Source organism: Capnocytophaga sp. CM59, from assembly GCF_000293175.1.
Lineage (GTDB): Bacteria > Bacteroidota > Bacteroidia > Flavobacteriales > Flavobacteriaceae > Capnocytophaga > Capnocytophaga granulosa.
This window is the reverse complement of record NZ_ALNN01000018.1, coordinates 1-57,671: the sequence shown is the minus strand read 5'-3', so window position 1 is coordinate 57,671 and position 57,671 is coordinate 1. Positions and strand designations below refer to the sequence as shown.

Annotated in this window: 50 protein-coding genes and 1 pseudogene (1 of these 51 running past the window's edge); 29 read left to right on the top strand and 22 right to left on the bottom strand. The window is 41.4% G+C overall.

Annotation, left to right across the window (positions count from 1 at the left end):
• The 3 genes and pseudogenes from imm9 to HMPREF1154_RS05955 all read left to right on the top strand — a co-directional run.
• Positions 1-93, top strand: a pseudogene (imm9, locus tag HMPREF1154_RS13865) (Imm9 family immunity protein); its annotated part reaches 48 nt to the left of the window's first position; the annotation flags it as partial.
• Between the two features lie 65 nt (positions 94-158).
• Positions 159-794, top strand: coding sequence for an Imm43 family immunity protein (locus HMPREF1154_RS05960; protein WP_009641641.1), 636 nt, complete (start codon positions 159-161; stop codon positions 792-794).
• Between the two features lie 127 nt (positions 795-921).
• Entirely contained in the window at positions 922-1,476 is a 555-nt protein-coding gene (locus HMPREF1154_RS05955; RefSeq protein WP_034567001.1) for an imm11 family protein, read from the top strand.
• Positions 1,477-1,670: 194 nt separating this feature from the next.
• Here the strand turns inward: HMPREF1154_RS05955 and lysS are convergent, their stop codons facing one another.
• The 8 genes from lysS to HMPREF1154_RS05915 form a co-directional block, all read right to left on the bottom strand.
• Complete coding sequence (gene lysS / locus HMPREF1154_RS05950) at positions 1,671-3,359, bottom strand: lysine--tRNA ligase (protein WP_009641670.1); 1,689 nt, start codon at positions 3,357-3,359, stop codon at positions 1,671-1,673.
• Between the two features lie 102 nt (positions 3,360-3,461).
• Positions 3,462-3,992, bottom strand: a complete 531-nt coding sequence (locus HMPREF1154_RS05945; RefSeq protein ID WP_232211978.1) for a hypothetical protein — start codon at positions 3,990-3,992, stop codon at positions 3,462-3,464.
• A complete protein-coding gene (locus HMPREF1154_RS05940) occupies positions 3,979-5,268 on the bottom strand; it encodes an AAA family ATPase (protein WP_009641662.1) in 1,290 nt (429 codons plus the stop codon). Before HMPREF1154_RS05940 ends, HMPREF1154_RS05945 begins: the two co-directional genes overlap by 14 nt.
• Before the next feature lie 16 nt (positions 5,269-5,284).
• Positions 5,285-6,310, bottom strand: a complete 1,026-nt coding sequence (ruvB, locus tag HMPREF1154_RS05935) for a Holliday junction branch migration DNA helicase RuvB (RefSeq protein ID WP_009641697.1) — start codon at positions 6,308-6,310, stop codon at positions 5,285-5,287.
• Between the two features lie 32 nt (positions 6,311-6,342).
• A complete protein-coding gene (locus tag HMPREF1154_RS05930) occupies positions 6,343-6,585 on the bottom strand; it encodes a hypothetical protein (RefSeq protein WP_034566999.1) in 243 nt (80 codons plus the stop codon).
• Between the two features lie 61 nt (positions 6,586-6,646).
• Positions 6,647-7,357 (bottom strand): DNA repair protein RecO, encoded by a 711-nt coding sequence (recO, locus tag HMPREF1154_RS05925; protein ID WP_009641720.1) that lies wholly within the window; start codon positions 7,355-7,357, stop codon positions 6,647-6,649.
• On the bottom strand, positions 7,354-8,496 hold the full coding sequence (locus HMPREF1154_RS05920; protein WP_034566997.1) for a hypothetical protein: 1,143 nt from the start codon (positions 8,494-8,496) through the stop codon (positions 7,354-7,356). Before HMPREF1154_RS05920 ends, recO begins: the two co-directional genes overlap by 4 nt.
• Positions 8,497-8,539: 43 nt before the next feature.
• Positions 8,540-9,118, bottom strand: coding sequence for a PhnA domain-containing protein (locus tag HMPREF1154_RS05915; protein ID WP_198004478.1), 579 nt, complete (start codon positions 9,116-9,118; stop codon positions 8,540-8,542).
• Positions 9,119-9,316: 198 nt separating this feature from the next.
• On the opposite strand from HMPREF1154_RS05915, the gene HMPREF1154_RS05910 reads away from it, so the two are divergent.
• Together HMPREF1154_RS05910 and HMPREF1154_RS05905 are read left to right on the top strand one after the other, a co-directional pair.
• Positions 9,317-11,083 carry an outer membrane beta-barrel protein gene (locus HMPREF1154_RS05910; protein WP_009641655.1) on the top strand — a complete coding sequence of 589 codons (1,767 nt, stop codon included), beginning with the start codon at positions 9,317-9,319 and terminating at the stop codon, positions 11,081-11,083.
• 14 nt (positions 11,084-11,097) lie between these two features.
• Positions 11,098-12,264, top strand: a complete 1,167-nt coding sequence (locus tag HMPREF1154_RS05905; RefSeq protein WP_009641726.1) for an OmpA family protein — start codon at positions 11,098-11,100, stop codon at positions 12,262-12,264.
• 173 nt (positions 12,265-12,437) lie between these two features.
• Here HMPREF1154_RS05905 and HMPREF1154_RS05900 read toward each other — a convergent pair whose 3' ends face one another.
• From HMPREF1154_RS05900 to HMPREF1154_RS05870, 8 genes are all read right to left on the bottom strand, one after another.
• Positions 12,438-12,809: a hypothetical protein gene (locus HMPREF1154_RS05900; RefSeq protein WP_034566995.1), complete on the bottom strand. Its 372-nt coding sequence runs from the start codon at positions 12,807-12,809 to the stop codon at positions 12,438-12,440.
• Positions 12,790-12,945: a lipoprotein gene (locus HMPREF1154_RS13310; protein WP_009641683.1), complete on the bottom strand. Its 156-nt coding sequence runs from the start codon at positions 12,943-12,945 to the stop codon at positions 12,790-12,792. Before HMPREF1154_RS13310 ends, HMPREF1154_RS05900 begins: the two co-directional genes overlap by 20 nt.
• 482 nt (positions 12,946-13,427) lie before the next feature.
• Complete coding sequence (locus HMPREF1154_RS05895) at positions 13,428-13,991, bottom strand: 5-formyltetrahydrofolate cyclo-ligase (RefSeq protein ID WP_009641700.1); 564 nt, start codon at positions 13,989-13,991, stop codon at positions 13,428-13,430.
• Positions 13,988-16,735 (bottom strand): excinuclease ABC subunit UvrA, encoded by a 2,748-nt coding sequence (gene uvrA, locus HMPREF1154_RS05890; RefSeq protein WP_009641632.1) that lies wholly within the window; start codon positions 16,733-16,735, stop codon positions 13,988-13,990. The genes HMPREF1154_RS05895 and uvrA overlap by 4 nt, the downstream gene beginning before the upstream one ends.
• Before the next feature lie 33 nt (positions 16,736-16,768).
• Positions 16,769-17,293, bottom strand: coding sequence for a gamma carbonic anhydrase family protein (locus HMPREF1154_RS05885; RefSeq protein WP_009641677.1), 525 nt, complete (start codon positions 17,291-17,293; stop codon positions 16,769-16,771).
• 191 nt (positions 17,294-17,484) lie between these two features.
• Entirely contained in the window at positions 17,485-18,153 is a 669-nt protein-coding gene (locus HMPREF1154_RS05880; RefSeq protein ID WP_009641713.1) for a hypothetical protein, read from the bottom strand.
• 84 nt (positions 18,154-18,237) lie between these two features.
• Positions 18,238-18,579, bottom strand: a complete 342-nt coding sequence (locus HMPREF1154_RS05875) for a DUF7668 domain-containing protein (RefSeq protein ID WP_009641649.1) — start codon at positions 18,577-18,579, stop codon at positions 18,238-18,240.
• A 69-nt stretch (positions 18,580-18,648) separates the two neighbouring features.
• The gene (locus HMPREF1154_RS05870) at positions 18,649-20,784 is read right to left on the bottom strand and encodes an LTA synthase family protein (RefSeq protein WP_009641643.1); all 2,136 of its coding nucleotides are present in this window, start codon (positions 20,782-20,784) and stop codon (positions 18,649-18,651) included.
• 96 nt (positions 20,785-20,880) lie between these two features.
• Here HMPREF1154_RS05870 and HMPREF1154_RS05865 point away from each other — a divergent pair, with 96 nt between their 5' ends.
• From HMPREF1154_RS05865 to cmk, 10 genes are all read left to right on the top strand, one after another.
• Entirely contained in the window at positions 20,881-21,801 is a 921-nt protein-coding gene (locus tag HMPREF1154_RS05865) for an ABC transporter ATP-binding protein (protein WP_009641727.1), read from the top strand.
• Positions 21,802-21,843: 42 nt separating this feature from the next.
• Positions 21,844-22,074, top strand: a complete 231-nt coding sequence (locus tag HMPREF1154_RS05860; RefSeq protein ID WP_009641705.1) for a DUF6341 family protein — start codon at positions 21,844-21,846, stop codon at positions 22,072-22,074.
• A 146-nt stretch (positions 22,075-22,220) separates the two neighbouring features.
• Positions 22,221-24,389 carry a S9 family peptidase gene (locus tag HMPREF1154_RS05855; RefSeq protein WP_009641730.1) on the top strand — a complete coding sequence of 723 codons (2,169 nt, stop codon included), beginning with the start codon at positions 22,221-22,223 and terminating at the stop codon, positions 24,387-24,389.
• A 28-nt stretch (positions 24,390-24,417) separates the two neighbouring features.
• On the top strand, positions 24,418-25,878 hold the full coding sequence (locus tag HMPREF1154_RS05850) for a peptide MFS transporter (RefSeq protein WP_009641659.1): 1,461 nt from the start codon (positions 24,418-24,420) through the stop codon (positions 25,876-25,878).
• Positions 25,879-26,143: 265 nt separating this feature from the next.
• Positions 26,144-27,076 (top strand): PorP/SprF family type IX secretion system membrane protein, encoded by a 933-nt coding sequence (locus HMPREF1154_RS05845; RefSeq protein WP_034566994.1) that lies wholly within the window; start codon positions 26,144-26,146, stop codon positions 27,074-27,076.
• 32 nt (positions 27,077-27,108) lie between these two features.
• The gene (locus HMPREF1154_RS05840) at positions 27,109-29,121 is read left to right on the top strand and encodes an OmpA family protein (RefSeq protein WP_009641678.1); all 2,013 of its coding nucleotides are present in this window, start codon (positions 27,109-27,111) and stop codon (positions 29,119-29,121) included.
• A 224-nt stretch (positions 29,122-29,345) separates the two neighbouring features.
• Positions 29,346-30,272: a transporter gene (locus tag HMPREF1154_RS05835; protein WP_009641723.1), complete on the top strand. Its 927-nt coding sequence runs from the start codon at positions 29,346-29,348 to the stop codon at positions 30,270-30,272.
• Positions 30,273-30,453: 181 nt separating this feature from the next.
• Complete coding sequence (locus HMPREF1154_RS05830; protein ID WP_009641680.1) at positions 30,454-30,924, top strand: hypothetical protein; 471 nt, start codon at positions 30,454-30,456, stop codon at positions 30,922-30,924.
• An 11-nt stretch (positions 30,925-30,935) separates the two neighbouring features.
• On the top strand, positions 30,936-31,313 hold the full coding sequence (locus HMPREF1154_RS05825) for a hypothetical protein (RefSeq protein ID WP_009641693.1): 378 nt from the start codon (positions 30,936-30,938) through the stop codon (positions 31,311-31,313).
• Positions 31,314-31,405: 92 nt separating this feature from the next.
• Entirely contained in the window at positions 31,406-32,092 is a 687-nt protein-coding gene (cmk, locus tag HMPREF1154_RS05820; protein WP_009641657.1) for a (d)CMP kinase, read from the top strand.
• A 15-nt stretch (positions 32,093-32,107) separates the two neighbouring features.
• On the opposite strand, the gene HMPREF1154_RS05815 is transcribed toward cmk, so the two are convergent.
• The 3 genes from HMPREF1154_RS05815 to HMPREF1154_RS05805 all read right to left on the bottom strand — a co-directional run bounded on the left by HMPREF1154_RS05815 (position 32,108) and on the right by HMPREF1154_RS05805 (position 37,142).
• Positions 32,108-33,400, bottom strand: a complete 1,293-nt coding sequence (locus tag HMPREF1154_RS05815) for a nucleotide sugar dehydrogenase (protein WP_009641688.1) — start codon at positions 33,398-33,400, stop codon at positions 32,108-32,110.
• An 18-nt stretch (positions 33,401-33,418) separates the two neighbouring features.
• Positions 33,419-35,860, bottom strand: a complete 2,442-nt coding sequence (locus HMPREF1154_RS05810; protein ID WP_009641679.1) for an FtsK/SpoIIIE family DNA translocase — start codon at positions 35,858-35,860, stop codon at positions 33,419-33,421.
• 115 nt (positions 35,861-35,975) lie between these two features.
• Positions 35,976-37,142 carry an AIR synthase related protein gene (locus HMPREF1154_RS05805; protein ID WP_009641724.1) on the bottom strand — a complete coding sequence of 389 codons (1,167 nt, stop codon included), beginning with the start codon at positions 37,140-37,142 and terminating at the stop codon, positions 35,976-35,978.
• A gap of 179 nt (positions 37,143-37,321) precedes the next feature.
• Here HMPREF1154_RS05805 and HMPREF1154_RS05800 point away from each other — a divergent pair, with 179 nt between their 5' ends.
• The 6 genes from HMPREF1154_RS05800 (at position 37,322) to HMPREF1154_RS05780 (ending at position 40,748) form a co-directional block, all read left to right on the top strand.
• Positions 37,322-38,281 (top strand): lytic transglycosylase domain-containing protein, encoded by a 960-nt coding sequence (locus HMPREF1154_RS05800; protein ID WP_009641668.1) that lies wholly within the window; start codon positions 37,322-37,324, stop codon positions 38,279-38,281.
• 87 nt (positions 38,282-38,368) lie between these two features.
• On the top strand, positions 38,369-39,040 hold the full coding sequence (locus tag HMPREF1154_RS05795; protein WP_034566993.1) for an ABC transporter ATP-binding protein: 672 nt from the start codon (positions 38,369-38,371) through the stop codon (positions 39,038-39,040).
• Between the two features lie 176 nt (positions 39,041-39,216).
• On the top strand, positions 39,217-39,453 hold the full coding sequence (gene rpmB / locus HMPREF1154_RS05790) for a 50S ribosomal protein L28 (RefSeq protein WP_009641728.1): 237 nt from the start codon (positions 39,217-39,219) through the stop codon (positions 39,451-39,453).
• Positions 39,454-39,472: 19 nt separating this feature from the next.
• Complete coding sequence (gene rpmG / locus HMPREF1154_RS05785; RefSeq protein WP_009641682.1) at positions 39,473-39,655, top strand: 50S ribosomal protein L33; 183 nt, start codon at positions 39,473-39,475, stop codon at positions 39,653-39,655.
• Between the two features lie 8 nt (positions 39,656-39,663).
• Positions 39,664-39,816, top strand: a complete 153-nt coding sequence (locus HMPREF1154_RS13095; RefSeq protein WP_002670441.1) for a DUF4295 domain-containing protein — start codon at positions 39,664-39,666, stop codon at positions 39,814-39,816.
• Positions 39,817-39,908: 92 nt separating this feature from the next.
• Positions 39,909-40,748, top strand: coding sequence for a prephenate dehydrogenase (locus tag HMPREF1154_RS05780; protein WP_034566991.1), 840 nt, complete (start codon positions 39,909-39,911; stop codon positions 40,746-40,748).
• Between the two features lie 488 nt (positions 40,749-41,236).
• On the opposite strand, the gene HMPREF1154_RS05775 is transcribed toward HMPREF1154_RS05780, so the two are convergent.
• Complete coding sequence (locus tag HMPREF1154_RS05775; RefSeq protein WP_009641663.1) at positions 41,237-42,481, bottom strand: 3-deoxy-D-manno-octulosonic acid transferase; 1,245 nt, start codon at positions 42,479-42,481, stop codon at positions 41,237-41,239.
• A gap of 124 nt (positions 42,482-42,605) precedes the next feature.
• Here HMPREF1154_RS05775 and HMPREF1154_RS05770 point away from each other — a divergent pair, with 124 nt between their 5' ends.
• The 7 genes from HMPREF1154_RS05770 (at position 42,606) to HMPREF1154_RS05740 (ending at position 52,050) form a co-directional block, all read left to right on the top strand.
• Positions 42,606-43,046, top strand: a complete 441-nt coding sequence (locus tag HMPREF1154_RS05770; RefSeq protein ID WP_009641725.1) for a hypothetical protein — start codon at positions 42,606-42,608, stop codon at positions 43,044-43,046.
• A gap of 87 nt (positions 43,047-43,133) precedes the next feature.
• Positions 43,134-43,349 carry a hypothetical protein gene (locus HMPREF1154_RS05765; RefSeq protein ID WP_009641696.1) on the top strand — a complete coding sequence of 72 codons (216 nt, stop codon included), beginning with the start codon at positions 43,134-43,136 and terminating at the stop codon, positions 43,347-43,349.
• Between the two features lie 92 nt (positions 43,350-43,441).
• Positions 43,442-47,110, top strand: a complete 3,669-nt coding sequence (gene purL / locus HMPREF1154_RS05760) for a phosphoribosylformylglycinamidine synthase (RefSeq protein WP_009641645.1) — start codon at positions 43,442-43,444, stop codon at positions 47,108-47,110.
• Positions 47,111-47,113: 3 nt separating this feature from the next.
• Positions 47,114-48,028, top strand: coding sequence for a flavodoxin (locus HMPREF1154_RS05755; RefSeq protein ID WP_009641647.1), 915 nt, complete (start codon positions 47,114-47,116; stop codon positions 48,026-48,028).
• A gap of 170 nt (positions 48,029-48,198) precedes the next feature.
• Positions 48,199-49,635 (top strand): MFS transporter, encoded by a 1,437-nt coding sequence (locus HMPREF1154_RS05750; protein WP_009641665.1) that lies wholly within the window; start codon positions 48,199-48,201, stop codon positions 49,633-49,635.
• Positions 49,636-49,763: 128 nt separating this feature from the next.
• Entirely contained in the window at positions 49,764-51,221 is a 1,458-nt protein-coding gene (locus HMPREF1154_RS05745) for an MFS transporter (protein WP_009641704.1), read from the top strand.
• Between the two features lie 88 nt (positions 51,222-51,309).
• Positions 51,310-52,050 (top strand): lysophospholipid acyltransferase family protein, encoded by a 741-nt coding sequence (locus HMPREF1154_RS05740; RefSeq protein WP_009641642.1) that lies wholly within the window; start codon positions 51,310-51,312, stop codon positions 52,048-52,050.
• A 4-nt stretch (positions 52,051-52,054) separates the two neighbouring features.
• Here HMPREF1154_RS05740 and HMPREF1154_RS05735 read toward each other — a convergent pair whose 3' ends face one another.
• Together HMPREF1154_RS05735 and HMPREF1154_RS05730 are read right to left on the bottom strand one after the other, a co-directional pair.
• Positions 52,055-53,410 (bottom strand): SWIM zinc finger family protein, encoded by a 1,356-nt coding sequence (locus tag HMPREF1154_RS05735; protein ID WP_009641636.1) that lies wholly within the window; start codon positions 53,408-53,410, stop codon positions 52,055-52,057.
• Between the two features lie 132 nt (positions 53,411-53,542).
• Complete coding sequence (locus HMPREF1154_RS05730; RefSeq protein WP_009641633.1) at positions 53,543-55,060, bottom strand: hypothetical protein; 1,518 nt, start codon at positions 55,058-55,060, stop codon at positions 53,543-53,545.
• A gap of 370 nt (positions 55,061-55,430) precedes the next feature.
• Between HMPREF1154_RS05730 and HMPREF1154_RS05725 the strand changes: the two genes are divergently transcribed.
• Positions 55,431-57,596 (top strand): SusC/RagA family TonB-linked outer membrane protein, encoded by a 2,166-nt coding sequence (locus HMPREF1154_RS05725; protein WP_009641676.1) that lies wholly within the window; start codon positions 55,431-55,433, stop codon positions 57,594-57,596.
• Positions 57,597-57,671 lie beyond the last annotated feature (75 nt).

Here is a 57,671-nt window from a genome sequence, read left to right as displayed (position 1 = left end):
CAATACATAGTTGATAGTTCAAAACGATTGATTGACATATCTTTAGAAAGAACTTATACCCTTAAAGGGAAGAAAATAAAATTAGGAAAGTAGCTGGTGCTCAGTTTATCTTATACAAAAAATCAATGAAATAATTGTACGTTTATTTATAACAAACTATGAAAGAAGAATTGTTTATATGGTTTATGACTACAACACGCTGGAGAACAGGGGTGCCCCAGTTCTTTTACAATGCTGAGTTATCGGATTTAGAAAATCCTACTAATTCTGATTGGAAATATATGAAAAACATCCCTTCTCAGATGCTCCTTACCTATAAAAACAAAGGGAGTGTTAGGTTTGACTGGGTTTTCTATAGAAATAGAATAATGGTTGTCTCAGAAGAGTTTTTATCTTTCCTATCAGCGTATTGGGAGGAAAATCGCTATGTGGTATCTCCTTGTTTGGTACAAAACTCGAAAGGAGTATCTTGCTCCGATAAGTCCTACTTTGTTCTTTTCCTTTTAGAGGTAGATAATTCCTCTTTTATCTTGGAAGAAGAAGGGAAAAAACGTATAGCGGGTAATCGTTTTGAATATCTATACCCGAATATAACTATAAAAGAGCAGAGAAAAGGCGTGTTCTATTATGATAGGATAGCTTATGAAGAAGGGTTGCTATTCACAGAAGAGACAAAAGACATTGTTTTGAGTTCATTCTATAAGCCTGAGATTTATTTGATAGAAGATTTTCCTACAGCTTATAACAATATGAATAAAAAAGAAGAATTTTTGCCTAAATGTATTATGAAGTAGGGGAGAGAACCCTATCAATAGCAGATTCATCAAACTAATGTTATAATAGAGCATGAAATTTTTGTGCAAACTATCTAATTCTTTTAGTTTGCTTATAAAAAACAGACACTGTAAAACAAATTAAAGCATGTATTATAAACTTTCACAATTTTACAAACGAGATGTTAGCTTTACTTATAGTGAAGCGCAAAATCCTATAAGTTGGTTAGATTTCTTTTCTGGAGAGAGATTGAATATTGAAACCCCTTTAGTTTTTAGCGTAGACAGATTGGATACTTACCTTCACACATATGATATATTACCTACCATTGGAACGCCTTTGGTAAGTAGTAGGTTTAGGAATTTATTTTCGAATTTGGTTGATAATAAGGAAATAGAATTCTTCCCTGCTCATATAGTAGATAAGAAGGGGAACTATGATGATACTTTTTTTGCATTGAATATTTTACAGTTAATTCCTTGTCTGGACAAAGAAAAATCTATTTTTGAAATAGATGAAGACAACTATTATTCTATAAAGAAATGGTTTATAGAGGCTCAAAAAATGGAATCTTATTCTATTGTACGAATGAAAGAACATAGCTCTTACATAATAGTATCTGAAGAGTTTAAGAATATTTGTGAAAGAGAAAAATTAAAAGGCTTTAATTTTACGGAAGAGGGCTATTCCATTTGGCGTTAAGCGCCCATGTGTCTAATATTGATAAGAGAACAATATCCCTATTACACAAACATAGAAAATTTGTAAGATCTGAGGGAGCTTTTGTTTATATAGAACCTACGTTAAAGATTAAAGATAAGGATAAAGGGTTACAAAGTTTCAGCTAAAACTCTATAACCCTTTATTTCCTATTGGTTCTAATCACTAACCACTAATCACTGACCACTAATAGATACAAAAAGTGTTTCCCCTTCTTTGCTGACAGCCGCTACTTTCTTAGTGGTAAGTCCCTTGATCGCCTTATCCCATTTCTTATTGGAAAATTCGGTCTTAGCCTTAAGGTCTTCCAAAGGTAACTTGTTATCCTTTTTAAGCAGGTCAAGGATTAGTTTTTCGTCATCGGAGAGTTCTACTTCCTTGCGTTCAGGGCGCATCTGTGGGAAGAAGAGTACTTCCTGTATGGTCTCGTTGTTGGTTAGGAACATAATAAGCCTATCCATACCGATACCTAGCCCAGAAGTAGGCGGCATACCATACTCTAAGGCGCGGAGGAAGTCTTGGTCTATGAACATCGCCTCATCATCACCACGTTCGGAGAGTGCCATTTGTGCCTCAAAGCGTTCGCGCTGATCGATAGGGTCGTTTAGCTCGGAATAGGCATTGGCGATTTCCTTACCACATACCATGAGTTCAAAGCGTTCGGTAAGGTTTTTGTCATTGCGGTGTTCTTTGGTAAGTGGCGACATCTCTTTAGGATAGTCGGTGATAAAAGTAGGCTGGATAAAGTTGCCTTCGCACTTTTCTCCGAATATCTCATCAATGAGTTTACCTTTGCCCATGGTATCATCTACTTCTATACCAATGGATTGGGCGAAAACTCTAAGTTCGTCCTCGCTCTTTCCTGTAATGTCAAAGCCTGTAAAGCGTTTGATGGCTTCGGTCATGGTAACACGCGGATAAGGTGCTTTGAAATCCACTTCGTGCTTGCCAAAAGTTGCTTTGGTAGTACCATTCACCGCCTTAGCACAGTATTCCAAGAGGTTTTCGGTGAATTCCATCATCCAGTTGTAGTCCTTGTAGGCCACATAGATCTCCATTCCTGTAAATTCAGGATTGTGGGTTCTGTCCATTCCCTCGTTGCGGAAGTTCTTGGCAAACTCATATACCCCATCAAAGCCCCCTACGATCAGGCGCTTAAGGTAGAGTTCGTTGGCAATACGCATATAGAGCGGAATATCCAAGGCATTGTGATGGGTAATAAACGGACGCGCGGAAGCCCCCCCAGGAATCGCCTGAAGGATAGGGGTTTCTACTTCTATATACCCATGATTGTTGAAGTACTCACGCATGGCGTTGAATAGGCGGTTACGCTTGAGGAACACCTCTTTTACCTGCGGATTCACTACCAAATCCACATAACGCATACGGTAACGTTGTTCTACATCGTTGAACTCATCGTGTACCTTTCCTTGGGCATCTACCTTAGGGAGGGGGAGCGGACGTAAGGTCTTACACAAGACTTTGAACTGCTTTACCTCAATGGATTTTTCCCCCATATTGGTCGTGAAGAGGGTACCTTCTACCCCGATAAAGTCGCCTAAGTCAAGGAGTTTTTTGAACACCTCATTATAGAGGGTCTTGTCCTCCCCTGAGCAGAGGTCATCGCGCTTGAAGTAGAGTTGTACGCGACCAGAGCTGTCCTGCAAGGTAGCGAAAGAGGCTTTCCCCTGAATACGGAAGGACATCAGGCGGCCAGCTACCACTACCTCCTTACCTTCTTCGTATTGGGTTTCTATGTCTTTGGCGAGGAAGTTCACAGGGAATAGCTCTGCAGGATACGGATTGATGCCTAATTCCCTAAGCTTTGCGAGCTTCTCTCGACGGATTAGTTCTTGTTCGGTCATTTTATATAGATTTATGAGGGCAAAAGTACAAAATAATGATTAATGAGCAATGATGAATGATTAATTATTAACAATATTTTTATTATGGGTAAATGTCCTTTTCTAGAAGAAGGTTTGTTTTAGTTCGTCTATACTAATGGCTTTGTAGTTCTGATGCAGTTCTTGACTAATATTGAATAATAATCTTTTTGCTATTTCTAAAACAGGCTTCCCTTGTGGGCTATAAGGCTTAAAGACAAGATAGTAGGTGTTTTTGATAGGAAGAGTATCCCCCAATAGTTTTATAGAATCCTCAATTTTTTTACACAAAGCTCTTCTACTTTTATTACCATTAAAATAATTGTTGGGGTTTTCTACATTCAGTTTTATTTCTACTAAAATAACTCTTTTCCTTAATTCATCACTTACTACAAAACAAGTATCTACAGAACTGTCTTTGTTTTTCTTCAGTTGGGTTGCTATTTCATTTTGTATATCATCTAAATCAAGAGCTACGACCTCAGTGAAATAGTTGGGGATTGTTTTTAGCTGATTGTCATTTGTTAGAATAATCAGATTCAAATCTTTCACAAAAGTAGGGTAAGCCTTTGCAATAGAATGGTTTAGTGTTTCTATTCTATTATAGGTCATCATGATCACTCTCTATACTATATTGACTAATTCTATCTATAGCGATATTAAAGGAACCAAAAATAGGTGCTATATCACTTCCTAAAGCTCGGTAGTTATACAAATAGTCTTCTTCAGTCTTTTCAGCTAAATAGTAATTCACATTATCCAATACGCCTTCTTTTTCAGCTATATAGCGGATAGCACTCACCATGTCAGGGTTATGACTTGCCAAAAAGAATTTTACGCCTATATGCTTGTGTAAGAGCACGATCAAACGGGCATACTCTACAATCCATTGGGGGTGTAAGTGCGATTCAGGTTCGTCTATAATTAGCAATGTACGATTATCTATATGTCCGTTTTTGAGTAACAGCTGAATGATTGAAAAAGCTTTAATCCCTGTGGCTACTTCATTGAGGTCAAAGGTTTTACCATCGGCACGAGTAAAAGAGAAATCACTATATGGCCAGTCTATATTATATTCAGCTTCTCCATGGATATTATCAGATATAAGAGAAAGCATTTCCCTTTGATAGCTTTTTATGTCTCCCTGTTCCTTTAGTAATTTGTTAAGTTCATCCCAGTGATCAAAATTCGATACGGAAATAGACATAGGAGTGTCAATATAGATAGCTTTATTTACCATAAAAGGAAGAGATAAGTTTTCTTTTTTTAAAGATACAATTACCTCATCGTCTTCTGAAACTTCAAAGATTTCAGGAAGTTTTTCTTCAAAAAGATCTAATAATTTTTCTATAAATAAGGAGGTAGGCCTTTTTTGTATTTTATTTTCAGCTTGTTTTATTTTTTCTTTTACAAAATATTTTAATCCTTCAATTCCTTTTTCTTGTTGATCTTCTAATATATCATCAACATAACGATTATATCTAGAGTTCTGTATATCTAATTTGGCGTATAATTCCTTAATAAATGTAATTAAATATAATTCTATTTCTTTAAGAGATAGATTTTTGTAGGTTTCTTCACTTCTTAAGTCTTTAATTTTATCGTATTTCTTTACATCAATAATCCTTCTATTGATATTACCGTCTTTATTGATAGCAGTATAATATGTGATGTTTAAAAAATAAAATAAATCATGAAAATTTCGCATTAATTCTTCCTTTACCAACACCTCATAATTAGAGGAGGTATTGAACAGGTAGTACAATAGCTTGGAAATGGTACTTTTTCCTGAGCTATTTTCTCCAGCAACCACGGTGATCCCACTAATCTGTATAGCAGCATAACCAATGGCGCGGAACTTCTCAGTAACTACTTTTATATTGGATTGCATAGCTTTTACTTTTCACTTAAAACAGCGTGGGTTGCCCATCATGGAAGCGTACTTTTCCTAAGTGCTTATAAGCCAAATCGGTAACCTCACGCCCGCGGGGGGTACGAATGATAAATCCTTGTTGGATCAAGAAAGGTTCATATACCTCTTCTAGTGTTTCAGCATTCTCGGAAACGGCAGTGGCCAAGGTAGTGATCCCCACAGGGCCGCCCTTGAACTTGTCAATGATAGTAAGGAGTATCTTATTGTCCATTTCGTCCAAGCCATGGGCATCTACATTGAGGGCTTTTAGGGCAAAACGAGTAATCTCTATATCTATCTTGCCATTGCCTTTTATTTGGGCAAAGTCGCGTACACGTCTGAGCAGTGCATTGGCAATACGAGGGGTACCTCGGCTACGTCCGGCTAGCTCTATGGCAGCCTCTTCGGAGATAGGTGTCCCTAAGATATAGGCACTGCGCTGGAGAATAGAGGCTAACAGTTCGGTAGTGTAGTACTGCAACCTACTTTGGATACCAAAACGTGCTCGCATAGGTGCGGTAAGTAAGCCCGAACGGGTAGTAGCCCCAATAAGGGTAAAGGGGTTAAGGTTAATCTGTACCGTACGAGCATTGGGGCCGGACTCTATCATGATGTCTATCTTATAATCTTCCATAGCCGAATAAAGGTATTCTTCTACGATGGGGCTTAGGCGGTGAATCTCGTCAATAAAGAGTACATCACGAGGTTCTAAATTGGTCAGAAGCCCTGCCAAATCCCCAGGCTTGTCCAGCACTGGGCCTGAGGTGATTTTGATACCCACGCCCAGCTCATTAGCCAAGATATTGGCAAGGGTTGTTTTCCCCAGTCCAGGAGGGCCATGGAAGAGGGTATGATCGAGGGCTTCTCCACGGAGATTAGCCGCCTTGACAAATATTTTAAGGTTTTCCAAAATAGCCTCCTGCCCCGTAAAGTCATCAAAAGAAAGTGGCCGTAAGGCGCGCTCTATATCTAACTCTTGGGGAGAAAGGTTACTCTTTTCTGGATTCAGGTTTGCATTCATGATCAATGGTTCAGAGAAGCTATTAGTTCCTATTATTGAAAAACTTTGTCTTTGTTTTTTGAGAATTCTTCTGCTTCTTTCATAGCTTTTAGGGTAGTCGTATTAGGGATATTTTCAACAGTCTTTTGTTCTTCTTGTAAAAGTTTAGGCCACATATTGGAACCAAAAACTAAATCCTCATCTAATACCTTTATTAGTGGTTTTTCTTTGAATTTCAAGAGATAATCCCACATAGTTAAGGATTTGTGTTTTTTAGAGTTACTTTCCTTTTTCATATAAACTGTGAAATTCTTAAACACGCCACAAAAGTACAATAAAATTCCTTAGAAAGCAAGTCTATAACACGCTTTTGAGCACTTCCCATGAGTGGGGTGTCTTGAAAGCGGGCAGGTGCCAGCGGTAATAGTTCAAGAGTTGCTCCAAGAGGTCATTGCGCTCCTCTCGTCTCATTTTCAGTTGGCTAACCTCCTCCATGGAGTGGGTGAGGAAGAATTTCAAAAGAAGACTCTCGGACTCGCTCATCAGAAAATGGCCATTGTGCATGGCGACAAATACCCCTGCTTCTATATCAAAATAGGGGAGTTCCATAGCACTTGTATTGGGTAGCACTCCTAAGTAGAAAGTAAGATCAGTGAGGAATTTTAGGTGAAAGTTGGCAAAGTGCTCTGCCCTGTCATACCATTGTAGGTTCTTCTCCCAAAAGGAAAAAAGGGCAGCATTAGGTACTTCCTCCTGCAATACGTTGTTACCTATCTCGGCTAGGAAAAACAACACTGAACTACGGATCACGCTTTGGTGTAAACTCTTATAAGGATAACTGACTTTTACTTCCTTGATATACTCCAGTGTACCATCATTACGGTCAGTGGTGATAACCTCCAACTGACTCAAGGGTTGGAAATAGGCGGGGGTAATGGCTTTTTTCTTATGCTTCAGTACGCCCTTGAGCAGGTAGGAGCGCACCCCTTCTAGTGTATAACAACGTACGATAAGGCTCGTTTCCTGGAATTTAATAGCAGAAAGCACTATGGCCTTGGTTTGTATCATTGGGGCGGGAGTAGGTGATTGGGGCTGAGTGTGAGGGTATCGGAACTATTGAGCAAGGTGTCGAGCTTGTCGTCCAACTTTTCCTTGTTAAGGAAGTTGATATAACGAATCACTGAGGCAAAGGACTCTCGTATATCCAAGATGCCTTGTTGTACTTCCTCCTTGGTAAGTCTGGGGTTTTCTTTGACCTCACTAGAGAGCCGACGTACATAGGTCTCAAAGAGTTTCAGACGGGCTTTGATCTCATTTCGGCGGAGCTTTTCAGGGAAATTGTCCTTTGCCCATAGCTGCCTGAGTTCATCTTCAAGTTGGAAGAGCCAAAAATAGATGCTGTTATACGAGCTTTTGATGTTTTTCTCCTTTCCCAGTAGCTTTTCGCTTGATTTTTCTATCTCATCCTGGTACTTTACAGGTAAAAGAAGCTCAGAACGATAGAAGGAAATGTAATCTTCGGCAACTTCTTTCTCATCATAGTTGATAGCAAAGTTATATTCGCCATATAGAGGGGTCTCTACCTGCATATCTACCTTGAGCCAACCATCATCTTCTGTGGTGAGCTTGGTATAGGGGGCTAAGGTATTGAGAGAGAGGCTGTCCAAGTGTAGAAACTGTTCACGTATAACCTTCTGATCCTTTTGGCGTATGATTTCCAGCTTTACCTTTTTGATGCCAGAGGAGGGGTACATACGCACAGAGAAAGTATAGGGAAGATCTTTAAGCAAAATTGCTTCCCAAGCAAAGGATGCTACCTCGTCCGTCTTGCGCTTGACAAACTTGTAAGCGGTGTCGGACTTACTTTCTAAGTCGCGCCAATCCTGCATGATGCTCCCATTGGTTTGGATATTTTCTTTGGCGGTAGCATAGAGCCGCTTATATACATAGAGTGAGTCAGGGTTGGTATTCTTTAGTATAGGAACAGTTTGTCGCTCTGGGGAAATACTCAGTAGTATTTGGTAAATGGTTTTTAGTTCATACCAATTACGTATATTCTGGGCGGCTTCTTCGCTCAGTTCAGGAAAGGTGTATTTCTTGATATATACACTTTTGGCCTCTTGTCTCTGGGATATTGCTGGCTTTTTGCGTTGTTCGCAGGAGAGTAAGCTGCCTATAAGAAAGAATAGGAGTAGGGTTTGTCTCATTTGGATATACAATGAAAAAGGCTACCTTACCACTTGAAAGGGGTTAAGTAGTTTTCTTGACATATTGGGTAAGGATTACAATCTGTTGCCCTTCTACTTTCCCCTCTATATATTGGGCGTTTTCAGGGTCTAAGGCAATTTTGCGCACAATGGTACCTTGCTTGGCGACCATACTGCTGCCCTTTACCTTTAAGTCTTTGATAAGTACCACATTGTCCCCAGCGGAAAGTACAGTACCGTTGCTATCCTTGTGGATGACTTTTTCACCTTCCTCCAAGTGGTCATTAAGCGCTTGAGCAAAAGCCAATTCCTCATCGGTAAGGTACAGCATATTGAGTAGGTCTAATGACCAGCCTTCTGCTTTGAGGCGGTTGAGCATACGCCAAGCCATGACCTTTACAGGCAGGTGCTCACTCCACATACTATCATTGAGGCAACGCCAATGATTGCTATCCATAGTTTCAGGGTTATTGATTTGGCTGATACAGGTTTCACAGGCCAAAAGACTATCATCTACGCCTCCTACTTTGGAAGGAGGTACTTGGTAGATACTCAGGGAAGTAGTGCTTCCACATAGTTCACAACAGTTCCCACTGCGCTTTTTCAGATCATCTAATAACATAAAAGTTGCATTTTGCCACTTGTGGTTTACAAGGGGCAAAAATACAACTTTTAATTGTTAATTGTAAATGGTTAATTGTTAATTTTGGAGAGTGCTAATATAGTATATTTTTTTATCGTATATATAAATATTTTTGTACCTTTGCCCTCGATTAATAGAAATAATCTATTATAAGAAAATAGAAAGAATTATTATTTTATGAAAAGAAAAATTTTCACAAGTTTTTTTGCTATTACATTAGGTTTCAATGCTGTAGCACAAGTTAAGGATATTAGTTTTGCCATAGCCCCCACAGTGGAATATGTGTTGTGGAATAAAAAATCAGCCATTCAAAATGGTTTTATGGTTGGCGGGTATGTAGGTTTTGGTTTTGGTAAAAACTTAGAATTGCTCGGTTCGTATAGCCAATCGTTAGGATTGAAATCGAGAATTGACGGTTTTTCTGTGCCAGATAATATAAGGGATGCATTTACTTCCTCTGATGTAGATGTTCATCGTTGGGGAGGAGAACTCAAGGGTAATATACCGATGACTTACTCCTTTCAGCCTTATGTTACCTTGGGGGCTGGGATACAAACAATAAAAGCAAATGAAACAAAACAAGATGCCATTTATTATGCTTTTGGTTTAGGGACTAAATTCAATTTGACAAGACGCCTTACGCTCAATCTTCAGGCAAAAGGAACCTACTTTAATTCTGATGCCTCTAATATCCTTTATAAGCCTTCTGAAGCAAGAACAAGTACTTATAACCAATGGATAACAGATAATATCTCTAATGAGAAGATGCTAAATTGGTCTCTTCAGGCGGGATTACAATTGTATCTGGGCGGTCGTAATCCTAACGAGCTTACAGAATTGGACAATTCTTATACGAATCTTAAGAATTTCAAGGTTGTAGTAGCTCCTGCAATTGGCTATATTGATTTTGACGATGATAATAACTTCCGTAACACTTATTTAGCAGGTGCTTCATTAGGTTTTGACTTTACAGAATACATAGGAGTAAGAGGATTCTATTATCAAGCAATGAAGGAAGAGAAAGTATCATTAGACTTTGATAAACTCTCATTGTATGGTGCAGAATTCTTAGCACGGCTCAATGTCTCTAACGGAGTGGTTCCTTATATTACCGTTGGGGCAGGATATCTTAACGTAGGCAAAGACTATCAAGGTAAAGTCTCCACAGCTGAGAACAAATCAAGTATTTTTGCCAAAGGAGGGCTTGGTCTGGCTATCCCATTAAGCAAACATTTAGAGCTGTTTGGAGTGGCTAATCTCTTATATACCACAGGTAATGAGAGTGCAGATAATGCACTAAAATCACCTAATAAGTTGCAAAGCAATGTCTTTTACAATGCAGGTATTCGTATTAAGTTTGCTAAAGAAAACGAAAAATATACTTATCAAGACCTTGTTAACGAACTTCAGACTACAGAAATGAAGGAAGGAAAAGAACAAGCAAAGGTTCAAAACGATACAAAAGCGACACCTATATCTCAAAAACAAAAAGATATAGATTATTTCAATGCACAGATTGCAACTGTTGAAAAACAAATACAGCTTGCTTATCGTCAGAATGATATAAATAACGCTTCTTTATTGCTAAAAGAAAAGGAAAAATGGGAAGAATTGCGCAATAATTACGTAGCAGAGCATATTCCTTACCCTTCCGATAATCAAGCAAACTTGGTGAGAATGACGCCAGAACAATTGCAAACCTTGATTTCTGAAATAGTTAATAAAATAGAAGAAGGCGAAGGAAAAACACCAGATCAACGTATTGATAGACTCGAAAAATTGTTGCTAGAGATTAATAATGATAATAAGAAAATAGAAGAACAGCAAAAAATGAATCAGTCTATACTTGAAGCTGTTAAGAATTTGGAAGGAAATATCCAAAAAACAAATGTCGTTGTGCCTACAGGACAAAAAATGAATACAACAACAAAAGGAACTAAATAAAAAAGCCCAAAAATATGAATAATATCATAAAAAAGGGGATTATATTTATATTAGTGTTTGTTCCAACTATTATTTTTGCTCAAGATAAACTATACAATCAGCAGAAAGAGATTGTCTTATCCAAAGAGGAACTACAATTACTCTTACAAAAGGTTGCAGAGGCTAAAATGAGAAAAATAAGAGGAGAGAAACTGGCTAATTTGCATAAATCTCAACAGAAAAAGGCTGTTTCAAACATATATGAATCCAATGAGGTAAAAAACTTTTACTATTTAGCTCAAAATATGGACTCTACACATACAGACATAGAGCAAGTAAATAGAAAATTGGATATCCTATTGGCTTATATGATGAAAAAAGACAGTATATCGGTTATTCATTTGACAGATACAGCAAAGTATGTGGCCAATAGTAATCTCAATAGAGCAAATTATGTAGCTAATAACCCTAATACAGCAAAGCAGATAGCTAAAAATAATCCTAATGCGACAAGGCAGGTAGCTAAAAATAATCCTAATGGATCAAAACATGTAGCTAATGATTCTGATAAGGATATTATGTTACAAAAGCAGTTGGATATGATAGCTAAATCAATAAAAGATTTAAGTAATCAGCAAAAACTATTGACAGCTGCGATGGTTCCACTAGCAACATTGAACAACAAGGATAAGCTTGACAAAATCCAACAGAATATAGACTCTATTTTGTTGGCTTCTAAAAAACAAGCAGCGCATGATAATGTACAAAAAAACAAAGAGATAGTAGCTCCTGTACAAAATGTAAAAACACCAGAGCATAATGGAGGAAATTCGGTTATTTCAGAAGAAAGAAGGCGTACATTAGAAGATTTATTGGCTAAGTATGGAAATAAAAAGACACCTATTTACTTTGCAAACAATGCGTATGTACCTTTACCACATGATACAGATGCTATAGATCAAATAGTAACTATGCTCCGCAATAATCCAGAACTATCCATTCTGTTGGAAGGATATGCGAGCAATGTGGGTACAGCAGCGTACAATAATCAATTGTCAATGAAGCGTTCAGAAAGTGTAGCCCGCTTACTTCAAAAGCAAGGAATCGCATTACAACGGATACTTACCGCTTTTAGAGGAATAGATGATTCAGTGGATAAAGAAAAAGCGCGAAGAGTAGATATATCGGTTATAATACGCTGATAAATAAAGAGTTTGTTTGGAAGAATTTCTACAAATCCTTGATATAAAAGGCACGAGCATTCCGCTCGTGCCTTTATAATTATACTTGGTGTTTGCTATGGATAGGAAAGGGGAGAAGTCTGAACAATACAGCTGACGCATTACCCTTTGTCTGATAGACTATATGAAGTTATCTACATTACCAAAATTTCTAATCCGTCAAATGATGTTGTGGCATTTATTTGTATACAATGAGTAGAGGTTTCTATCTTTAATGTTATTATATTTCCTGCTTTGTCAAACAAATACCTCATATTAATTATTTTTCCATAGTTTTCTACGGAGGAATAGGACATTATGCAGAAAATATCCTCTTCTTCTAAATCAAAATTAGAACTTATCTTTGATATTTCTACAAGTTTAATATTGCCATCATTAGAGGATATTTCTATTATCTTTCCATTGTCTAATTTGAGGAAACCCCCGCTGGTGCGAGCTTGCAGCTCGTACCTACTATTAAGTAGAGCCTTTCGCTCTTTATGGGAGCTACAAGCTCCAATAATCATAGGCACGAGCTGCAAGCTCGCGCCAGCAGAGGGGTACATCCTCTTTGGTAGGACTTACTATATACACTTGGAATTTCAATGGACTACAGGAACTTAGAAAGGTTATAGCTCCTAAGAATAGTAACATTTTTCTCATAAGTATAATTTCGGTTTTTAGTTGTTAGTTCAAAAAATTATTCATATCTTTGCCCCGAAAACAAAAAGAGATGCGAGTTGAGGGCGCCAACCCTCAACTCATAAATCACTAAAGAAGTCTTAGTTTTCTAATCAAAACTTTTGAGACTAATCTAAAGGATTTACACTTAATTTGGAGTTCTAAGCGCATCTCTTTTGTTTTAGGTTTCAAGGAACCCAGCCGTCCTTGATGTCGGCATCACCGATTTTCAATGACAACACAAATGTACGAATTTATTCCTTGGAAATCAAGATTTTTTAGTGATTAAAGGGAGAACCTCAATCTATAACTTTGTCTCTAAGGATAATAAGTACATGAGAAGACATCTCTTGAAAGCCCTAAGTTGTAAGACTTAGGGCTTTTTTGTTAGAAGTCAGAGATTTCATGGGTTAGTATAGAACTTTAGCAAAAACCCTATACGCTTCTATTCCTTAACTCAAACCTCAAAACTCAAAAACTCCTTCTGGTGTTACTACATAGTCCAAAGGAATATCGCCTTCTCTTACGTCTTCTATAAGAGGTTCAGGCGGGAAGAAAGATAGTCCAATCTTGAGGGTATTTGCCTTGCACTTGGCTAAGAAATTATCATAAAACCCCTTGCCATAGCCTATGCGGTTGCCTGTGGTATCATAGGCTAAGAGAGGGACAAAAGCGACCTCTATCTCTTCGCTCTTTATGGGGATACCTCCTTGTGGTTCAGGGATATGCCATTTGTTATTGGCCTCTATCTGGGTAGGATCATATAAAAAATGCTCCATACGTACGGTCTCCATTAGGGTGCGAGAAACGACCAAGGTCTTTTCACGCTCCTGCAAAAGGCGGATAAGGTAGCTGGTATCCACTTCTCCAAACGAGGTGATAGAAAGGAAGCTATGGAAAACCTGCTTATCCCAAATAGGAAGCTGTAGTGTTTGCAGAGCTATCTGCTGGCTCAGGAGGGCTTGTTGCTCAGCGGGAATGGCTGCCCTCTTTTGCTTGTAGAGGGTGCGGAGGGCTTTCTTGTTCATATATATTGTCCTGTATAGCTATTTTTGTTCTTCTTAATTTCCTCTGGGGTACCTGTGGCTACGAGGTTTCCTCCCTTTGCTCCGCCTTCTCGGCCTAAGTCTATGATATAGTCAGCACGGCGAATGACCTCTACATTGTGTTCTATCACGATAATAGAGTGCCCGCGCTCGATCAGAGCATTGAAGGAACGTAGCAGCTTGCCTATATCATGGAAGTGAAGCCCTGTGGTAGGCTCGTCAAAGATAAAGAGGGTAGGGGTTTCTTGGTATGATTTTACTAAGAAAGAGGCTAGCTTGATACGTTGCGCTTCCCCGCCAGAGAGGGTCGAGGAGGGTTGCCCTAGTGTTACATAACCTAAGCCTACTTCCTGCAAGGGAAGGAGCTTTTGGGCAATTTTTTCCTGCTTGTGTTCGGTAAAGAAAGCCACGGCATCATCGATAGTGGTCTCCAGTAGGTCGTGTATATTCTTCCCTTGGAAAGTAACTTCCAAAATCTCAGGCTTGAATCGCTTGCCATCACAGGCCTCACAAGTCAGATGTACATCGGCCATAAACTGCATTTCTATGGTTACCTCTCCTTCGCCTTTGCAGGTCTCACAGCGGCCTCCTTCGGTATTGAAAGAGAAGTGTTTGGCCGTATAGCCACGCATCTTGGCGAGCTTCTGGGAGGCAAAGAGCTGACGAATATCATCGTAAGCCTTGATATAGGTCACAGGATTGGAACGAGTAGACTTTCCTATGGGATTTTGGTCGACAAACTCAACCCGCTTGATGTGGGAGAACTTTCCGTCCATGCTGCTGTACTCGCCTATCTTGTCCGTAGGTTGGTCGAGCTTGCGCAAAAGGGCAGGGTAGAGGATATGCTTCACTAAGGTACTCTTCCCACTACCAGATACACCGGTTACTACGGTGAGCATATCCAAGGGGAAGGTAACATCTATATTCTTTAGGTTATTGGCACGGGCGCCTTTGATTTCGATAAAGTGCTTGGAGGGACGTGCTTTCTTAGGCATTTCTATAGTACGCCTGCCGCTGAGGTATTCTCCGGTAAGGGTAGGAGCCTTGAGGATCTTCTCATAGGTACCTGTGGCAACCACTTCTCCGCCTAGGGTACCCGCTTCGGGGCCTATATCTATGATATAGTCAGCAGCTTTCATAATGTCCTCATCGTGTTCTACCACGATGACGGTGTTGCCCAAGTCTCTAAGTGTTTCAAGTACGTGAATAAGGCGTTCGGTATCTTTAGGGTGTAGCCCGATGCTTGGTTCGTCCAAGATATACATGGAGCCTACCAAACTGCTCCCCAAGGAGGTAGCCAAGTTGATACGCTGACTCTCTCCCCCTGATAGGCTATTGGACTTGCGGTTGAGGGTAAGGTAGCCCAAACCAACATCCAATAAGTAGTGCAGGCGGTTGTGTATTTCTCTCAAGAGACGTTCAGCGACCTTTTGTTCGTATGGGCTGAGGGTGAGCTTGTCAAAGAAAATCACCAAATCGGAGATCGGCATAGAAACCAAATCAGAAATGGATTTGCCCCCTACGCGTACATAATTGGCTTCGGGGCGGAGTCGCTTGCCTCCACAGGCATAGCAGGTAGTCTTACCACGGTAGCGAGCAAGGAGTACGCGGTTTTGTATCTTATAGTTCTTTTCCTCCAATTCTTTGAAAAAGGCAGTAAGCCCTGTAAAGTACTCATTGCCGTCCCATATAAGCTGCTTTTGGGCTTCGGTAAGCTCGTACCAAGGGCGGTGAATAGGAAAATCAAACTTATAGGCATTATTGACCAACTGATCTCTGAACCACGACATGGTCTCCCCACGCCAAGGATAAATAGCGTTGTCATATACCGAAAGGGAGGTGTTGGGTATGATGAGGGTCTCATCAAGCCCTATGGTATCACCATAACCCTCACACACAGGGCAAGCTCCATAAGGATTGTTGAAGCTAAACAGATGTACATTAGGCTCCAAGAAGGTAATCCCATCGGCTTCGAACTGGTTGGAAAAGTGGTGTTCCTCTCCTGTGGTCAAGTCTTCCACAGAGCAAACGCCTTTTCCTTCAAAGAAAGCGGTACTTACCGAGTCGGCCAAGCGTTGGGCGGTCTCTTCTTCGTGATCCACTATGATACGCTCTATGACTAATTGAAAGTCGCTTTTGACCTTCTTGAAATCCAAATCACTAAGGCGCACGACTTCCCCTTGGTACTTAATACGGGCATATCCCTGCTCTTCTAATAGGCGAAGGGTTTGCTCGTAGGTACGCCCAGCACTAAGGGTAATAGGGGAGAGGAGCAATAGCTTGTGTTCATCGGGAAAAGAAAGGATAAAATCCACCACATCGGAGACGGTATCTTTCTTAACCTCTCTACCTGATATAGGAGAAAAGGTATGTCCCACTCGTGCAAAGAGTAGCTTTAGGTAGTCATACACTTCAGTGGAGGTACCCACAGTGGAGCGAGGATTGCTGGTGTTGACTTTCTGTTCAATAGCAATAGCAGGGGAGATGTTCTCGATGAAATCCACCTTAGGCTTGTCCAGCCTACCCAAGAACTGGCGGGCATAGGAACTCAGGCTTTCCACATAGCGGCGTTGTCCTTCCGCATAGAGGGTATCGAAGGCCAATGTAGATTTTCCAGAGCCTGAAAGCCCCGTTACCACCACTAATTTCCCCTTGGGAATAGCTACACTGATATTTTTAAGATTATGTAATTTAGCTCCTTTGATAAGGATTTGTTCTTCTTTCATTTTTTTTACTTTTCACTATTCATTTTTCACTCTTCACTCTTCACTTTCTTGGTACCACTGTGCATACTTCACATAAGCATTGGCGATACGGTTTATTTCTCCTTCGGTAAGTTCAGGGGATATGTCCTTAATCTTCTTAGCGGGGACACCTGCCCATACCTCACCCGACCCTATATGGGTGCCTTTGGTAACCACTGCCCCTGCCGCTACGATAGAGTTGCTCTCCACCACACAGCCGTCCAAGACAATCGCTCCCATACCGATAAGCACATTATCCTTGAGTGTACAGCCATGTATGATGGCATTGTGTCCTATGGAAACATTGTTACCGATGGTAGTAGAGGTTTTCTGGTAGGTGCAATGTACCATGACATTGTCCTGTATATTCACTTTGTTGCCGATGACAATAGCATTCACATCGCCCCTAAGGACGGCATTGTACCATACACTACAATCCTCTCCGAGGGTAACCTCGCCAATAAGGACAGCTGTTTCGGCTATAAATACGTTCTTTCCTATAATGGGAGCTTTCCCCCTGAGTTCTCTGATGATAGGCATAAAATAGTTTTGTAAAGGGTTCAAAATCAATCATTAAGTGATAGTTCTTTTGGGATACATCTATTGGGCAAAGATACGATAATTTATTTAGAGTATTTAACCCGATAGGCTTCAGTATATCAGAGTTATTAGTAGGGAGCTACCTTTGTCATAGTGGTAGCTGGAAAAAAGGTTTTATAACTTCAAAAGTATCAAGGTTTTGAGGTCTTCTTTTTCTTTTTGTTCTCGAAAATATTTCCTTTGTCAGGGATTACTTCTACTTTAGGTTGCTGTGCTCTAAGGGCTTTTTCTTCTTCCCAAGTAGGAAATTTACGTTCCTTGATAGAAAGAAGTCTCTCCTTAAGAAAAGGGAGAAATGCTTCTGCATTAAAATCTGTAAAACGTTTCTTATACTTTAGTAGATAGTACGCTAAGAGGTCGTAAAGATCATCACAGAATTTCTTGTGTATTTCCTCATTGCTCAGTTCCTCATAGTCTTCAGCTATGAACACAGGGTCTATATGGAGGTATTCTTTTTTTATGGTATATTCCCCAATGACTTCTTCCTTTTTGTAATAACGGGCATAAGTCTTACATTTGGTAACTCTAGGGAATACCCTTATGACTAGGCTTACCTTCTCAAAGTAATTAAATTTCATTATATCATATACCTTATCAGGATATTGTATAAAGATTTCATCAGGATATTCTGCAGCAGGTCTGAGTATCTTATCCTTATCTTTCCATTCTTTTATAAGGATACCTCCTATAGCATCTTGCCAGTCTCCATCCAAATAATCCCTTATGTAGTGGATACTTTCGTGGAAGACCTTATATTTTTTATAAGCATATACTTGTGCTGCACAAATAAAGAACCTCATATATTTTATAATTAGAGTTGTCGGAACATGTAAAACGATATTACCTTCTCATAGCACTCGTAACATGGTTATACAAAGACTTTTTTAAGGTACAAATACATCATAGATAATGACTTCTTCAGCCCCATCATTTATATAGCAGGAAAGTGCAAGCATCAGGTCGCTTCTGCCTTCTTCTTTTGTCCAGAAGGGAATATATACATCAAGCCTCTTCTTCTCCTCAATAAAGTAACTTTCCGCTAGGTCAAAGGCTTCATCAGGCAAAGGAATTATCTTATAAGGATACAGATGGATCACATACGCCAAATCCTCTACAAGGATATCTCCATTTTGACCCTTGCGCTCTATCGAAGCATAATCATCAATAGAGATATGGTATACCATCTCCTTGATGATAGGGATAAAAGTACTTAGTTCTAAATCCATTGACACATTGTTCAATTGGTAATAAATCATATCTCAATTCATCGCCTCATTGACTCATTACTACATTACCTACTTATTCAGTTCCCCCTTCTTTAGCAAGAAATAGGTAGTCTCGTAAGCGGAGATACATTCTTTTATTGATTTTTCATCAGGTTGAGCTACTTTGAGCTGTTGGTAAAAAATAGGAAGTTCTACCTTAGGTTGCTCCGCCTCTGGAACAATTTTATATTGTATCTGCTCACGCAAAGGCTTGATGATAGAAAGTGTCTCAGGGGTAAGGTATCCCAACTCTCGGTAGGTAGCTATATAAGCGCGCGGTTGGTAATACCATGTGCGAATATTCTGACCTAAGAACTTGCTCTCATAAGAAAAGTTTAAGAGTCCCATTACGGTAGGCATTACATCTATTTGAGAAGCGAGTTTATCTATCTGTTCGGCTTCTAAGAAGTCAGCATAGATAAGGCAGGGAATACGATACCTATCCAAAGGTAATTCAGTACGTCCAGCACTCGAAGCGCAGTGGTCGGCAACAATCACAAATACGGTATCCTTGAACCACGATTCTTTTTTAGCCAACTCAAAGAACAGCTTGAGTGTATAGTCAGTATATTTTACCCCACCACTACGCGACTTAGCCGTACCAGGGATATCAATGCGACCTTCTGGATAGGTAAAAGGGCGATGGTTGCTTACGGTCATCCAGTGGTTAAAGAAAGGTTTGCCTGTTTTTGCTTGGGCGTTCATCTCCTTAATGGCTTTGCGCGCCATATCCTCATCACTTACCCCCCAGATGTTGGCAAAAGTAATCTCTTCAGGGGTAAAGTTGTCCCTATCTACAATATCATAGCCATTGCCTGCGAAGAAGTCCTTCATATTGTCAAAATAGCTATACCCCCCATAGAGGTATTTGACACTATACCCTTTGGACTTGAAGACACTCCCCGTGGTGAATTTGTCCTTGTTATCCTTGCGCTTAACGATACTCTCACCAGGGGTAGGCGGCAGGCAAAGGGTCAAAGCCTCCAAACCGCGTACAGTACGGTTGCCTGTAGCGTATAAGTTGGTCAGGAAGATACTTTTTTGTGCTAAGCTATCAAGGAAAGGAGTGATGCCCTCAGTATTGCCATAAGCCGCCATATATTCGGCCGAAAGGCTCTCTACCGAGATAAGCACCACATTCTTATGTTCTTCAATATCATTTCCTTCTACGGAATAAGGTAGCTGCTTAACAGAAATATAGTCTCGTACCCCACAGCTTGGTACAGGGGGCTTTCCCATCAGTGTCTTGAAATGTTTCAAAAAGGTTGTCCTTGCCTCCTCTTCGGGTAGGGTAGGGTAGAACTGGAAGAAGTCTAACTCGCTATGGGTAAAAGCGTAATAGAACTTATACACCCCGTTGGAGCGTATCTCCTGAACGAATACGTTGTTGGACTTAATCTCGTCAAACTTGGGGGTAGCCCACAAGCTCAAGAGGAACAATGCCACGTAGCCCCCCAAGAACAATCCTTTTTCTTTAAGGTTAGGGATAGTCTCAAGGGTAGATTTTGTCTTTTTATAAAGGAAAATAGTCAGCGCAAGCACCACAATAAATACTCCTGAGAAGAGCGGTACCACAGGGTAGCTCTCCATAATATTTCCGATAACCTCCGTGGTGTAGATGAGGTAATCCACCGCGATAAAGTTGTACCGTATGCCGAACTCATTCCAAAAGAAATATTCGCTAACAGCATTCATCACTATGGCAAAGGTATAGATAAATAACGTAATGAAATAGAGTACATTACGCACTTGCTTGCGCCACTTGCCCGCAAAGAGCATCGCAGCAAAGCAAAGGGTCTTTGCCCCAAAGAAGTACAAGGCGATTTCCTCTACCGAACCTCCATATTGGTAGAAAATATTGTTGGGGACAAACTCTATATAGCCCAAGAGCAAGAGCATTGCCCCAAGGATAATATAGCCATAGGGCTTTTGGTACTTTACATTGGCAATAAAAAGGAAGTAAAGCACTAATATACTACTGGCCAAGATGATGATAAACACATCGTTCAGGGTGCCTACCAGAAGCATTCCCAAGACCTGACCCCACGAAAAGGAGGTGCTGGTAATGGGGTGCCCCATAAAGATGATTCTAAGGATAAAAGAGATAACTATATACAAACCACCTACATACAAGAATGGTTTGAGCCTACTGAGCCATACTTTCATAAGGATAAATTTTTGTGTGCAAATATACAACAAACAAACGAATAAGTGGCTATCTTGAAAATAATTCTTATTTTTGCCCCACCAAATAGTCTGTAGATGCTTATCGTTGAAAATCTATCTTATACTTATACCGATACTAAGGTACTTGACAGTATTCACTTCTCCCTTGCCCCAGGGGAAGTACTCTCCATAGTGGGCGCAAGTGGTTCGGGCAAGTCCACCTTGCTCAAGGCTATCTATGGCTTATTTGACCTTGAGCAAGGTAAGATTTCTTGGAGAGGGACACCAGTCTTAGGCCCTTCGCACAATCTGGTGCCTGGTTTTGCCAAGATGAAGTACTTAGCGCAGGATTTCGGCCTGATGCCTTATATGACAGTGGAGGAAAATGTAGGGAAGTACCTCTCTAACCTTGACCTGCGTAAAAAGCGCGCTCGTGTGCAAGAGCTGCTGGAGATGACCCTAATGCAAGACTATGCCAAGGTAAAACCTGTATTGCTCAGCGGAGGCCAACAACAGCGGGTAGGCTTGGCGCAGGCCTTGGCACAGGCGCCTGAGGTGCTGCTCTTGGACGAACCTTTTAGCCAAACCGATAGTTTCCTTAAGAATAATATACGCCAGAATCTATTTGCCTTCGTCAAAGCACATCAGATTACCACTCTTGTTGCTACCCATGAGAGCCAAGAATCCTTAGGCTTTTCCGATAGGATTATGATCCTCAGAGAGGGCAAGCAGCTGCTGATAGATACCCCTAAAAGGGTTTATTATTCTCAAAACGAATATGTAGCTTCCCTTTTTGATTTGGTCAATAAGGTACAAGTAGCAGGACAGTGGCGACTGTATTACCCTCACCAACTAAGAGTGGTAGCTCAATCGCCATGGCAAGCAACCGTGGAGGGTTGCTACTTCCAGGGGGCGTATTACCTGCTAGTGTGTAGGACAGTAGAGGGACATGTATATGTAAAACATACTGAGAAAATAGAGAAAGAAAAAAAAGTTTGCTTAAAGATAGAAAGTTAATAAAAAAAGTTGTATATTTGCACCACTAAAAAAGAAAAGATTATGACAGCATTTTTTAAAGGAATCAAGTATTTTTTTGAAGAAATTGCTTTTGCGCCTTATGACTATCTAAGACATTTAGAGCTTTCTTCTTGGTGGGGAGCCAATATTGCTACATGGATTATGCTCGTAGTGCTATTTGGCTTTTTCTTCTATTGGGTAAAACAATTGATTAAATTCTCAAAAGAGGGAACAGAACGTGTAGATGTTACCGCTCATTCTTTTTTTAAATAACTAAGTACATAAGTATAAGGGACTGAATTATTCTATCAAGCGACTTGAAAACAGGTCGCTTTTTTGTTAGAATTAAAAAAAACAAAAAAGATGTGGTTATATCAGAAAAAAAACGTAAAATTGTAGCTACAAAAAATATATTAAAGATGAGAACTAAAATGAATTATTTTTGGCTGTTTTTGCTGGCTATCTCATTGAATGTGAGTGCACAAAATAAGCTGATTACTTTAAAAGACATTTGGACAGATTACGCTTTTTATCCCAGTGGAATGACTAATCTCTCCGCACTGAAGCATACCAACCAGTATACAGTGCTCAATTATGATTATACAAACCTCAATTATACCATTGATTTGTATAATTTTGCGACCTTGCAAAAGGAAAAAACGCTTTTTGATACCAAGAACTATCCCCAAATCCAGCGTATCAATAGCTATACTTTTAACCAACAGGAGGATAAAATCCTAATTGCAACCAATAAGGAATCTATCTTTAGGCGTTCCTTTTCAGCAGATTTCTATGTCTTTGACCTTAAAAAACAAGAACTCTCTAAGTTAACTGATAAGAAGATCCAAGAACCACTCTTCTCTCCTAAGGGGGATAAGGTGGCTTATGTGTATCAGAACAATATCTATATATATGATACCCAATCCAAAAAAGAAAAACAAGTAACTTTTGATGGGGAGAAAAACAAGATTATCAATGGTGCCAGCGACTGGGTATACGAAGAAGAGTTTAGCATTGTAAGAACTTTTGATTGGAATGCCGACGGTACTTTCTTAGCTTATATCCGTTTTGATGAGCGTGAAGTACCTGAATTTTCTATGGATGTCTTTGGTACTAAACTCTATCCTACCCAAGAGACTTTCAAATACCCTAAAGCAGGGGAAAAGAATTCAGTAGTAAGCCTTTATCTTTATGATGTAAATGGGCAAAAGGACACCCAAATCCCTGTGGATGCTTACTATATTCCTCGTATCCAATGGACAAATGAGGCCAATGTGCTAAGTATCCAAACGCTCAATAGGCATCAGAACGATTTCAATATCCTCTTTGTAGATGCTGCCACTAAGCAATTTAAGTCTGTATACCACGAAGTGGATAAGGCCTATGTAAGTATTACAGATAACCTTACTTTCTTGGACGACAATAGCTTTATTATTACCTCTGAGAAAGATGGCTATAATCACCTCTACCACTATGACAAAACAGGTAAGCTTTTAAGACAAATTACCCAAGGAAAGTGGGAGGTAACCGAGTACTATGGCTATAATCCTAAGGCCAAACGTATCTATTACCAATCCACTGAACCTGGTTCTATTAATCGTGGTATCTATAGCATCGCGCTTTCAGGCAAGGATAAGCAAGCCTTGGCCGTAGAGGCTGGTACTAATGAGGCTACCTTTAGTCCTGATTTCTCCTTGTTTATCAATGAGTTTTCAAGCGTGAAGAAGCCCAACCTCTATACCCTTAATGATAGCAAAACAGGAAAGGTAGTCAAGGAAATACTCAACAATAATGAGTTAGAACAGAAAATCGCTACTTATAAGAAATCAACTAAGGAATTTCTTGAGATCACTACCAAAAATGGAGACAAACTCAATGCTTGGATGATCAAGCCAGCCGATTTTGATGAAAACAAACAGTATCCACTCTTCATGTGCCAATATTCAGGACCTGGCTCTCAACAAGTGAGCAACTCTTTCTCAGGCTTCGACGATTTTTGGTATTATATGTTGGCTCAAAAGGGGTATATCGTTCTCTGTGTAGACGGACGTGGTACAGGCTATAAGGGGGCAGCCTTTAAGAAATGTACTTACAAACAATTGGGTAAATATGAATTGGAAGACCAAGTGGAAGCCGCTAAGATTGTCGGCAATTACAAGTATATAGATAAGAACCGTATAGGTATTTGGGGCTGGAGCTTTGGTGGATTTATGGCCTCCAACTGTATTCTAAGAGGCGAGGTGTTCAAGATGTCCATAGCGGTGGCACCTGTAACTAACTGGCGTTTTTATGACACCGTTTATACCGAACGTTATATGCAGACGCCACAGGAAAACCCTGAGGGATATGATAACAATTCCCCTCTTACCTATGCCAAGAACCTCAATAAGAAATTCCTCTTGGTACATGGTACAGCCGATGACAATGTACACGTACAGAACTCCATGCGCCTGATAGAATCCTTAGTACAATATGACAAGCAGTTCGACTGGGCAATCTATCCAGACAAGGATCATGGTATCTATGGAGGAAATACACGTCATCACCTATATGAGAAGATGACCCAATTCATATTGAATAATTTATAACACATAACATAATTTAATTAGACAGATAATGAATACAGAAAAAAAAGGACATCCTGCGGGGCTTTACCTCGTGTTTTTTACAGGAATGTGGGAGCGTTTCAGCTATTATGCGATGCGCGGTATCTTGGTGCTTTACCTAACAGCTACTTGGCTTAATGGTGGGCTTGGTTATGATGAAAAGTTCAGTACAACCGTCTATGGTTTGGCCACAGGGCTTTGTTATTTCACACCACTCTTCGGAGGTTGGCTTTCCGACAGGTACTTAGGCCAACGCAAGTCCATTCTTATAGGGGGCTTTATTATGGTATTGGCGCAGTTCCTGCTCTTTGCCCCTGAGCTTTTCACTACTGTTTCCCCCAATCTGACCCCTGAGCAGTTGGCTCATAATGAGTTTATTGGTAGGGTAGGCCTTTTTGCTGGTCTTTTCTTACTGATTATCGGGAACGGTTTCTTCAAGCCTAATATCTCTTCCATAGTAGGGGATTTGTATGAGCCAGGAGACAGACGCTTGGATTCGGCTTTCTCTATCTTCTATATGGGGATCAACTTGGGTGCGGTAATTGCTCCACTGATCGTAGGACTTTTGGCCGATAATGTATTCGCTACTACTTTCGTAGATGCCAATGGAGTTACTCAGATTACACATGGCTATCGTTATGGCTTCTTAGCAGCTGCTGTAGGGGTGCTTTTGGGACAACTCTTGTTCGTATTCTTAAGTAATAAGTATTTAGGAAATATAGGTATGGAGCCTAAGGGTGCTGCCAAGTTAGCAGAATCCTCTACCGAGGAAGTAAAAGTGCCGCTTACTCGTCAAGAAAAAGAACGTATTGCGGTGATCTTCATCTTCTTCTTCTTTGCTGTCTTTTTCTTTGCTGGTATGGAACAAGCAGGTGCTTCCTTTAACCTATATGCTAACAAATATATAGATAGAACCATATTCGGTCATGAGATACCTACCGCTTGGCTTCAGATGATTAACCCATTCTTTGTAATTGTCTTAGCACCTGTATTTGCTTATTTCTGGAATACACGCTTAGGACAAGCACTTAACACACCTTTGAAAATGGGTCTCGGACTTATAGTACTTGGTATAGGCTTCTGGTTTATGCTCATTGCTGGTTTCCAAAGAGGTGCTACTTGGCAAGGAGGTCTTAACATCGTAGATAACGCTGATGCTACGATCAAAGCCAGTATGATTTGGATGATTCTCACTTACTTATTACACACCATAGGGGAGCTTTCTCTCTCACCAGTGGGGCTCTCTATTGTAACCAAACTTTCTCCAGCACGTTTTGCCTCTCTATTCATGGGCGTATGGATTATGGCTGCTGCCTTTGCCAATATGCTTGCAGGACTTATCTCCTCTTATGTAGTAGAGTTGGGTGCAAGTACGGTATTTGCCTCTATCTCTGCCTTTGTAATGGTCTTGGGTATCCTTATGGTATCCCTTAACAAGGTGATAGAACGCATGATGCATGGCGTTAGATAGTGACAAGTGACCAACAACAAGTGACAAGTGATTAATACCCACAAGAGGATTAGTCACTTGTCACTTGTCGTTAGTCACTAATTAACAATTGACAATTAACAATTAATAATTATTACTATCATTGTTAATAACTTTTTGGAGGTTAAGTGGTTGATTTACAATGTGTATTAAAAAAATCAATAAGAATATAAGAAATATAAAAAGAAAATATTTGTATAATCGTTGGTTTTTATTGTATCTTTGCACACTCTTAAATGAAAAGAATATGTTAAAAAAAGGAATGCGACTAATTGTGTTATTAGGATTGGTATTGCTTGGGGATCAGGCAACAGCGCAACAGGATTCCCAGTATACACAGTATATGTATAACACAATGATGATTAATCCTGCGTATGCAGGTTCTCGTGATTGTACAAGCATCTTTGCTCTTTATCGTAATCAGTGGGTAGGCTTGGACGGAGCTCCTAAAACGGCTTCTTTGAGCTTCCACACTCCTTTTGAGGAGAAACATATAGGGATAGGTGCAGGCATTTATCACGAAAGTATAGGGCCACAATCTACCAATGTAGTGGATGTGGATTTCTCTTATACTTTGGAATTTGACGAATCTAAGCTGGCTTTTGGTCTCAAGGCAGCAGCAGGTTTCTATAACTTTGATAGGAACAAACTTAACTTGCTCTATCCTAACGATGCCGCTTTTGAAGGAAAGGCAAATACCTTCTTACCTAATATAGGAGCCGGGGTATACTACTATGGAGAAAAATACTATGTAGGTTTCTCTATTCCTTATCTCTTGGATACCAAAACATTCTCTAGATCAAAAGATCGAAAGGTGATAACTGATATCAATGAAAAACAACACTACAACCTTATGGGGGGATATGTGTTTGACCTTTCACCTGACTTCAAGTTCAAGCCTGCGGCTCTGATGAAAATGGTCTCTGGTAGCCCCTTGCAGGTAGACCTTTCGGCTAACTTTATGTACGACGATCGCTTTGTCCTAGGTGCTGCTTACCGCTGGAGTGCTGCTGTGAGTGCTATGGCTGGTTTCCAGATAGATAGAAACTGGTTCATTGGCTATGCCTTTGATATGGAGACTACTGATATACGTAAATATAACAAAGGTACTCACGAAATCTTCTTGCGTTACGAGTTCGTTCGAGATATTCAAAAGATTATCTCTCCTCGTTTCTTCTAAATAGTGTAACTAATCAATTAAAAAAATAAAAAATGATAAGAAAAATAACCGCTATTTTTCTACTCTTCTGTTCCACTTCTGTCGTTTTCGCTCAAGTAGATGACCAAGAGAAACTGAAGAAAGAAAATGAAAGTAAAATTAAAAAGGCTAATGATCTCTATGGTAAATACGCCTATGTGGATGCCATCAAGATATACGAACGTATAGCTGAACAAGGATATGTAGATCAAAACATCTTAGAGAACTTAGGAAACTCTTATTATTTCAATGCTGATTATACAACAGCTTTGAAATGGTATGACAAGCTCTTCGCAAACGCTAAAAAAGATAGCGAAAACTACAAAATTACTCCAGAATACTACTATCGTTATGCACAATGCCTTAAATCGGTAGAGCGCTACGACGAAGCAAAGATTATTTTGGATCAATTCGTGAAACTAACTGGCAAAGACGACCTACGCGCTCGCAAATTGGAAGAACATGCGGATTATTTGCAAGTAATCAAAGATAATTCAGGTCGCTTAACAATTAAACCTGTAGAAATCAATACCGAATTCTCTGAATATGGTACCGCTTTCTATGGAAAAGATGAGGTAGTATATACAGCAAGCCGTAAAACATCGGCTCGTGGTACCTCCAACTGGACTGGGGAGGGCTATTATGACCTCTTCAGAGCTAAATTCAGCAATGGACAACTTTCCAAAGAAGAGCCTTTCTCTTCTAAGCTCAACTCCCTCTTGAACGAATCCAGCCCTGTATTCACAAGAACGATGGATACGATCTACTTTACTCGTAACTACCAAGTACCTCTTTCTAAAGAAGAAAAGAAAAAGAAAGCTGAAGAGAAAGTACTCTTGGAACTTTATCGTTCTGTTAGAAAGAATAACGAATGGACAGACCCAGTGCGTTTGCCTTTCAACGTAACAGGCTACAGCGTGGCGCATCCAGCTATCACGCCTGATGGAAAATGGCTCTACTTCGCTGCCGATATCAATGGTACTCATGGTAAATCTGATATCTTCAGAGTACGTATCAACCATAAGAAAGGTCTCTATGGAAAACCTGAAAATTTAGGTGATCTTATCAATACCGAAGGTAGAGAGACTTTCCCTTTTATCTCTTCTAAGAATGTATTGTTCTTCTCTTCCGATGGCCTTCCAGGCTTGGGAGGTTTAGACATTTTTGCAGTGAAGATAGAGCAAGATGGCTCTCTCAAGAGACTACAGAACATAGGCCGTCCAGGTAATACTCCTGATGATGACTTTGCTTTCGTACTTGACGAAGACAGAAGTATAGGATTTCTTTCTTCTAACCGTCCAGGGGGTAAAGGAAAAGATGATATCTACTACTTTGTACAAAATAGACCTTTGGAATTTGACTGTAAAAAGACTATCAAGGGGATTGTTAAGGACATAGATACCAAAGAAGTACTTGGCCACGTAACGCTTACTCTTTCCGATAGTGACCAAAAAGAAATGGCCAAGATAGAGAATAAGACCAACGGGGATTATGACTTCGGTGTTAAGACAGTGAATTGTGATGATACCTTCGTTTTCCTTCGTGCTCAGCGTGAGGACTATGCAGTGGTAGAAGAACAAGTAAATATCCGTGAAAAAGGTACAGTTATTGAGAAAGAAATCTTGATGAAAACCACCAAGAAGAAACTTCAAAAAGGTGATGACTTAGCTAAGATCTTCCAGATAAAAGAAATCAAGTTTGACCTTGGTAAGTACAATATCCGTCCTGATGCAGCTGCTGAATTGGTTAAAATCGTAGAAGCGATGAAGGATCATCCTACCATGAAGATTGCTATCCGCTCCCATACTGATAGCCGTGGTTCTGATAAGTCTAACCTTATCCTTTCTGACAAACGTGCCAAAGCTACTATGGCATGGATCGTAAGTCAAGGAATCGCTAAGAACAGACTTACCGCTAAGGGATATGGAGAAACACAGTTGGTAAATGGCTGTAAGAATGGCGTTCCTTGTACAGAAGAAGAACACCAACAAAACAGACGTAGTGAGTTTATCATCACAGAAATGTAAAATTTTTTCATAGTTTATATTTTTTACGGCAATGGGGAAACCTATTGCCGTTTTTGCTAAAAAGTTTTTTAAGGTAAATCCTTGATTTTAATGATATTTTTTTTAATTTTGTACCTTATAAAACTAAGCTATAACCTCCCGAAAAAAGTTACTTTGGTTGCACAAAAAGTAGTAGGGGAGCAGTGCCAATTATAAGATGTATTACCTAAAAACAAGTTTGTTTTATGAAAAAAACACTACTTTTTTTCTTGTTATTATCCACTATAACCACTAAGGCTCAATATACTGATATTATCAATTCCAACAAGCCAGGACGCTCCATGGGGGCTTATGCAGTAGGGCGAAAGGTAGCACAAGTGGAGTCGGATATCTATTACGAAACCAATAAGCATGACCTGCTGGGACTCTCTCAGGAGAATGTGGGACTGAACTATATGGTGCGCTATGGGGTATGGAGAGACCAGTTTGAAATCATAGGCGATGGCACTCTGCTCTATAGCAATCGTTCTACCGATGGGATTTCCTCTGGAAAAATAGGCTTCCAGCGCACGACCTTTGGGGTGAAATATATGTTCTATGACCCAGTCTTTCTTAGCGATATCAATGTCTATAGCTGGAAGGCCAATGCCGAGTTCAAGTGGAGAAAACTCATTCCCGCTATCTCCCTCTATGCAGGGGTTAATCTTTTGGAGAAAAATCGTTACCTCTATGAGGTGATGAATGAGAGCTATCCCATAGCGACACCCAAGGCAATGGTTATCCTACAGAGCCATCCGCTCAGAGAAGTAGCCTTGGTGCTCAATATTATAGGAAGTAATATTGCCTCACAACACGCCCAATATAGCTACATCTTTACCCTTACCCATAACCTTTATGATGACCGATGGAGTATCTATCTGGAGAATGAGGGGATTACAAGCGATTATTACAAGGATTCTCTCCTAAGAGGGGGTGTTTCCTATCTCATAGATGAAAACTTTCAAATAAATGCTACTATAGGCGCCAGCTGGAAGACAACTCCTACTCGCTATATGGGCGGTATTGGTTTATCTTATCGCTTCTATGATAGGTATAAGGATATAGAGTACGAGGCAAAGAAAAAAGCCAGAGACAAACAGAATAAAGAAGACGCTCAAATTTTTGGTTTCTAACTTAGGATAAAGTTATTTACAAAAGATACATAGAGTTTTTGTATAAAGTGTTGTGTGAGAGTGTTTTGTGTAGATATCAACAGGAAAAGTGATTTTGTTGAATATATTATGGTGTAAAAGTTGCAATTTAGGGAAAAACATCGTAGCTTTGCATTGTTGTAACCTACTAAAAATTGAAAGTATGATTTTAGAAGAATTTAAAAAATATACTGACCAAATGGGATCCCAACTCTCTGGTATCCTATCAGTTAGCTTTATAGGTACAGAACATGGCGAGATCTTATACAATCAGTCTTTTAGCGGATTGGATTACTCGGCCACAGCAAAATTTGAGGCTGAAATAGCCAAAAATGCGCTTCAGGAAATTAAGTACATAGACAGTATCAATGAGGACTCTCTTCGCGAGATTACGATCTCCAATAATGAGCAGACCCATGTGATCTATGTCTCTAAAGATTTTGATTACTTGATTCATATCATTACAGATGCAACCAAGGTGAACTATGGCGTCTTGAGTGTAATCCATAAGCAATGCTATGCAGCTATGACACAAGTGGTTACCTTTAACACCTTGCAAACAGAACTTTATACAAAGGTTACCTCCGAAGCGCCTAAAAAGGAAAGTCATTTCAGAAAATTATTTTTTAGCTAATATATAAAACCATGGAACAATTTCTAAACGAATATGCAGCACAGCTCTTTGCAAACGTGCCAGGGGTAATCTCTGTTTCATTGGTAAGTACCCTTGATGGTTCTATTGTAGCCTACAAAGCACGCCCTGGAGTGGATAACCGTTTGGCTAGTTCTTATCAGGTAGAAATCTTTAGAAATGCAGTACTTTCTTTTGAAAATACAGAGGGACTAACCAATAAAATAGTAGATGATGTATGTTTGGTATATGAAGGGCAGACACACCTGATTGGGCTTTTGCAGAGTAAAAAAGTCTTAGACCATGTGATCTTGGACGATACAGCGATTGTGGGTATGGCTAAGCTTCTTATTAAGAAAATACGTACTGAGGCAGAAAGCAAACCTTTTTAGTAAAATAGTGAACAATAATTAAAATCATACTTTATAGCATAACTTACCGAAATGCAGCACTTGTTTTTTGGTAAGTTATTTTTTTAAACATCATGAAAAAAATAATGATCACCATAGATGGCCATTCTTCCACAGGGAAAAGTACCACAGCTAAGCGTGTAGCTAAGGCTTTACAATATGTATATATAGATACGGGAGCTATGTATAGGGCAGTTACCTTCTTAGCGCTCCAGAGAGGATTCGTCTCCTCGTCTATTGATAAGGACGGCCTACTGGCAGCCCTTGAGCAGAGTAGCATTCGCTTTGAGTACAATCCCCAGTTAGGGGCTTCTGAAATCTACCTCAATGGGCAAAATATTGAGAAAGAAATACGCAGTCTCTCGGTAGCAGACCATGTAAGCGAAGTGGCCAAAATCCCCGAAGTACGCGCCTATTTGGTAGCCTTACAACGCCAAATGGGACAAGAGAAAGGCGTGGTTATGGACGGGCGTGATATAGGTACGGTCGTATTCCCCGATGCGGAGCTAAAGCTCTTTATGACTGCTTCCGAGCAGATACGTGCCCAAAGACGTTTTGAGGAACTCCAGCAGAAGGGTGAAAAGGTTACTTTTGAGCAGGTGCTTAAGAATATACAAGAGCGTGATTATCAAGATACCCATCGCAAAGAATCGCCCTTACAGAAAGCCTCCGATGCCGTGGAGATAGACAACTCTCATACCTCCCTTGATGAGGTAGTCTCTCAGATAGTCCGTTTGGCCAAGGAAAAAATAAAAGCGTAGTCTCCTACGCTTTTTTTATAGATGTCCGTCTGCCTCTGGCAGTACACCTTTTACATCATAGAGGATACTATAGGGCTTTCTTAGCTGCTCCCATGGTAAAGAGAGGAACTCCTTGTGAGCAACGGCCAATACAATAGCATCATAGGGTTGTGTATCGGGTAGGGTAGTGAGTGAGCGGATTTGGTGCTCTTCCCATACATCTTCGGGGCGAGCCCAAGGATCATATACCGTCACTTCAGTATGGAAGGATTCGAGCTGACGCACCACATCGGTAACCTTGGTATTGCGTACATCGGGGCAATTCTCCTTAAAAGTAATTCCCAGTACTAAGACACGTGCCCTATGAATAGGGATTTCACGAGCAATCATCAGCTTGATCACCTGATCGGCTACATACTTACCCATAGAATCGTTCATACGGCGACCCGCTAAGATGATTTCGGGGTGGTAGCCTACCTCTTGGGCTTTTTGGGCTAAGTAATAGGGATCTACCCCTGTGCAATGGCCTCCTACAAGCCCTGGGGAAAAGCGCAAGAAGTTCCACTTGGTTCCTGCGGCTTCCAATACAGCTTGTACATTAATATCCAATAGGTTACATATTTTAGCCAATTCATTGACAAAGGCAATATTAATATCCCGTTGGGAGTTCTCTATCACCTTGGCGGCTTCAGCTACCTTGATAGAGGGGGCTAAGTGAGTACCTGCTTCTATGACCGATTGGTAGAGGGCATTGACTTTTTGAGCAGTCTCAGGAGTGGAGCCTGAGGTGATTTTAAGAATCTGTGCTACCGTATGGAGCTTATCCCCAGGATTGATACGCTCAGGGGAGTAGCCCACGAAAAAGTCTTGGTTGAACTTCAGGCCTGAGACTTGTTCTAAGATAGGTACACACTCTTCCTCAGTACAGCCTGGATATACGGTAGATTCGTAGATAACGATATCACCTGCTTTGAGGTATTTTCCTACCACTTCACTGGCCGACTGTAGGGGTGTGAGTAAGGGGCGATGGTGCTTATCCACAGGGGTGGGTACCGTAACGATAAAGTAGTTACACTGGGCTAAATCATCGGGGATATGGGTGCAGAAAAGCCCTGCCTGTCCTTGTCCAAGAGTAGGGTTTGTTGGGGTTAGGACTTCTCGTAATAGGTTTGTTTCTACCTCAAGGGTGGTATCTTCCCCTCTTTGTAGGGCTTCCACACGTGAGGCTTTTTTGTCATACCCCACTACGGGGTAGCGAGTAGCCAAGAGCCGTGCCAAGGGGAGGCCTACATATCCCAATCCGATAATCGCTATTTTTGGGTGATTCATTGCGTTTGTAATATACTATTATATACCTTTTTCGTCTAAAAATTGTTGTAGAGAGATAAGGTCAGGGAAATTCACATCACGTGCCTTACTACCCTTATTGGCACCTACCACACCGAGTACTTCGAGCTGATCCATGATACGGCCTGCACGAGCAAAACCTATCTCCAACTTGCGCTGTAGCATGGAGGCAGAGCCCAGCTGACTGCTTACAACCAGTTCAGCGGCATCCTTCAGTAGTGGGTCTTTCTTGCTCATATCTACTTCAATAGGGCCGTTTTCACCTCCTTCACCTACATATTCGGGCAGTAGGAAGGCATCGGGGTAACCACGTTGGGAACCGATAAAGTTGGCAATACGCTCTACCTCTGGGGTATCCACAAAAGCACATTGGATACGTATCAGGTCATTACCTTGGGTATAGAGCATATCTCCCTTACCGATAAGGCGTTGCGCACCAGGGCCGTCCAAGATGGTTTTGGAGTCAATAGACTGTGACACCTTGAAGGCTACACGGGCGGGGAAGTTGGCCTTGATAAGCCCTGTAATGACATTGACAGAAGGACGTTGGGTGGCGATAATCAAGTGAATACCTACTGCACGTGCCAGCTGTGCCAAGCGGGCTATAGGGAGCTCCACGTCCTTGCCTGCGGTCATGATAAGGTCGGCAAACTCATCTACAATTAGGACAATATAAGGCAAGAACCTATGTCCATCGTTGGGGTTGAGCAGTCGTGCCTTGAACTTTGCATTATATTCCTTGATATTGCGCACCATCGCATCCTTAAGCAGCGAATAGCGATTGTCCATCTCTATACAAAGAGAGTTGAGGGTATTGACTACTTTGGTGGTATCGGTGATAATAGCCTCTTCGCTGTCAGGAAGTTTGGCTAAGTAATGTTTTTCTATCTTGTTGTAGAGGGTAAGTTCTACTTTTTTAGGGTCTACAAGGACAAATTTCAGCTCAGCAGGGTGTTTTTTGTAGAGTAGGGAGGTAAGTACGGCGTTAAGCCCTACCGATTTCCCTTGACCAGTAGCCCCTGCCATAAGCATATGTGGCATTTTGGCCAAATCGGCTACGAAAGTTTCATTGCTAATGGTCTTTCCAAAGGCAATAGGTAACTCCATTTCTGCTTTTTGGAAATTAACAGAACTGATTACCGAGCGCATAGGTACCATGGTAGCATTCTTATTTGGCACCTCTATACCTATGGTACCTTTCCCTGGGATAGGGGCTATGATACGAATCCCCAAAGCAGCCAAAGAAAGCGCTATATCGTCCTCTAAGTTCTTGATACGGGACACCTTAACGCCTTTGGCAGGTTGTATCTCATAGAGAGTAACCGCAGGGCCTATCACAGCGGTAATACGGGAAATCTCTATTTTAAAGTCACGTAGGGTCTGGATAATGGTGTTCTTGTTTTCCTCCAATTCCTCATCGTTGCGTACCACTCCTGCATTCTTGTATTCCTGAAGGAGGTCTATAGGAGGGAACTGGTAGGACTTGAGTTCTAAAGTAGGGTCAAACTCCCCAAAGTCTTCTACCAAGCGGCGGGCAACATCGGCGGGATCTACAGTGGCCTCTTGCTTGATCTCTACCTTGAAATCACTGTCTTCTTCTCCCTCAAGGGTAGTGGGCTTCCCTGTAGGTTGGCGCTCTTCTTCGGGGTGCAAGAGTGGAATATCATCTCGGTGGGTATAGACATCTATCTTTTTGTCGGCAGCTTCTCCACTTTCACTCTCGAAGCCTGTAGGATCAGGGACAAAGGATTCTTCTCCAGCTGGAGGGGTGTCTGGAGGGGTTAAAGGGACAATTCTGCCCTTAGTGGAAAAGGAGGGTTTTTTATGGTTTTTAATCCAGTCATTACCTGTATCTATCGAATTTTTGATTTTATCAGGGGTGATATGAAGCCTTCCTACCAGATATACGCAAAGTATAGCCAGTAGTACCAAAGCAGTTCCTAAGTGGCCTATGTAATCACTCAAAAAGGAATTAAGCTCATATCCGCCTATACCACTGAGAATAGTAGCATCGGAGGAGAAAAAGCCAAAGGAAACCGAAAGGAAGAGCATCCATAAGATCCCCCAAAACCACTTGTTGAGCAGTTTGGTCTTGGTGTCCAATATGAGTTTTAGGGCAGTAAGTGCCAAAAGGGCAAGAGGAATAAAGGTAGCAATGCCGAACCCTCTGTATATAAATAGGTTGCCCACATAAGCGCCTATTTTATTGAGAATATTCTGGGGTTGTACACTTCTGTCAGAAAGCTCATTCAAAAGACTTTGGTCTGCTTGCCAGGAAAAAATAAACGACATAAAAGCAGCACATAGGCCAACGCATATGAACAAAAGAACCACACCTATAGAGACTCTTCGCTCTAGTAGGGTGTTTCGTTTGCCTTTGTTTTCTTTCTCTTTTCCTTTTTCTTTCTCTTTCTCAGTCTCTGGGGATTTGGTTTTTGCCATGGTTATGGACACATCTTAAATTAAAAACAGCTGCAAAAGTACGAAAATAATGACAAGTGACAAATGACAAGTGACAAATCTTTTTAACAACAAATTAGTCACTTGTCATTAGTCATTAGTAATTAAAAGTGCCATATTCGCTTTGTATAGTAACCTTTTTGTGGTCTGATTTCTCCACACGGCCTACGATTTGGGCATCTATATTGAAAGATTGGGAGATACGGATAATATCAGCAGCAATAGTTTCAGGTACATAGAGTTCCATACGATGGCCACAGTTGAACACCTGATACATTTCTTTCCAATTGGTCTTAGACTCTTCTTGAATGAGTTGGAAGAGAGGGGGTACCGGGAAGAGGTTGTCTTTGATTACATGTAGCTTATCTATGAAATGTAGGATTTTCGTTTGGGCACCTCCGCTACAGTGTACCATACCATGAATGTCAGAGGGACTGTATTGGGAGAGGATTTGCTTAATCACAGGGGCATAGGTACGGGTAGGGGAGAGCACCAATAGGCCTGCATTGAGAGGACTCCCTTCAACAGCATCACTGAGGGCTTTGCTACCTGTATAGATAACTTCTTTAGGAAGTCCGCCATCATAGCTTTCAGGGTATTCCTCGGCCAAGGCCTTGGAGAACACATCGTGCCGTGCCGAAGTAAGGCCATTGCTGCCCATGCCGCCATTATAGCTCTTTTCATAAGTAGCCTGCCCGAAAGAGGCCAAACCTACAATAACATCTCCTGCCTCAATACGTGCATTGTCGATTACTTGGCTGCGCTTAATACGTGCTGTAACAGTGGAATCTACAATAATGGTACGTACCAAATCACCCACATCAGCGGTTTCCCCTCCTGTGGAGTGGATAGTAACTCCATGCTGGCCTAGTTCCTCAATGAGTTCCTCTGTACCGTTGATAATAGCGGCAATCACCTCCCCTGGAATGAGCCTTTTGTTGCGGCCAATGGTAGAGGAGAGCAGGATATGGTCAGTAATTCCTACACAGAGCAGGTCATCAATATTCATAATTAGGGCGTCCTGAGCGATGCCTTTCCATACGGAGAGGTCACCCGTTTCCTTCCAGTACATATAAGCGAGAGAGGACTTAGTGCCCGCCCCATCGGCATGCATGACTAAGCAATACTCACTATCTCCACTTAAGTAATCGGGGATAATTTTACAAAAAGCCTTGGGAAAGAGTCCTTTATCAATATTCTTAATGGCGTTGTGAACCTCCTCTTTGGTGGCGGAGACCCCACGCATGGCATATCGGTTATCCATCTGAAGTAATGGTTTTTTTAGTGATTTTTACAAGTGCCAAAGGTAGTGAAAAAAGTTGAGATAAAAAAAACTTTTACTTTCTACTTTTTTCTTTATCTTTGTGCGCAGAAATAACTCTTGTATTTCTTGCCTATTACCTACAAGGAAAGAGCGATTATGTATAATATAAACTATTGAAAATGAGTAAGTTTTTTTCTATTTGTCAAAAGATATTCAGCTGGATAGGAGTGTTTGCCATAGCCTTGTTATTGATCAATGCGGTGGCTTCTCCAGCGGAATCGGAAGTGCCGACTCTCAGCACAGATGACCCTATCATGGTGGAGGCGATTTCCGAAAGAGATAGCTTGCCTATGTATCAGGTTCGTGCTTTTGACCTGCCTAAAAAGCTAGATTTTGCAGGTGAAGCAGTACCTTTGCAATTATCCGATGTCAGAGAACGCCTCGATAGAGAACTCTTGGTCAATGTATATTGGCAGTCCAATGGACTGTTGCTCATCAAGCGAGCACATAAGTTCTTCCCGATTATAGAACCGATCTTACACAAATACGATATTCCCAACGATTTCAAGTACTTAGCCCTGATAGAGAGCGGCCTGATGAATGTGGTTTCTCCCTCAGGAGCGGCAGGCTTTTGGCAGTTTATGAAGAACACCGCCAAGGAATATGACTTGGAGATGGAAGATACAGTAGATGAGCGCTTTCACTTAGAAAAGGCTACCGAAGCGGCCTGCTTATATCTGAAAAAAGCCAAAGAAGAAATGGGCAGCTGGACACTGGCGGCAGCCGCTTACAATGCAGGTAAAGCGGGTATTCGTAACCAACTAAACAAGCAGGAGGTTAGTAGCTACTATGACCTGCACTTGAACAATGAGACCAGCCGCTATGTCTTCCGTATCTTGGCCGTTAAGGAGATTATGAAAAACCCAAAGAAGTATGGCTTTTACTATAAGCAAGACCAGCTATATAACTTAGAACCCGTGCAGTACATCACTGTGGATTCTACTATAAACAACTTAGCTTCTTTCGCCAAACTTTATAAGACCAATTACAAGACCATACGCCTGCTCAACCCTTGGATACGAGATTTCTCCCTCCAAAACAAGTCAGGAAAAACCTATGTAATTAAAGTACCTAAATAAAGTTTTAGTGGTCAGTTATTAGTGGTTAGTTGTTAGGTTATGACAACTTTTCACTTTTTACTTTTTACTTTTCACTTTTCATTAATTTTGATAGCAGCAACCAACATACATAAGAAATTCGGCCAAGTAGAGATTCTCAAAGGGGTGGATATCCATGTGGAGAAAGCCCAAGTGGTCTCTATAGTAGGCGCTTCTGGGGCGGGGAAGACGACCCTACTACATATCCTCGGCACACTTGATACGATGACTGAGGCTGAGGGGAGTAGTCTTATTATCAATGGAATAGATGTCAAGAAGCTCTCAGCTAAGAAGCTGGCACAATTCCGCAATGAGCATATAGGATTTATATTCCAGTTCCATCAGCTACTGCCAGAGTTTACCGCTTTGGAAAACGTTTGTATTCCTGCCTTTATTAAGGGTACTTCACGCCAAGCGGCCGAGCGTAGAGGAAAGGAGCTACTGGACTATTTGGGGCTTTCCCATAGGCTCTCTCATAAGCCCGATGCACTCTCAGGAGGGGAGCAACAGCGTGTAGCAGTAGCCCGTGCACTGATGAACCAGCCCGCGGTGATCTTTGCCGACGAACCCAGTGGTAACCTTGACTCGGAGAGCGCCCAACAATTGCATCAGCTCTTCTTTTCCCTGCGTGATGCCTTTGCCCAAACCTTCGTTATTGTAACCCACAATACCCAGTTGGCACAAATGGCCGATAAGACCTTTACCATGCAAGACGGAAGGTTAATGACTAATGACCAGTGACTAATGACTAATGACTAGTGACTAACCACTAACCACTGACCACTAACCACTGACCACTAACCACTGACCACTGACCACTGATGGCTAACAAAAAAAATAACGAAAAAAATTTGGTAGTTTCAATAAAAGTTCGTTACTTTGCACCCCGATAAAATAATGAACTAAAAAGTGATAAAATGGCACAAGTTTGTGAATTGACAGGTAAAAAAGCAATGGGTGGAAACAATGTTTCTCACGCCATGAACAAAACAAAGAGAAAATTTAAAGCGAATTTGACAACCAAGCGTTTCTATATTCCTGAAGAAGATCGTTGGGTAACCCTTCGCGTTTCTACAAACGCTATCAAAACCATCAACAAAAAGGGAATTTCTGAGGTAATCAAAGAAGCTAAAAAGCAAGGATTTATTAAATAACCTATAAAAATTATATACCATGGCTAAAAAAGGAAATAGAATACAAGTAATCTTAGAATGTACTGAACATAAGGATTCTGGACTTCCAGGAACTTCAAGATATATCACTACTAAAAACAAAAAAAATACTCCAGATAGGTTGGAGCTTAAGAAATACAACCCTATCCTAAAGAGAGTTACCGTGCATAAAGAAATTAAATAAGTAATATTATGGCAAAGAAGACAGTAGCAACTTTACAGGGTAAATCTAAGCGATTGACCAAAGTAATCAAAATGGTGAAATCACCCAAAACAGGTGCTTATACTTTCGTAGAAGGTGTAATGGCTCCTGAATTAGCAGAAGAATTCTTAAAAAAGAAATAAGTAAGCCCCTTATAAGGGCTTTCTTGTTGTTTTTAGCTATAAGATTCATAGACTATTCATGCCAGATGAGTAGTCTTTTTTTGTTTCTAACCATGAAAAAAGCAGTGATTATTGGTTTAGGACTCATTGGAGGTTCCTTTGCCTTAGAACTCAAAAAACGCCTACAATACACCGTGGTAGGCATAGATAAAAATCCCGAACATGTGCAAGAGGCACTCGATTTAGGGATTATTTCCCAAGCGGTGGATTACACAGCGCTATCCGATGCCGATGTGGTATTGGTAGCAGTCCCTGTGGATCGCACCGCTGAGGTAGTCCATAAGGTCTTAGACCATGTGGGCGAGCACACCTTGGTCATGGATGCAGGTTCGGTCAAAGCGCCTATCTGTGCCGAACTTGCCGAGCACCCTCGTCGCAGCCAGTTTGTGGCTGCTCACCCTATGGCGGGTACTGAACACTCTGGGCCGCAGGCAGCCCTATACGACCTTTTTGATGGCAAGGTAATGGCCTTGTGCGAGGTCGAGAAGAGCAATTGGAAGCTCTTGGATAGGGCTTTGGATATTAGCAAAGCACTCAATATGCGGGTAAAGATGATGTCGCCCACTGACCATGACCTTCACACCGCTTATGTCTCTCACCTCTCTCACGTAAGTTCTTTTATGTTGGGCAAGACCGTATTGGAGATAGAAAAGGACGAAGCTCAGATCTTTGATTTGGCCAGCACAGGTTTTGCCTCTACCGTCCGTTTGGCCAAGAGTCACCCACAGATGTGGACACCTATCTTCTTGGAAAACAAGGTTAATGTCCTTAAAGCCCTCACCGAATACATCAAAAACTTAGAAAACTTCAAACACCTGCTCGAAACCGACCAAGCAGACGGTATTACCCAAGATATCAAAGAAGCTAACTATATACGTAAAATACTGAAATAGTGGTTAGTGGTTTGTTAGTGGTCAGTCTATTGCGACTAACGATTGACTACTAACCACTGTTAAATACTTAACACCATTTTTTATTGTATAAATTCTTACTTCTCACCCCTCCTTTTCTTGACTTCCCCTTCCTAAATATTGTAATTTTGCAACGTTATTCAGTGGTCAGACGTCTGATGTCAGTAATCAGCCATTAGTCGCAATAGACTGAAAACTGACCACTGACGTCTGACTGCTGACTACCCCTTTCGCTGGCGCGAGCTTGCAGCTCGTGCCTACTATGATTAGAGCCTTTGGCTCTTTATGAAGAAACTACAAATGCCAATCAATAGTAAAAAATGATTGTATAGTCCAATTCATTAAGACGCAATAAATTGCGTCTCTACGGATGACTACGCTCATCAGGAGTTGTCTTAGCCAGCGTTAGGGTAGAGACGCAATTTATTGCGTCTTACAAAGATTAGCACATTTATTAATCATTGCTGGCATTAATCATTATTGGCATTAATCATTGATATAAATTTCTCTGTTGCTCCAGTATTAGAAACTATATAATTGTAGTTAAGTATGCCGGCTTTCTTGCGTTGAATAACGTCTGTGAAGAGAAAAGTAGCAATTTGGGTGAATTCTTCAGTGTTTTTGATAGAAAAAACACCTTCACGACGAATAAGTTCTTTGGCTTCGTTGAACTTATCGTAATTTTTACCGATAACAACAGGAATACTGAACACAGCAGGTTCCAAAATGTTATGCAAACCTTTGTTTCCCATGCCTCCGCCTACGTACGCAATCGCTGCATAACTGTAAATCTTGGTAAGTAGCCCGATTTTATCCACTATAAGTACTTCATAAGGGAAGAGATCTTTGCCTTCTACCTCGGAGAGTATAGCCACATGCTTGCGTAGACTATCTCTTAGTGCATGTATTTTCTCCTTGTCATGTACCTCATGGGGAGCAATGATGAATTTCATATTGCCTTTATAAGCGTTTAGGAAAGGTATATATACCTGTTCGTCTTCTCGCCATGAGCTGCCAAAAACCATACAAGGCGCCCCAGAGAGAAAGCGCTCTACAAAAGGCAGCTTGTTGTCACGAGAGAGAATCTCCATCACACGATCAAAACGTGTATCACCACTTACAGTAATATTGGTAATTCCTATGGATTGCAAAAGAAGTTTGGCGCTTTCATTCTGTACAAAAAAGTGTGTAAAGCAAGGAAGTACCGCACGCATACCCCAACTCCTTTTCTTGAAGAACAACTGATCTTTGCGGAATACGCCTGAGACCAAATAGGTAGGGATGCCTCTATCTTTTAAGGCTAGCAAATAGTTTGGCCAAAACTCATATTTGACAAAGATAGCCATCTGAGGGTGCAACAGATGTAGAAAACGATTCACTCGCCTAGGTAGGTCGAGCGGTAGGTAGAGGATTACATCGGCCTCTTTGCTATGCTTCTTGGCTTCATAGCCTGAGGGAGAAAAGAAAGTAACCACGAGTTTTTTCTCAGGATATAGCTCCCTGAGGCGCTTGAGTATAGGCAGTCCTTGTTCGTATTCGCCTAACGAAGCTGCATGTAGCCAAATCACTTGATCGTCAGCACCTATCTGAGTTTGCAAGATCCGAAAGCTCTCTCGGCGTCCTTTGTAGAAGAGTCTGATTTTTCGGTTGAATACAGCCAATAAAGGCAACATACAAGCCACAAAGCGGATGGCAAGAGTGTAGAGAAAATTCATGAGGTGAAAAATTTTACAAATGTACATATTTTTTGCTGAGTGAAAAAATTAAAAAAAACTTTTTTATCACAGCTATTTGATATTTATTTATTACCTTTGCGTCTTAATACTAAGTATAATCCATATGAAAAAGACCTTTACTTTGTCAGTAGTGGCATTGGCCTTTACTGCATGTAACAACAGCACACCACAGCAGACAGACAATGCAGCTGAAGAGCCTACAACACCACAGCAGGAAACGATGGTAGGGGGCGACAGAGATGAGCACGGCTGTATAGGCAGTGCAGGCTACTCATGGAGTGCCCTCCGTGAGGAGTGTATCCAAGTCTTTGAAGTAGGTACCCGTCTTAATCCTATGGATGTGGAGCAGGAAGAGGCTGTAATCAGTGCTTTTATTGTCTCTAAGGACGGAGATAACAGCCAAGTAGAGTTATTTATCACAGGTGAAGACCAGAACCCTATTCTAAAAAAGGAAGCCGACGGCACTTTCAAGAATGGTAAATATACCTACAACGCTCAAACTAAAGAACTTTCCGTGGACGGAAAAGTAGCGTACAAGCAGTAATCAATGATTAATGCCAATAATGATTAATATTAACAATAGTTAATTAATCGTTAACCATTAATCATTAACCATTAATTACTAAAAAATATGGCAACAGCAATCAAAGCAATTCCAACGCTCTATGGAGCAGAGGCAAAGCGTTTTAGAGAAATGGCAGAAGAGAGTGAGCGTAATTTTGAATCACACCCTAAGAAGTCTCTCAAAGCAGACCCTCGTTATAAGGCAATGAAGAATATTTTAAAAAACGCTCGAATTTTTAATGTAGAAGAAAAGATGTCCTCAGAGATTACTTACACCTCGTAAATTACAAATACAATTAATGTTTTGTGATTTACTAAATGAATAATTTCCTTGACCATATAACCATTAATCATTACTCATTAATCATTATCAAAATGCTTCTCTTTTTTAAAAACAAAAACACTATTTATACTGTCGCTACAGAGGCGCCCTTGAGTGAGGCGAATCTTGGCAAACTCAAATGGCTCTTTGGCAATGCCGAGCAACTCACAAATAAGACCCTTGAAGGGACTTTCATAGGCCCTCGTGCGGCTATGGTTACTCCTTGGAGTACCAATGCGGTAGAGATTACCCAGAATATGGATATTCAGGGCATCAGCCGTATAGAGGAATTCCACGAGGTAGCGGCCGACTTTACCGACTTTGACCCCATGCTCTTTGAAAAATATAAGGGCTTGGGACAAGATATATTTACTATAGCTATAGAACCGCTCTCCACGATTGAGATTGATGATATTGCTGCCTACAACCAGCAGGAGGGACTCTCCCTTAGTTCTGAAGAAGTGGCTTATTTGGAAAAACTCTCTAAGCAGTTGGGACGTAAGCTCACCGATTCAGAGGTGTTTGGCTTCTCACAAATCAACTCCGAACACTGTCGCCATAAGATATTCAATGGTACTTTTATCATAGACGGAGAGCAGCAGCCTTCTTCGCTTTTTAAGCTGATCAAAAAAACCTCCCAGACTCACCCCAATGGTATTGTCTCAGCTTATAAAGACAATGTGGCTTTTATCAAAGGGGCTACCGTGGAACAGCTGGCACCTAAGAGCGCGGATAAGCCTGATTTCTACCAAGTACAGCCCTTCGAGGCGGTACTTTCTCTTAAGGCGGAAACGCACAACTTCCCCACTACAGTGGAGCCTTTCAATGGAGCGGCTACAGGTTCAGGAGGAGAGATTCGTGACCGATTGGCAGGCGGACAGGGGTCGTTGCCGCTGGCAGGAACAGCAGTCTATATGACAGCTTACCCACGCTTGGAGGAAGATCGTCCTTGGGAAAAGGGAATGGCCGAGCGTGCTTGGCTCTACCAAACACCTATGGATATACTGATTAAGGCTTCCAACGGGGCAAGTGATTTTGGTAACAAATTTGGTCAGCCACTCATCGCTGGTTCTGTCTTTACTTTTGAACATGAGGAGGGTGGACGCAAATTAGGCTTTGACAAGGTAATCATGCAAGCGGGGGGCGTGGGCTATGCCAAGGCTTCCCAAGCTATCAAACATACTCCCCACGAAGGGGACAAAATTGTGATTCTCGGTGGGGATAACTATCGTATTGGTATGGGAGGCGCAGCTGTCTCCTCAACCAATACAGGGGCTTTCGGCTCTGGGATTGAGCTGAATGCTATCCAGCGTTCCAACCCTGAGATGCAAAAGCGTGTGGCCAACGCCATTCGTGCCCTTGTGGAATCCAAAGAAAACCCGATTGTCTCTATCCATGATCATGGGGCTGGCGGACACCTCAATTGTCTTTCCGAACTGATAGAAGAGACAGGGGGGCGTATCGACTTGGATGCACTTCCTATAGGTGACCCGACACTCTCGGATAAGGAGATCATCGGCAACGAATCCCAAGAACGTATGGGCTTGGTATTGCCCGAAAAGGCTTTGAATGAGCTTAAGGCTATTGCCGAGCGAGAACGTGCCCCTATCTATGAAGTGGGAGAGGTAACTGCCGATAAGCACTTTAGTATCACCTCCCAAAAGAAAGGTTCTCGTCCTATGGACTTAGACCTCTCTGCCCTTTTTGGTAGTTCGCCCAAAACGGTGATGACGGACAAAAAAGTGTCTGTTCAGTATGAGGATCTTACCTATTACCCCAGCCAAGTATACACCTATCTAAGCCAAGTGCTACAGCTCGAAAGTGTAGCTTGTAAGGACTGGCTGACCAACAAGGTGGATCGTTGTGTGGGAGGCAAGGTGGCCAAGCAACAATGTGTAGGAGCCCTTCAACTACCGCTGAACAATGTGGGGGTAATGGCACTCGACTATCAGGGCAAAGAGGGTATTGCTACCAGTATTGGTCATTCGCCCTTAACTGCCCTTATCAGCCCTACCGCAGGTAGCCGCAACGCTATAGCGGAGGCTTTGACCAATATCCTCTTTGCTCCCTTAGAAAATGGACTGGCAGGTATTTCTCTTTCAGCCAATTGGATGTGGCCTTGTCGCAATCCTGGCGAAGACGCTCGTTTGTACGAGGCTGTACAAGCAGCTTCTGACTTTGCTATAGAGCTGGGTATCAATATTCCTACAGGTAAGGATTCCCTTTCTATGAAACAAAAATATCCTGATGGGGGCGATGTGATGGCCCCTGGTACAGTGATCATTTCGGCTGCTGCCCATTGTACTGATATACAGAAGGTAGTGGAACCTGTATTGAAAAAGGACGGCGGTGCGCTCTATTATATCAATTTCTCTGGTGATAACTATCAGTTGGGTGGTTCGGCCTTTGCGCAGATATTAGGTAAAGTAGGAGCTACAGCGCCTACTGTGAAGGATGCCGCTGAGTTTAAAAAGGCTTTCAATGCCGTACAAGCGCTCATCAGCGAAGGTAAGATACAGGCAGGACATGATGTAGGAAGTGGGGGACTCATTACTACTCTCTTGGAGATGTGCTTTGCCGACAATGAGTTGGCTGCCGAGATTGACCTAACGGCTTTAGCGGAAGAGGATCTTCTCAAAGTGCTCTTTGCCGAGAATGTAGCCGTGGTACTTCAAGCGGATCAATCCATAGAGGACGATCTCAAGGCTCAAGGGGTTCGCTATGCTAAGATAGGAACAGTGACCCAAGGCGAGGAGCTTATCCTTACACATCAGGGACAAACCTATAGGTTCAATATAGCCGAGTGCCGCGATGTATGGTACTTGACCTCTTATCTGTTAGACAAACAACAAACAGCTAATGACAAGGCAACTGAGCGTTACCAAAACTACTCAGAACAGCCTTTGCAATATACTTTCCCTGCGCATTTTACAGGGGAAAAACCAGTGAGACCTCAGGGCAAGCGACCTGTGGCTGCTGTTATCCGTGAAAAGGGTAGCAACTCTGAACGCGAAATGGCCAATGCGCTCTATTTGGCAGGCTTTGATGTGAAGGACGTACATACAACCGACCTGACCTCTGGCCGTGAGACCCTCGAAGAGGTACAGTTTATAGGTGCCGTAGGGGGCTTCTCTAACTCCGATGTACTGGGTAGTGCCAAGGGTTGGGCTGGTGCCTTGCTCTATAACGAAAAGGCAAAGAAGGCGCTGGACAATTTCTTTGCGCGCCCCGACACGCTTTCTGTGGGGATTTGCAATGGCTGCCAGCTATTTATGGAATTGGAACTGATTAACCCCGAACATAGCGAGCACGGCAAAATGAAGCACAACGATAGCCATAAGCACGAAACGGGCTTTGTCTCAGTAACGATTCCTGAGAATAACTCGGTGATGCTTTCTACTTTGGCAGGTACTACCTTAGGGGTATGGATCTCCCATGGTGAGGGTAAGTTCTACCTACCTATGGAAGAAAAGGATTATAATATAGTGGGCAAATATACCTACGAGGGCTACCCTGCCAATCCGAATGGCTCTGACTATCAGGCGGCTATGCTCTGTGATAAGACAGGCCGACACTTGGTAACCATGCCGCATATAGAGCGCTCCGTATTTCCTTGGCAATGGCCTTATTATGTAGGGCTAAGAGGAGCGGTAACCCCATGGCTCGAAGCCTTTGTCAATGCTCGTAAGTGGATAGAAGCTCAGAAAGCGCAACAGCAATAGCCGATGGAACGGATATTAGTGGTATATTACTCCCAATCGGGTCAGCTCAAACAGATAGTGGATCACTTTGTGACTCCCTTCGTAGGGGCAGGTATATCGGTGGATTACTATGAGATAGAAATGGAAACACCCTTTCCCTTTCCTTGGAACAATGAGGCTTTCTTTGGGGCTTTCCCAGAGTCTTTCCTCCAAATTCCCCAGCCAATAAAACCTATACCTGCCGCTATAATGGAGCAACAGTATAGTCTTGTCGTCTTGGCTTATCAGGTGTGGTACCTTTCGCCCTCTATCCCGATAACCTCCTTCCTCAAGAGTGAGCAGGCTGCGCACTTGCTTAGTGGAAAGCCCGTGGTTACCCTCTCTGGTACGCGCAATATGTGGATCAAGGCCCAAGAGAAAATAGGACAGATGCTTCAAAAGTACAACGCACCTATAGTGGCCAATATCGCTCTGACGGATAGGCATCATAACCATATCAGCGTGCTGACCATCGTTCATTGGCTCTTTACAGGGAAAAAAGATAGGTATTTGGGTATTTTCCCCCTTCCTGGGGTATCAGACATAGATATTGCCAGCGCTACCCAATATGGAGAAATTGTATTAAAGCACAAGCAAATAGCAGATCACAGTCCTGCTTTACAAAAAGAGATAGTCGCTCAAGGAGGAGTGCAAGTAAAGCCCTTCCTGCTCTCGGCCGAGAAGAAAGCCAATCGTCTCTTTGGTATATGGGCAAGGCTCATTTACGGAAGTCCTCGCCGAAAGTTCCTTCTCAAGTGCTTTCATGTCTATCTATATTTTGCTATATGGATACTCATGCCTATTGTCTGGCTATTCTATTGGCTTACCTATCCGTTTTTCTATAAGAAAATCACCCGCCAGGTACTCAATGTTCAGCAGTCGGTAGTCAGCAGTCGGTAGTCAGCGGTCAGTAGTCAGCGGTCAGTAATCAGTAGTCAGTAGTCAACGGTTAGTAGTCAGTAGTCAGCGGTCAGCAGCTAATCACTAACCACTAATCACTAATCACTAATCACTAATCACTAATCACTAATCATTAACAATTGACAATTAACAATTAACAATTAAAAAAGATGTCTTTCATACAGACCATTAAGTCTTACAACCCTACTTTTTGGGTGGCAAATTTCTTACAAATCATCGAGCGTGGCGCATGGTTTGGTGTTTTTTCCCTCTTGGGTCTTTACTTAGTAGCCTCCACTGATGAGGGGGGATTAGGACTAAGCCATATACAGAAAGGAAACATATTGGCCAATGTAACAGCGATACAGTTCTTTCTACCGCTTTTCTTTGGGGTAATAGCCGACCGTATTGGTTACAAGCTCTCTCTTATAATAGCCTTTGTGATTATAGGGGTAGGCTATTACCTCATGGGTACTGTTGATAGCTATTGGGCAATCTATTTAGCGTTTTTGTTTGCTGCTATGGGAGGGAGCTTCTTCAAGCCTGTGGCCTCTGGAATTATCGCTCGCACTACCGATGAGAAGACGAGCACTATGGGTTTTGGTCTCTTTTATCTGATGGCCAACATAGGGGGCTTCTTTGGCCCTGCTTTTTCCTCTTACTTGCGTACCACTATGGGTTGGCGTATCATTTTCCTACAGGGGGCTGCGATGATCTTAGTCAATCTCTTAGTAGTTCTCTTTTTCTATAAAGAGAAAAAAGTTAATAGAGAATACAATGTCCCCATTCTTGACGAAATAAAGGGATCTTTCCACAATATCATCGAGGCGCTCAAGGATACCAAGCTTTCGGTACTTCTGATTCTGATGGTGGGTTATTGGTTGGTCTATAACCAGCTTTTTTATACCTTGCCCAACTTTATAGAGGACTGGGTGGATTCCTCCACTCAGAGTGCTTGGATCAATAAGTATATTCCTTTCTTAGGGACAACCCTTACCGAGAACGGACAAGTCAAGGCCGAATGGTTTGGTAATTTGGATTCGGTGATGATTATCATTTTCCAAGTGCTTATCTCTTATATAATTATGCGAATGAAGCAGGTCAGCGCCCTAATTCGTGGTACAGTGATTGCAACACTTGGGGTGGTGCTTACTTTTGTTTTTAACAATGTATGGTTTACCATTATAGGTACGGCAATTTTTGCCACTGGGGAGATGATGGCAGGTCCTACCCTCTATGCCTATGTAGCACAGATTACCCCTAAGGGAAAAGAAGCGCTCTATCAGGGTACCTTGTTTTTACCTGTGGCAGTGGCCAATTACCTCATAGGCTTTGTTACAGGCGACCTCTATCAGCTTTGGTCGGATAAGTATTCTCTCCTTCAGCGGGAACTTACCTCTCGCCAGATAACTCTTCCTGAGGGCTTGAGTAAGCGACAGTTCTTTGAACAAGCACAAGAAAAACTCCAAATGACCCATACTCAACTTACGGATTATCTCTGGAATACCTATCAGCCCAATAAGATGTGGTATATAACACTGGCCATGGGTGCCTTTACCGCTATCTCTGTTTTTATCTATAATAAAATCGTCTTGAAAAAACAGTAGTCAGCAGTCAGTGGTCAGTAGTCAGCAGTCAGTTACTAATCACTAACCACTAATTACTAACCACTAATTACTAACCACTAATCACTAACCACTAACCACTACCCCCTAAACCCTAAACATTAATTTTGATGACTGAACAAAAAAGATCTTATACACAAACTCTCAAATCATTTTCCTCTACCTTTTGGGTAGGGAATTTACTACAACTAACGGAGCGTTGGGCTTATTTTAGTATCTTTTCACTGCTTGCTCTCTATTTGGTAGCAGGTACTGATGAGGGGGGCTTAGGCCTTACCCATACCCAGAAGGGAAATATCATGGCGCATATTACCGCTATTCTGTATCTCTTACCATTGTTCTTTGGGGTAATTGCCGATAGGATTGGTTACAAACTCTCTTTGCTTATTTCTTGTGTCATCATGGGAGGGGGCTATTATCTGATGAGTGTTGCCAGTAGCTATTGGGATACCTATTTTGCTTTTCTCTTAGCTTCTGTGGGGTGTAGCTTTTTTCGTCCTGTAGTACAAGGGATCATAGCACGCCATACCGATGAGGGTAATAGCACCTTAGGGTTCGGTTTTTTCTATATGATGGGTAATATAGGAGGTCTATTAGGGCCTGCCATGTCGTCCTACCTGCGTACTACTATGGGGTGGAAGGTGATTTTTATACAGGCAGTGGTGGTAATTATCTTTAATCTTATTGTGATTCTCTTCTTCTATAAGGAACCCAAAGCGGAAAGAAAATACAATATCCCCTTACTAACCGAGATAAAAGGCTCTGTACAGAATATAGTTGGAGCCTTAAAAGATAAGAAACTAACAATACTGTTGCTTCTTATGGTAGGGTTTTGGACGGTTTTTAATCAATTATTCTATACTTTGCCCAATTTTATAGAAGATTGGGTGGATTCCTCTAAGCAAAGTGATTGGATCAATCGTAATATATCTTTTTTGGGAACTACTTTTACCGAAAACGGACGGATAAAAGCGGAATGGTTTGGCAATATAGACTGTATAATGATTATCCTAACCCAGATGTCTATCTCCTATTTCGTTATGAAAATGGATCAGGTCTCAGCCATGGTTCGTGGAACTATAGTGATGACCATAGGGGTTACCCTTACTTTTATGTTTAAGGAAGTTACTTTTACAGTATTGGGAACAGCTATTTTTGCCATAGGGGAAATAGCCGTAGGGCCTACCATTTCTGCCTTTATAGCAAAAATTACCCCTAAGGGAAAGGAAGCGCTCTACCAAGGAACCTATTTCTTACCTATAGCAGTGGGCAGCTATATTACAGGTTTTTTCTCAGGAAACTTATATGATAAGTGGTCAGATAAGCATTCTTTGCTTAAAATGGAATTGGACAAACGGGCGATCACCTTACCTGAAGGCCTCAACAAAAAGGAATTCTTTGAACAAGCCCAAGAAAAGTTACACCTCTCCGCTACGGAGCTTTCAGACCTATTATGGAACACATATCACCCTAATAAGTTTTGGTATATAATCTTCGCAATGGGTATACTTACCGCCTTTTTTATATACCTCTTTAACCGTTATCTAAAAAAGTCCACTAACCACTAATAACTAACCACTAATAACTAACCACTAATAACTAACCACTAATAACTAACCACTAACAACTAATCACTAACAACTAACCTACCCCCTAATGCCTAAATACCTCTTTTGGCTACTTTGGAGAGCTTGGTTTTATATATTGGTAACCACTCTTATAGTACTTCTATTGCCACTCTTGTTCCTGCTTACTGCACATAGGCAGTGGTATCGTGCCTTGTATTGGGTTATGCGACACCTATGGGCAACTCCTATCCTTTATGGCATGGGCTTTTTGCCCAAGATCAGAAGGGAATATAAGGTAGCTAATGACCATAATAGCTATATGCTCGTGGCCAATCATTGTAGTATGATGGATATTATGCTGATGTTCTATTGTAGTAAGAATCCTTTTGTATTTGTAGGGAAAAAGGAGTTAGCCGCTTTGCCTTTGTTTGGCTACTTCTATAGGCGAGTGGCTATACTAGTGGATAGGAAAAGCCCACAGAGTAGAAAGCAGGTATATGTGCAGGCTAAGGAGCGTATAGCTGATAAGCTGAGCATTTGCATTTTTCCCGAAGGGGGTGTTCCCGATGATGAGTCGATTGTCTTGGATAGTTTTAAGGACGGGGCTTTCCGCATCGCTATTGAGTGCCAAATTCCTATAGTACCTATGGTTTTCTATGATGCTAAAAAGCGTTTCCCTTTTCGTTGCTTTGCAGGTAGTATGGGTGTTATGCGGGTAGATGTATTAGCCCCTATCTACACTCAGGGCAAAACCCTTGAGGACAAAGAAGCACTACGCGAAGAGGTACGTACCCTCATATTAGAACGTCTAACAAATAATACTCATTAGCCAATCAGCTTACTGTCTCATTGACAATCATTTTAGTGGCTAGGATATGCTTGCACAGACCGCGATTTGTCTGGTGATTGGTATACCAATTGCAGGTACATTGGGCATGGTCGCCATCTATGATGACCGTATGGGTAACACCTCCTGTACCTTTTACATGGGCTTTGACAAAATCATCGTGCTGTTCTATGATCTGTACCTCGTTGTTCTTAGTGAGTTTCTTAGCATTTTCCAAACGTGGATTGAGGCTTGCTAAGCGCTCTGGCTTGAAAGGCAGGCGACGGTAGAAATAATTCCTATCCAAAAGATTATAGCCTAATAGCCCAATGCTAGATAAGGAGGCTTGCAGCGTATTCATGGTTCCCAAATTAATATCGTTCTCAATAGAAACCATAGTAGGGGAGAATACCTCATTGGTTTTGAAGAAGTTGTTGATACCTACCAGCCACTCCATAGGTACATCCTCTATCATATTTTCTAAATAGCGCCCATCTCCTGAAAAACCGCGATATACATTGTCTGAGAGCAAAAATAGCATCTCTACCCCCTTGAAGTTGAGCACAAAAGCTACTGTTTGCTCACTGGGATTGCGGTAGATAAAAAGGCTATCGGCAAGCAGTAGTAAGCCCTGCAAGAGGTTCAGGCGGTGTGCACCTCCTATTTTGATAGCTCCAGCAGTAGGGGTAGGGGCAAAGGCATAGCTGACACCCCGCTTGACTAAGTAATAATCAGTCTTTACCGCTTGTTTGGGCAAGGAGCGGAAGAGCTGTATAGCCTCGGCCTTATTCAGGCGATAGGCTAGTTCCATTTCTGAAAGATACACCTGTACATTGCCCAATCCTTTAATCCATCGGTTGGGAAGGGTTACTTTCTTTTCGACTGTTTTATGCTTGTCAGTGATAAAGTGGGTTTGTTTTTGTCCCACGCCCAAGATCATTTGCTCTGAGGCGGTTACGGCATTGAAAGCACGTACAGTAGCATCATTGAAGTCAATATTGGTACAGCCACTTTTGAGAAACTCCCCATCGAGTACCTCATTATGGAGCGATACGCGTGCATATACACTATTGCAGGAGGAAAAAGCCTCAAAAAGCAGCTGTTGGTTCCCTACTGATATGATAGGGTCGCGCAGCTTGGCCAACACCCCTGGGGCAATAGCGAATTGAGAGGCTACTGTTTTGGCCAGTGTAGCTAGGCACTTAGCCACTACAAAGGGTTGGGTGATATGCCCCCAAAAAAAGCAAGGCACCGCATTGTCTTCTTTCAGTTCCGAACAGTGAGAAAAGATAAAATTCTTTTGGTGTGCCGTCCCCTCTTCTATCACAGAGGCAAACGGATAAGCGTATTGAAAATCATTCATTTTTAATCGTTAGTTGTTAGTCATTAATCGTTAGTCATTAGTCATTAGTCATTAGTCATTAGTCATTAGTCATTGGTCATTAGTCATTAGTCATTAGTCATTAATCATTAGTCATTAGTCATTGGTCATTAGTCACTGGTCATTGGTCATTATCTCATTAAAGGAAGTGCCATCTAAGTAGCCTTTTATTCCATCTCTTTCAAAGCGGTAGAAAGAAGCGCTTACTTGCTCTAAATGGTCATAGATAGGGTCTTTTTGGGGAGGATAGAAACCCTTTTTACCCTCTTTTTCTATATAGAAGAAAGGCTGATGGTTAAAAGTAGCATGGTAGTATATCGCATCATAAGCCATAGGGAGTAGCTCACGGCCTGTAATTTTTTCATCTTTCCCTTCAGTGAAGTGGTACATATAAAGGCCTTTACAGCCATTTTTCTCAACAGAAAGATAGACTTGAACTGTGTTGTCATTCCCTTTGATAGCTTCTAATTTTTGTACCTCCTCATCGGGGGAGCGGTCAGTAAGCAGGTGCTTATAAGCTCCAAAAGTTCTTTCAAGGCTATAGCCTGTATCCTTATACTTTATAAGAGAATAGTCCCAGCTTCCTGTACCACACATGGGGATACTTGTATTGGGGAATTCTTTTACCACTTGACTAAAGACATTGTAATAATTAACCCCATGTTCGTTAAGCACTTCCACCCCTTTGTCATAGAAGTGAGCCGCTTTTACAGTCCCTACGTTCATTTTTTGATAATACCCGTTATAGATGTCTATATCCTTGCCATCTTCAGCTATAATGATATAGCCATTTGTAGATATATAAGGGTAGGACTTAGGGAGTAACTTTTGTCCAAAGTGATTGATAAGATTGCACCTGCCTCCCTCACAGACCCTCAGAAAGGAATTGATGGGATTATTGTCTAAGTCAATGCAATAATTGACCTCCGTAGCGACCGCTTCCAAACGGCCATAATAGGGAAAAGTGAGGGTTTGCTCCTCAAGTGGAATAAAGCTATAGATAGGCGGATCTCTATCCACATCAGGGTTTTCTATCAGAGGACAATAGAAATAGGCTCTTTTGCCAGCGCCAAAGTCCATGGTAAGTACGCCAAAGTCATAGAGGTAGTGTTCACGCTTTATATTTATAGTGGGATAGCTTAGGAAAGATTTTGTGTCTTGAGCCGTTGGTATTTGATAGCTAAAGGCTTCTTTTCCCTTACCTTCTCTTAGCGCTTGCCAAGCAATGGTAGAGGGGGTTAAGAAGCGGATAATATCCGTAAGATCTGATTTGTTGGTTTTGACAGTCCATACTTTCCCTTGAAAATCACTATATAAGGTAGGGCGAATAGCTTTGGTATAGATAAGAATTTTGTTCTTTGAAATTGTTTTTAAGGAGAGAGGTTTGTTTTGTGATTTCCAAAAAGCACTATAGGTCTTATAAGGTCGGTTAAAAGCATGGTGTTCTGTATAGGTTTTTTCAGTCCTAAATGCCAACTCATACGCAATAAAAGCCTTTCCTTGCTGCTTGTAGAAGGAGGTTTTTCCATCGGTAGTGTCCAAGGCAATCACATTTATTTGCTCGGAGGGGAGGATATATTCTCCAGGCAGTAAGGGGGCTATATAGGACAAGAGAAAAGAGAGTACAAGCATGATTTAGTTTTGAGTGTTGATTTTTTGGTTTAAAGTGCAAATATAGAATATAATTGGCAAAATAGCAAATTAGTAAACAAATAAATTAACTTATTGAATTATTAACATCAAAAGATAGACATAAGAAAATCAATAAGTTAATATGTTTGACAAAAATATTTTTGTGTTGGATATAAAAAAAAGGAGTATTTTGTTTGTTTTATCCAAGAAAAAACGTACTTTTGTGGCATAAATACGTATTTTTATCTCCTAAATAGGTTTTGTGGATTTTTGGATAAGTTATAAAAACACTAATAATAAACAAATATTTATCAATAACCTATTTAAAAAGCACTACCAAAGCATTTTTTAATTGTTAAACAACTGGAATATGAACAACAAAAAAGGATTACTATTGATTTTAGTCTTCTTCCCTTTATGGCTTTTAGGCCAAGAGATGAAAATAAAAGGGAATGTCAAGGACGATGAAGGCTCAGGTATGTTGGGCGTTTCTGTGGTAGTCAAAGGGACTACCAAGGGAGTGGCCACGGATAATGACGGTAACTTTGAACTAAAAGTGAACCGAAATGATGTGCTTGTGTTCTCAAGTGTGGGTTATACAACACAGGAGGTGAAAGTAGGGAAAAACACCCATCTGAAAGTGGTGATGTTCCCCGATGTAGAGGAACTGGTAGGATTTGAGAAAGTAGCTGTAGCCTATGGTACAGCCGATAAGAAATCCTTTACAGGTTCTATGGCTACCGTGAAAGCCGAAGAGATACAAAACAAACAAACTACCGACGTGGCCAAGGCGCTCGAAGGGAGTGTCTCTGGGGTGCAGATCTCTACTTCTACAGGACAACCTGGGGAGAGTAGTAGTATCCGTATCCGCGGGATTGGTTCTATCAATGCCAACAGTAACCCTCTCATTATTGTAGATGGGGTGCCTTTCGCAGGGAGCTTGAGTGCTATTAACAACAACGATATTGAGTCGGTCAATGTGCTCAAGGATGCGGCTTCTTCTGCTCTATATGGGGCACGTGGTGCCAATGGAGTGGTGATCATCACGACCAAATCAGGAGCACGAGGCAAGCTCTCCATACAAGTGGATACACGTGTAGGGTTCAACTATCGCGGTATTCCTGAGTATGACATCATCAAGTCTCCTGCCGAATATTACCAGACCCTCTGGAATGCGCTCTATAACCAAAGCTATTTCCAAGCTAGAGGGGGAGGAGATGCGGCTGCTGCGGCTGCTTTTGCCTCTAAAAACCTTATTCCTAATGTGGGAAGGGGCTACAATATTTATGATGTGCCAGATAACCAACTAGTGGGAGCCGACGGAAAGCTCAACCCACAGGCTACACTGCGCTACAAGGATGCTGATTTTAACAACTGGGAAAAAGCCTTGTTCAACACTCGCGTACGTAAGGAACATAACCTAAGCCTAACCAAAGGAACAGAGTTCAATAGTTTCTATTTCTCCCTTGGTTATTTAGGTGATGAGGGCTACAATATGAACTCTTATTTTAATCGATATACCATGCGCTTTTCTTACAAAGGAGAAATAGCTCCATGGCTCAAGGTTAATACCTCTTCCATGCTCTCTCATACGCAACAACAAGGGACTGAGAAACAAAACTCTTATTCCAATCCTTTCTCTTGGACACGTAATATAGCTCCTATCTATCCTGTATATAAGCATGATGCCAATGGCAATCCTACAGGAGAGTATGACTTTGGGGAATCACGTAAGTATAACGAAAATACCAACCCTGTGGCTACCCAGAATGAAGATATTGACCTGTATAAGGACTACTATTTCAACCAAGCACTTTCCTTGGATATGAGTATTGTGGAGGGATTGAAGTTCTCCACTACAGGGAATTTCTATGGGGATTTCTATAATTCCAACGAATATACAACTCCTATAGGAGGTGCAGGAAAGACTTATAACGGGTCTTCTACTAAGTATAGCTCTAATGATATAGTGATGACCTTCAACCAACTCCTAAGGTATAACAAGGATTGGACTGATTATGCTCTAGAAGCTCTCTTAGGACACGAAACCTATAAAAAACGCTTGGGTACTATGGCAGGAACCAAGAATAATTTCGTGGATCCGAGCAATTCCGCCTTTGACAATGCAGCAGTGACCACAGCTCTTTCGTCCTATGATCGTACTTATGCTGTGGAAGGCTACTTTGGCCAGCTCAACGGAAACTACAAACAGAAGTATTTCCTCTCTGCCAGTTTACGTCGCGATGCTTCTTCCGTATTTGCACCTGAAAATCGCTGGGGTACGTTCTGGTCAGTAGGTGGCTCATGGCTCTTGAGCAATGAGAAATTCTTGGAAAAGGTAAGCTTTATCAATAGCTTGAAACTCAAAGCCAGCTATGGGGTACAGGGTAATGACTATATTTATTTGCCTGGAACCAGTACTCGTTCTTATACTCCTTATATGTCCTTGTACAGTGTGAGTTCTGATGGTAAAAATCCGGGGCTTAAGGCGCTTTACAAAGGTAATAGAAATATGGTGGTGCTTCAAAAAGTATGATACAACTTTAGATATACCCATAATTGATATAAAAGAAAGCTAAAGCAAAGGCCTTTAGATGATTTATTTGTTTCT

Coding starts and splice junctions, on each gene's coding strand:
- HMPREF1154_RS05960 (WP_009641641.1), top strand. CDS start 159: ATGAAAGAAGAATTGTTTATATGGTTTATGACTACAACACGCTGGAGA.
- HMPREF1154_RS05955 (WP_034567001.1), top strand. CDS start 922: ATGTATTATAAACTTTCACAATTTTACAAACGAGATGTTAGCTTTACT.
- lysS (WP_009641670.1), bottom strand. CDS start 3,359: ATGACCGAACAAGAACTAATCCGTCGAGAGAAGCTCGCAAAGCTTAGG.
- HMPREF1154_RS05945 (WP_232211978.1), bottom strand. CDS start 3,992: ATGATGACCTATAATAGAATAGAAACACTAAACCATTCTATTGCAAAG.
- HMPREF1154_RS05940 (WP_009641662.1), bottom strand. CDS start 5,268: ATGCAATCCAATATAAAAGTAGTTACTGAGAAGTTCCGCGCCATTGGT.
- ruvB (WP_009641697.1), bottom strand. CDS start 6,310: ATGAATGCAAACCTGAATCCAGAAAAGAGTAACCTTTCTCCCCAAGAG.
- HMPREF1154_RS05930 (WP_034566999.1), bottom strand. CDS start 6,585: ATGAAAAAGGAAAGTAACTCTAAAAAACACAAATCCTTAACTATGTGG.
- recO (WP_009641720.1), bottom strand. CDS start 7,357: ATGATACAAACCAAGGCCATAGTGCTTTCTGCTATTAAATTCCAGGAA.
- HMPREF1154_RS05920 (WP_034566997.1), bottom strand. CDS start 8,496: ATGAGACAAACCCTACTCCTATTCTTTCTTATAGGCAGCTTACTCTCC.
- HMPREF1154_RS05915 (WP_198004478.1), bottom strand. CDS start 9,118: ATGTTATTAGATGATCTGAAAAAGCGCAGTGGGAACTGTTGTGAACTA.
- HMPREF1154_RS05910 (WP_009641655.1), top strand. CDS start 9,317: ATGAAAAGAAAAATTTTCACAAGTTTTTTTGCTATTACATTAGGTTTC.
- HMPREF1154_RS05905 (WP_009641726.1), top strand. CDS start 11,098: ATGAATAATATCATAAAAAAGGGGATTATATTTATATTAGTGTTTGTT.
- HMPREF1154_RS05900 (WP_034566995.1), bottom strand. CDS start 12,809: ATGATTATTGGAGCTTGTAGCTCCCATAAAGAGCGAAAGGCTCTACTT.
- HMPREF1154_RS13310 (WP_009641683.1), bottom strand. CDS start 12,945: ATGAGAAAAATGTTACTATTCTTAGGAGCTATAACCTTTCTAAGTTCC.
- HMPREF1154_RS05895 (WP_009641700.1), bottom strand. CDS start 13,991: ATGAACAAGAAAGCCCTCCGCACCCTCTACAAGCAAAAGAGGGCAGCC.
- uvrA (WP_009641632.1), bottom strand. CDS start 16,735: ATGAAAGAAGAACAAATCCTTATCAAAGGAGCTAAATTACATAATCTT.
- HMPREF1154_RS05885 (WP_009641677.1), bottom strand. CDS start 17,293: ATGCCTATCATCAGAGAACTCAGGGGGAAAGCTCCCATTATAGGAAAG.
- HMPREF1154_RS05880 (WP_009641713.1), bottom strand. CDS start 18,153: ATGAGGTTCTTTATTTGTGCAGCACAAGTATATGCTTATAAAAAATAT.
- HMPREF1154_RS05875 (WP_009641649.1), bottom strand. CDS start 18,579: ATGGATTTAGAACTAAGTACTTTTATCCCTATCATCAAGGAGATGGTA.
- HMPREF1154_RS05870 (WP_009641643.1), bottom strand. CDS start 20,784: ATGAAAGTATGGCTCAGTAGGCTCAAACCATTCTTGTATGTAGGTGGT.
- HMPREF1154_RS05865 (WP_009641727.1), top strand. CDS start 20,881: ATGCTTATCGTTGAAAATCTATCTTATACTTATACCGATACTAAGGTA.
- HMPREF1154_RS05860 (WP_009641705.1), top strand. CDS start 21,844: ATGACAGCATTTTTTAAAGGAATCAAGTATTTTTTTGAAGAAATTGCT.
- HMPREF1154_RS05855 (WP_009641730.1), top strand. CDS start 22,221: ATGAGAACTAAAATGAATTATTTTTGGCTGTTTTTGCTGGCTATCTCA.
- HMPREF1154_RS05850 (WP_009641659.1), top strand. CDS start 24,418: ATGAATACAGAAAAAAAAGGACATCCTGCGGGGCTTTACCTCGTGTTT.
- HMPREF1154_RS05845 (WP_034566994.1), top strand. CDS start 26,144: ATGTTAAAAAAAGGAATGCGACTAATTGTGTTATTAGGATTGGTATTG.
- HMPREF1154_RS05840 (WP_009641678.1), top strand. CDS start 27,109: ATGATAAGAAAAATAACCGCTATTTTTCTACTCTTCTGTTCCACTTCT.
- HMPREF1154_RS05835 (WP_009641723.1), top strand. CDS start 29,346: ATGAAAAAAACACTACTTTTTTTCTTGTTATTATCCACTATAACCACT.
- HMPREF1154_RS05830 (WP_009641680.1), top strand. CDS start 30,454: ATGATTTTAGAAGAATTTAAAAAATATACTGACCAAATGGGATCCCAA.
- HMPREF1154_RS05825 (WP_009641693.1), top strand. CDS start 30,936: ATGGAACAATTTCTAAACGAATATGCAGCACAGCTCTTTGCAAACGTG.
- cmk (WP_009641657.1), top strand. CDS start 31,406: ATGAAAAAAATAATGATCACCATAGATGGCCATTCTTCCACAGGGAAA.
- HMPREF1154_RS05815 (WP_009641688.1), bottom strand. CDS start 33,400: ATGAATCACCCAAAAATAGCGATTATCGGATTGGGATATGTAGGCCTC.
- HMPREF1154_RS05810 (WP_009641679.1), bottom strand. CDS start 35,860: ATGGCAAAAACCAAATCCCCAGAGACTGAGAAAGAGAAAGAAAAAGGA.
- HMPREF1154_RS05805 (WP_009641724.1), bottom strand. CDS start 37,142: ATGGATAACCGATATGCCATGCGTGGGGTCTCCGCCACCAAAGAGGAG.
- HMPREF1154_RS05800 (WP_009641668.1), top strand. CDS start 37,322: ATGAGTAAGTTTTTTTCTATTTGTCAAAAGATATTCAGCTGGATAGGA.
- rpmB (WP_009641728.1), top strand. CDS start 39,217: ATGGCACAAGTTTGTGAATTGACAGGTAAAAAAGCAATGGGTGGAAAC.
- rpmG (WP_009641682.1), top strand. CDS start 39,473: ATGGCTAAAAAAGGAAATAGAATACAAGTAATCTTAGAATGTACTGAA.
- HMPREF1154_RS13095 (WP_002670441.1), top strand. CDS start 39,664: ATGGCAAAGAAGACAGTAGCAACTTTACAGGGTAAATCTAAGCGATTG.
- HMPREF1154_RS05780 (WP_034566991.1), top strand. CDS start 39,909: ATGAAAAAAGCAGTGATTATTGGTTTAGGACTCATTGGAGGTTCCTTT.
- HMPREF1154_RS05775 (WP_009641663.1), bottom strand. CDS start 42,481: ATGAATTTTCTCTACACTCTTGCCATCCGCTTTGTGGCTTGTATGTTG.
- HMPREF1154_RS05770 (WP_009641725.1), top strand. CDS start 42,606: ATGAAAAAGACCTTTACTTTGTCAGTAGTGGCATTGGCCTTTACTGCA.
- HMPREF1154_RS05765 (WP_009641696.1), top strand. CDS start 43,134: ATGGCAACAGCAATCAAAGCAATTCCAACGCTCTATGGAGCAGAGGCA.
- purL (WP_009641645.1), top strand. CDS start 43,442: ATGCTTCTCTTTTTTAAAAACAAAAACACTATTTATACTGTCGCTACA.
- HMPREF1154_RS05755 (WP_009641647.1), top strand. CDS start 47,114: ATGGAACGGATATTAGTGGTATATTACTCCCAATCGGGTCAGCTCAAA.
- HMPREF1154_RS05750 (WP_009641665.1), top strand. CDS start 48,199: ATGTCTTTCATACAGACCATTAAGTCTTACAACCCTACTTTTTGGGTG.
- HMPREF1154_RS05745 (WP_009641704.1), top strand. CDS start 49,764: ATGACTGAACAAAAAAGATCTTATACACAAACTCTCAAATCATTTTCC.
- HMPREF1154_RS05740 (WP_009641642.1), top strand. CDS start 51,310: ATGCCTAAATACCTCTTTTGGCTACTTTGGAGAGCTTGGTTTTATATA.
- HMPREF1154_RS05735 (WP_009641636.1), bottom strand. CDS start 53,410: ATGAATGATTTTCAATACGCTTATCCGTTTGCCTCTGTGATAGAAGAG.
- HMPREF1154_RS05730 (WP_009641633.1), bottom strand. CDS start 55,060: ATGCTTGTACTCTCTTTTCTCTTGTCCTATATAGCCCCCTTACTGCCT.
- HMPREF1154_RS05725 (WP_009641676.1), top strand. CDS start 55,431: ATGAACAACAAAAAAGGATTACTATTGATTTTAGTCTTCTTCCCTTTA.